The organism is Streptomyces sp. NPDC002754 (assembly GCF_053592315.1).
Window position 1 is genome coordinate 170,091 of the sequence record NZ_JBSFVM010000010.1, and the last position, 56,477, is coordinate 226,567.

The 56,477-nt window shown below is 70.9% G+C and carries 48 protein-coding genes and 2 pseudogenes (2 of these 50 cut by a window edge); 27 read left to right on the forward strand and 23 right to left on the reverse strand.

Annotated elements, in window-relative coordinates; translation table 11 throughout:
* The 3 genes in view from ACWD2L_RS22020 to ACWD2L_RS22030 are tightly spaced (at most 27 nt apart) and all read left to right on the forward strand, a layout consistent with a single transcriptional unit that may run on beyond the window.
* Window positions 1-620 carry the 3' portion of a hypothetical protein gene (locus tag ACWD2L_RS22020; RefSeq protein ID WP_351342162.1) on the forward strand. 169 nt of this gene lie to the left of the window's left edge, so 620 of the gene's 789 nt are visible here — the last part of the coding sequence; its start codon lies beyond the left edge, outside the window; its stop codon occupies window positions 618-620.
* Between the two features lie 27 nt (window positions 621-647).
* Window positions 648-1,808 (forward strand): sensor histidine kinase, encoded by a 1,161-nt coding sequence (locus tag ACWD2L_RS22025; protein ID WP_351342160.1) that lies wholly within the window; start codon window positions 648-650, stop codon window positions 1,806-1,808.
* A complete protein-coding gene (locus ACWD2L_RS22030) occupies window positions 1,805-2,491 on the forward strand; it encodes a response regulator transcription factor (protein WP_351342158.1) in 687 nt (228 codons plus the stop codon). The genes ACWD2L_RS22025 and ACWD2L_RS22030 overlap by 4 nt, the downstream gene beginning before the upstream one ends.
* A gap of 2 nt (window positions 2,492-2,493) precedes the next feature.
* Here ACWD2L_RS22030 and ACWD2L_RS22035 read toward each other — a convergent pair.
* Window positions 2,494-2,795: pseudogene (locus tag ACWD2L_RS22035) on the reverse strand (hypothetical protein); the annotation flags it as partial.
* Between the two features lie 322 nt (window positions 2,796-3,117).
* On the opposite strand from ACWD2L_RS22035, the pseudogene ACWD2L_RS22040 reads away from it, so the two are divergent.
* A pseudogene (locus tag ACWD2L_RS22040) lies at window positions 3,118-3,486 on the forward strand (tyrosine-type recombinase/integrase); the annotation flags it as partial.
* Window positions 3,487-3,493: 7 nt separating this feature from the next.
* Here the strand turns inward: ACWD2L_RS22040 and sodN are convergent.
* Window positions 3,494-3,889 carry a superoxide dismutase, Ni gene (gene sodN, locus ACWD2L_RS22045; RefSeq protein ID WP_351342156.1) on the reverse strand — a complete coding sequence of 132 codons (396 nt, stop codon included), beginning with the start codon at window positions 3,887-3,889 and terminating at the stop codon, window positions 3,494-3,496.
* Window positions 3,890-4,080: 191 nt separating this feature from the next.
* On the opposite strand from sodN, the gene sodX reads away from it, so the two are divergent.
* Window positions 4,081-4,524: a nickel-type superoxide dismutase maturation protease gene (gene sodX, locus ACWD2L_RS22050; protein ID WP_351342154.1), complete on the forward strand. Its 444-nt coding sequence runs from the start codon at window positions 4,081-4,083 to the stop codon at window positions 4,522-4,524.
* Here sodX and ACWD2L_RS22055 read toward each other — a convergent pair.
* Entirely contained in the window at window positions 4,428-5,057 is a 630-nt protein-coding gene (locus tag ACWD2L_RS22055) for a CGNR zinc finger domain-containing protein (protein ID WP_351342152.1), read from the reverse strand. The two genes, sodX and ACWD2L_RS22055, sit on opposite strands and share 97 nt — an antisense overlap.
* A 94-nt stretch (window positions 5,058-5,151) precedes the next feature.
* Here ACWD2L_RS22055 and ACWD2L_RS22060 point away from each other — a divergent pair, with 94 nt between their 5' ends.
* The gene (locus ACWD2L_RS22060; protein ID WP_351342150.1) at window positions 5,152-5,922 is read left to right on the forward strand and encodes a class I SAM-dependent methyltransferase; all 771 of its coding nucleotides are present in this window, start codon (window positions 5,152-5,154) and stop codon (window positions 5,920-5,922) included.
* A 133-nt stretch (window positions 5,923-6,055) separates the two neighbouring features.
* Here the strand turns inward: ACWD2L_RS22060 and ACWD2L_RS22065 are convergent, their stop codons facing one another.
* Genes ACWD2L_RS22065 through ACWD2L_RS22075 form a run of 3 tightly spaced genes read right to left on the reverse strand, consistent with a single transcriptional unit; the run spans window position 6,056 to window position 8,772 of the window.
* Window positions 6,056-6,808, reverse strand: coding sequence for an amino acid ABC transporter ATP-binding protein (locus ACWD2L_RS22065; RefSeq protein WP_351342183.1), 753 nt, complete (start codon window positions 6,806-6,808; stop codon window positions 6,056-6,058).
* 14 nt (window positions 6,809-6,822) lie between these two features.
* A complete protein-coding gene (locus tag ACWD2L_RS22070) occupies window positions 6,823-7,770 on the reverse strand; it encodes an amino acid ABC transporter permease (RefSeq protein ID WP_351342149.1) in 948 nt (315 codons plus the stop codon).
* A 42-nt stretch (window positions 7,771-7,812) separates the two neighbouring features.
* Entirely contained in the window at window positions 7,813-8,772 is a 960-nt protein-coding gene (locus ACWD2L_RS22075) for an ABC transporter substrate-binding protein (RefSeq protein WP_351342147.1), read from the reverse strand.
* 571 nt (window positions 8,773-9,343) lie between these two features.
* Between ACWD2L_RS22075 and ACWD2L_RS22080 the strand changes: the two genes are divergently transcribed.
* From ACWD2L_RS22080 to ACWD2L_RS22095, 4 genes are all read left to right on the forward strand, one after another.
* Entirely contained in the window at window positions 9,344-10,558 is a 1,215-nt protein-coding gene (locus ACWD2L_RS22080) for an NAD(P)-dependent malic enzyme (RefSeq protein ID WP_351342145.1), read from the forward strand.
* A gap of 153 nt (window positions 10,559-10,711) precedes the next feature.
* A complete protein-coding gene (locus ACWD2L_RS22085; protein ID WP_351342143.1) occupies window positions 10,712-11,674 on the forward strand; it encodes a zinc-binding dehydrogenase in 963 nt (320 codons plus the stop codon).
* Window positions 11,675-11,793: 119 nt separating this feature from the next.
* A complete protein-coding gene (locus tag ACWD2L_RS22090) occupies window positions 11,794-12,003 on the forward strand; it encodes a helix-turn-helix domain-containing protein (protein WP_267069270.1) in 210 nt (69 codons plus the stop codon).
* 3 nt (window positions 12,004-12,006) lie between these two features.
* Window positions 12,007-12,564 (forward strand): Clp protease N-terminal domain-containing protein, encoded by a 558-nt coding sequence (locus tag ACWD2L_RS22095; RefSeq protein ID WP_351342141.1) that lies wholly within the window; start codon window positions 12,007-12,009, stop codon window positions 12,562-12,564.
* 178 nt (window positions 12,565-12,742) lie between these two features.
* Here ACWD2L_RS22095 and ACWD2L_RS22100 read toward each other — a convergent pair whose 3' ends face one another.
* Window positions 12,743-13,732, reverse strand: a complete 990-nt coding sequence (locus ACWD2L_RS22100) for a helix-turn-helix transcriptional regulator (RefSeq protein WP_351342139.1) — start codon at window positions 13,730-13,732, stop codon at window positions 12,743-12,745.
* 1 nt (window position 13,733) lies between these two features.
* Entirely contained in the window at window positions 13,734-14,636 is a 903-nt protein-coding gene (locus ACWD2L_RS22105) for a DUF4097 family beta strand repeat-containing protein (RefSeq protein WP_351342137.1), read from the reverse strand.
* Between the two features lie 179 nt (window positions 14,637-14,815).
* Here ACWD2L_RS22105 and ACWD2L_RS22110 point away from each other — a divergent pair, with 179 nt between their 5' ends.
* Window positions 14,816-15,649 (forward strand): hypothetical protein, encoded by an 834-nt coding sequence (locus ACWD2L_RS22110; protein WP_351342135.1) that lies wholly within the window; start codon window positions 14,816-14,818, stop codon window positions 15,647-15,649.
* A 281-nt stretch (window positions 15,650-15,930) separates the two neighbouring features.
* On the opposite strand, the gene ACWD2L_RS22115 is transcribed toward ACWD2L_RS22110, so the two are convergent.
* Complete coding sequence (locus ACWD2L_RS22115) at window positions 15,931-16,119, reverse strand: DUF6104 family protein (RefSeq protein ID WP_351336564.1); 189 nt, start codon at window positions 16,117-16,119, stop codon at window positions 15,931-15,933.
* Window positions 16,120-16,296: 177 nt separating this feature from the next.
* On the opposite strand from ACWD2L_RS22115, the gene ACWD2L_RS22120 reads away from it, so the two are divergent.
* The 8 genes from ACWD2L_RS22120 to fxsT all read left to right on the forward strand — a co-directional run bounded on the left by ACWD2L_RS22120 (window position 16,297) and on the right by fxsT (window position 29,511).
* The gene (locus ACWD2L_RS22120; RefSeq protein WP_351336566.1) at window positions 16,297-16,785 is read left to right on the forward strand and encodes a CU044_2847 family protein; all 489 of its coding nucleotides are present in this window, start codon (window positions 16,297-16,299) and stop codon (window positions 16,783-16,785) included.
* Complete coding sequence (locus tag ACWD2L_RS22125; protein ID WP_351336569.1) at window positions 16,782-18,875, forward strand: VMAP-C domain-containing protein; 2,094 nt, start codon at window positions 16,782-16,784, stop codon at window positions 18,873-18,875. Before ACWD2L_RS22120 ends, ACWD2L_RS22125 begins: the two co-directional genes overlap by 4 nt.
* A gap of 108 nt (window positions 18,876-18,983) precedes the next feature.
* A complete protein-coding gene (locus tag ACWD2L_RS22130) occupies window positions 18,984-20,006 on the forward strand; it encodes an AAA family ATPase (protein WP_351336571.1) in 1,023 nt (340 codons plus the stop codon).
* Between the two features lie 4 nt (window positions 20,007-20,010).
* On the forward strand, window positions 20,011-23,364 hold the full coding sequence (locus tag ACWD2L_RS22135) for an SAV_2336 N-terminal domain-related protein (RefSeq protein WP_351336574.1): 3,354 nt from the start codon (window positions 20,011-20,013) through the stop codon (window positions 23,362-23,364).
* 31 nt (window positions 23,365-23,395) lie between these two features.
* Window positions 23,396-23,593 (forward strand): FxSxx-COOH cyclophane-containing RiPP peptide, encoded by a 198-nt coding sequence (gene fxsA, locus ACWD2L_RS22140; RefSeq protein WP_451190613.1) that lies wholly within the window; start codon window positions 23,396-23,398, stop codon window positions 23,591-23,593.
* 162 nt (window positions 23,594-23,755) lie between these two features.
* Complete coding sequence (locus ACWD2L_RS22145; RefSeq protein WP_351336579.1) at window positions 23,756-24,946, forward strand: FxsB family cyclophane-forming radical SAM/SPASM peptide maturase; 1,191 nt, start codon at window positions 23,756-23,758, stop codon at window positions 24,944-24,946.
* Complete coding sequence (locus tag ACWD2L_RS22150; protein WP_351336581.1) at window positions 24,943-26,370, forward strand: aKG-HExxH-type peptide beta-hydroxylase; 1,428 nt, start codon at window positions 24,943-24,945, stop codon at window positions 26,368-26,370. Before ACWD2L_RS22145 ends, ACWD2L_RS22150 begins: the two co-directional genes overlap by 4 nt.
* A 129-nt stretch (window positions 26,371-26,499) precedes the next feature.
* Window positions 26,500-29,511 carry an FxSxx-COOH system tetratricopeptide repeat protein gene (gene fxsT / locus ACWD2L_RS22155; protein ID WP_351336584.1) on the forward strand — a complete coding sequence of 1,004 codons (3,012 nt, stop codon included), beginning with the start codon at window positions 26,500-26,502 and terminating at the stop codon, window positions 29,509-29,511.
* An 84-nt stretch (window positions 29,512-29,595) separates the two neighbouring features.
* Here fxsT and ACWD2L_RS22160 read toward each other — a convergent pair whose 3' ends face one another.
* The 4 genes from ACWD2L_RS22160 to ACWD2L_RS22175 all read right to left on the reverse strand — a co-directional run bounded on the left by ACWD2L_RS22160 (window position 29,596) and on the right by ACWD2L_RS22175 (window position 36,305).
* Window positions 29,596-33,405 (reverse strand): multifunctional oxoglutarate decarboxylase/oxoglutarate dehydrogenase thiamine pyrophosphate-binding subunit/dihydrolipoyllysine-residue succinyltransferase subunit, encoded by a 3,810-nt coding sequence (locus tag ACWD2L_RS22160; RefSeq protein ID WP_351336587.1) that lies wholly within the window; start codon window positions 33,403-33,405, stop codon window positions 29,596-29,598.
* 240 nt (window positions 33,406-33,645) lie between these two features.
* Entirely contained in the window at window positions 33,646-34,755 is a 1,110-nt protein-coding gene (locus ACWD2L_RS22165) for a HAMP domain-containing sensor histidine kinase (RefSeq protein WP_451190664.1), read from the reverse strand.
* A 17-nt stretch (window positions 34,756-34,772) separates the two neighbouring features.
* Window positions 34,773-35,510: a response regulator transcription factor gene (locus tag ACWD2L_RS22170; protein ID WP_351336590.1), complete on the reverse strand. Its 738-nt coding sequence runs from the start codon at window positions 35,508-35,510 to the stop codon at window positions 34,773-34,775.
* Between the two features lie 93 nt (window positions 35,511-35,603).
* On the reverse strand, window positions 35,604-36,305 hold the full coding sequence (locus ACWD2L_RS22175) for a spermidine synthase family protein (protein WP_351336592.1): 702 nt from the start codon (window positions 36,303-36,305) through the stop codon (window positions 35,604-35,606).
* A gap of 260 nt (window positions 36,306-36,565) precedes the next feature.
* Between ACWD2L_RS22175 and lon the strand changes: the two genes are divergently transcribed.
* Complete coding sequence (gene lon, locus ACWD2L_RS22180; protein ID WP_351336595.1) at window positions 36,566-38,977, forward strand: endopeptidase La; 2,412 nt, start codon at window positions 36,566-36,568, stop codon at window positions 38,975-38,977.
* 143 nt (window positions 38,978-39,120) lie between these two features.
* On the opposite strand, the gene ACWD2L_RS22185 is transcribed toward lon, so the two are convergent.
* A complete protein-coding gene (locus ACWD2L_RS22185) occupies window positions 39,121-39,960 on the reverse strand; it encodes a lysozyme (protein WP_351336598.1) in 840 nt (279 codons plus the stop codon).
* 251 nt (window positions 39,961-40,211) lie between these two features.
* On the opposite strand from ACWD2L_RS22185, the gene ACWD2L_RS22190 reads away from it, so the two are divergent.
* Complete coding sequence (locus tag ACWD2L_RS22190; RefSeq protein ID WP_351336716.1) at window positions 40,212-40,712, forward strand: MarR family winged helix-turn-helix transcriptional regulator; 501 nt, start codon at window positions 40,212-40,214, stop codon at window positions 40,710-40,712.
* A gap of 75 nt (window positions 40,713-40,787) precedes the next feature.
* On the opposite strand, the gene ACWD2L_RS22195 is transcribed toward ACWD2L_RS22190, so the two are convergent.
* The gene (locus ACWD2L_RS22195) at window positions 40,788-41,579 is read right to left on the reverse strand and encodes a protein phosphatase 2C domain-containing protein (protein WP_351336600.1); all 792 of its coding nucleotides are present in this window, start codon (window positions 41,577-41,579) and stop codon (window positions 40,788-40,790) included.
* 392 nt (window positions 41,580-41,971) lie between these two features.
* Between ACWD2L_RS22195 and ACWD2L_RS22200 the strand changes: the two genes are divergently transcribed.
* The 5 genes from ACWD2L_RS22200 to ACWD2L_RS22220 all read left to right on the forward strand — a co-directional run bounded on the left by ACWD2L_RS22200 (window position 41,972) and on the right by ACWD2L_RS22220 (window position 47,786).
* Window positions 41,972-44,866, forward strand: a complete 2,895-nt coding sequence (locus ACWD2L_RS22200; protein WP_451190622.1) for a nitrate- and nitrite sensing domain-containing protein — start codon at window positions 41,972-41,974, stop codon at window positions 44,864-44,866.
* A gap of 35 nt (window positions 44,867-44,901) precedes the next feature.
* The gene (locus ACWD2L_RS22205) at window positions 44,902-45,369 is read left to right on the forward strand and encodes a roadblock/LC7 domain-containing protein (RefSeq protein WP_351336606.1); all 468 of its coding nucleotides are present in this window, start codon (window positions 44,902-44,904) and stop codon (window positions 45,367-45,369) included.
* Window positions 45,366-45,824, forward strand: a complete 459-nt coding sequence (locus ACWD2L_RS22210; RefSeq protein ID WP_351336609.1) for a DUF742 domain-containing protein — start codon at window positions 45,366-45,368, stop codon at window positions 45,822-45,824. The genes ACWD2L_RS22205 and ACWD2L_RS22210 overlap by 4 nt, the downstream gene beginning before the upstream one ends.
* Window positions 45,825-45,843: 19 nt before the next feature.
* Window positions 45,844-46,434, forward strand: coding sequence for a GTP-binding protein (locus ACWD2L_RS22215; protein ID WP_351336719.1), 591 nt, complete (start codon window positions 45,844-45,846; stop codon window positions 46,432-46,434).
* A 95-nt stretch (window positions 46,435-46,529) separates the two neighbouring features.
* Window positions 46,530-47,786: a styrene monooxygenase/indole monooxygenase family protein gene (locus tag ACWD2L_RS22220; protein WP_351336612.1), complete on the forward strand. Its 1,257-nt coding sequence runs from the start codon at window positions 46,530-46,532 to the stop codon at window positions 47,784-47,786.
* A gap of 135 nt (window positions 47,787-47,921) precedes the next feature.
* Here ACWD2L_RS22220 and ACWD2L_RS22225 read toward each other — a convergent pair whose 3' ends face one another.
* The 4 genes from ACWD2L_RS22225 to ACWD2L_RS22240 all read right to left on the reverse strand — a co-directional run bounded on the left by ACWD2L_RS22225 (window position 47,922) and on the right by ACWD2L_RS22240 (window position 51,235).
* Window positions 47,922-49,073, reverse strand: coding sequence for a C40 family peptidase (locus ACWD2L_RS22225; RefSeq protein ID WP_351336615.1), 1,152 nt, complete (start codon window positions 49,071-49,073; stop codon window positions 47,922-47,924).
* A gap of 136 nt (window positions 49,074-49,209) precedes the next feature.
* Window positions 49,210-49,488 (reverse strand): hypothetical protein, encoded by a 279-nt coding sequence (locus tag ACWD2L_RS22230; protein ID WP_351336618.1) that lies wholly within the window; start codon window positions 49,486-49,488, stop codon window positions 49,210-49,212.
* Window positions 49,489-49,535: 47 nt separating this feature from the next.
* Complete coding sequence (locus ACWD2L_RS22235) at window positions 49,536-50,261, reverse strand: TetR/AcrR family transcriptional regulator (protein ID WP_351336620.1); 726 nt, start codon at window positions 50,259-50,261, stop codon at window positions 49,536-49,538.
* A 35-nt stretch (window positions 50,262-50,296) separates the two neighbouring features.
* The gene (locus ACWD2L_RS22240; protein WP_351336623.1) at window positions 50,297-51,235 is read right to left on the reverse strand and encodes an AurF N-oxygenase family protein; all 939 of its coding nucleotides are present in this window, start codon (window positions 51,233-51,235) and stop codon (window positions 50,297-50,299) included.
* Between the two features lie 148 nt (window positions 51,236-51,383).
* On the opposite strand from ACWD2L_RS22240, the gene ACWD2L_RS22245 reads away from it, so the two are divergent.
* Window positions 51,384-52,490, forward strand: a complete 1,107-nt coding sequence (locus tag ACWD2L_RS22245) for a ferritin-like domain-containing protein (protein WP_351336625.1) — start codon at window positions 51,384-51,386, stop codon at window positions 52,488-52,490.
* Window positions 52,491-52,590: 100 nt separating this feature from the next.
* Here the strand turns inward: ACWD2L_RS22245 and ACWD2L_RS22250 are convergent, their stop codons facing one another.
* The 4 genes from ACWD2L_RS22250 to ACWD2L_RS22265 all read right to left on the reverse strand — a co-directional run.
* A complete protein-coding gene (locus ACWD2L_RS22250; protein ID WP_351336627.1) occupies window positions 52,591-54,063 on the reverse strand; it encodes a peptidoglycan D,D-transpeptidase FtsI family protein in 1,473 nt (490 codons plus the stop codon).
* A complete protein-coding gene (locus ACWD2L_RS22255; protein ID WP_351336628.1) occupies window positions 54,060-55,454 on the reverse strand; it encodes an FtsW/RodA/SpoVE family cell cycle protein in 1,395 nt (464 codons plus the stop codon). The genes ACWD2L_RS22250 and ACWD2L_RS22255 overlap by 4 nt, the downstream gene beginning before the upstream one ends.
* Window positions 55,455-55,494: 40 nt before the next feature.
* Window positions 55,495-55,842 carry an SH3 domain-containing protein gene (locus tag ACWD2L_RS22260; protein ID WP_351336631.1) on the reverse strand — a complete coding sequence of 116 codons (348 nt, stop codon included), beginning with the start codon at window positions 55,840-55,842 and terminating at the stop codon, window positions 55,495-55,497.
* A gap of 110 nt (window positions 55,843-55,952) precedes the next feature.
* Window positions 55,953-56,477: the end of an ATP-binding protein gene (locus ACWD2L_RS22265; RefSeq protein ID WP_351336633.1), read on the reverse strand. Its footprint extends 747 nt past the window's final position; 525 of the gene's 1,272 nt are visible here — the last part of the coding sequence; its start codon lies beyond the right edge, outside the window — the gene reads right to left on this strand; its stop codon occupies window positions 55,953-55,955.

The window sequence follows — 56,477 nt, forward strand, 5'->3', positions numbered from 1 at the left end:
GGTCTCCCTTCCACTTCTTCTACCCCGACCAGCTCGCCGCGTACGAACGGCATCCCACCATGATGGCCGCCGCCTACGGCTTCTTCGCAGCGGGCAGCCTGCTCCTGTGGCCCGCCGTGGTCACCCTCGCCGCCCGGATCGGTGCCCGGAGCCCTGGATGGGCACTGTGGGGCGGAGCTTTGGTCATCTTCGGCCTGTTCGCGCGCGCCTTCCATGCCGGGGTGGACCACTTGGCGTTCCAGCTCGTGCGCTCGCAGGGCGCGGCGGCCACCACTCAGATGGTCTCCGACGGGTACGGCGCCTTCCACATCTTCGCCACGCTGAACTTCGCCGTCCTCGGGGGCTGGATCGTCCTTGCCTTGGGTGCCTGGCGCACCCGCACGCTCGGGCCGGTGCGGGCCTGCGCGCTCGGACTGACGGCAGCACTGCCCCTCGGCGTCCTCAAGGGCACCACCCCGCTGTCGCTGGTGGCTCTCGCCGGGCTCTGCGCCGGGCTCGTGCCACTCGGCCTCGCGCTGCTGCGGGAGAGCCCCCGCCCGCGCCGAGCGGCGGTGCTGAGCTGGGTGACGCTGACCGTGGTGATGCTCGCACTGATGGTGTTCCTCGGGCAGGCGGGTTGAGTGGACCCGTACAGATACCGTCGGGCCATGAAGCCAACGGGCGGTCGCCATCTCTGCGTCCTCGACCTGGCCGTTGCACTGGCCCTCACCGCCTTGTACGTCAGCTTCGCCCGGATGACCTCCGACGACGGCCAGCCCGGGTACAGCGGTCCGCCGTGGCTCGGTTGGCTGATCGCTGTCGCGGTCGGTCTGCCGATCGCCGTACGCCGCCGGTGGCCGCTCCCGGTCCTGGGAATCGTCCTCGCCGCGCTGGTCGGCGCCTCGCTGTTGGACATCACCCGCGAGCCGTACACCGCGGCCGGTCTGGCCACCTATCTGGTCGGCCTGGCAGAGCCCGCCCGCCGATCCGTGGCCGCGCTCGTAGGCGCCCTGGCGGTGGCCGGCGGCGCCGTCTGCCTCGGGGAAGCGGTGGTCACCCCTGCCGAGGACTGGCGCGGTGCTGTCGGAGTGGCCGGTCTCGTGTGGCTGGTGATCGGTGGTGCCTCGGGCGCGGGCTTCATCGTGCGCGGCCACCGGGCCGAGTCCGTACGAGAGCAGCAGCGCCGAGCGGAGCGGGCCCTGGACGAGGAACGCCTGCGCATCGCTCGGGAACTGCACGACATCGTCTCGCACAACCTCGGCCTCATCGCCGTCAAGGCAGGCGTTGCCGGACACATCGCGCGGACCGACCCGCAGGAGGCCCGGGCCGCTCTCAAGGTCATCGAGGAGACAAGCCGGTCAGCACTGGCCGAGATGCGGCACACCCTCGGCGTCCTGCGCACTGACGGCGCCCCCCTGGGCCCGGCCCCGAGCCTGCGCAACCTCGATGCGCTCGCCGCCGAGGCTCAACGGGCCGGTGTGGAGGTCGACTTGACCGTCTGCGGCGCGGAGGCCCTGGCCGCAGGCACCCAGCTCACCATCCACCGCATCGTGCAGGAGGCAGTCACCAACGCTGTTCGGCACGCCGCGCCCACCCGCTGCCGGGTCGCGATCGATGCGGATCCTCACGAGATCCGCATCGACGTCGCAGACGAAGGGCCGCCGGCCGATCACCCTCGACTCAACCGCGCTCTGCCGGGTGGGCACGGCCTCCTCGGAATGCGGGAGCGGGTGATGATGTACGGGGGCTCCTTCGTGGCGGGGTCCCGGCCGGAAGGCGGCTTCGCGGTATCCGTCCGGCTACCGGCTGACGGGGAGCGACGCACATGACAGACGACGGCCCGATTCGCGTACTGGTCGCCGACGACCAAGCGATGGTGCGTGGCAGCTTCCGTGCCCTCGTCGACCACACACCCGACATGACCACGGTGGACGAGGCTGCGACCGGTGCGGAAGCCGTGGACATCGCGTGCCGCGAACGACCGGATGTCGTGCTGATGGACGTACGCATGCCGGAACTGGACGGCATTGAGGCGACCCGCCGCATCAGCTCCCACCCGGACTTGTCCGGCGTCCGTGTCCTCATCCTCACCACGTTCGACCTGGACGAGTACGTCTATGCCGCCCTGCGCGCCGGCGCCGCCGGTTTCCTCTTGAAAGACACCCCGCCTGCCGAGGTCCTCACGGCCATCGTCGTCATCGCCGCTGGTGAATCCCTACTCGCCCCCTCCGTGACCCGCCGCCTGATCGCGGAGTTCGCCCGCCGCCCCGAGCCGGGGCGGCCGCCGAGCCGCTCACTGGACGGAATCACGGACCGTGAGTTGGAGGTGCTCGGCCTGATCGCGCGCGGACTCTCCAATGCGGAGATCGCGGAACACCTCCATCTGAGCCTGGCCACGGTCAAGACTCACATCGGACGCCTGCTTGCCAAGCTGGGCGCGCGCGATCGTGCCCAGCTCGTGATCGTCGCTTACGAGACCGGGCTCGTCGGCGACCGCAGGCGAGGCGCGTGACCTTACGCGCCCTCACCGTCGCGACACCCGCTGCCGCAAGGCGACAACTGATCGCCCTGCGGCCGCGTGATCTCAATGGCCAGAGCACCGAGCACTTCCTTGTCCGGGCCGTAGATGGTGCGGATGTTGATGAGCTGCTCGTCGCGCGTGGCATCGGGGTTGACGTGGGCGGGCCCCTCACCGTCGAGGAGAGCTTCGAAGGTCTGTACTCAGTGCCGCGCAGCACGCGGACGTCGCAGGTCTCGCCGGTGCCCTTGACGCGGAAGCGGATGGTGTCGCCGGCGGCGAGGTGTTCGAGGTGCGGCTCAGCCGGCGCAGGCGCGGTCCGATGTCGGGCGGTGGTGCTGTGGCTGGGCCGAGGCCGAGTGAGGTCGCGACGGTGCGCATGCGCTGCTCGACGATCTCGGGTGTCTCGTACGAGCTGCGGGGTGGCTGCGGTACGGAGGAGCAGACAGCACACGGTGGAGCCGGTCGGGGCGGTGTCGAGCCAGGTGGCCGTGGCCAGGGAGGCGATCACTCCGGCGGACAGGCCGTATGGCTCGGCGGCACGGGTGGTGGTGGGGGTCAGCATGTGGTCACCACCGGGACCTTCGCGGGCTGCGACGCCCCAGTCGTCGGCGATGACGGAGACCAGCAAGTCACGGCGTACGGTCCGGCCGGTGATGTCGTCACCGACGCGCACCTCGCCGCGCGGCCCGCGCAGGAGGGGCTGTTCACGATGGAGGAGGGTGAACCCCTCAACTACCGTCGCTGGAAGACCGAATGGCGTCACTTCTACGCCTCCGCGCCCATCGCGGGCGGGGCCGGCGGCAAGCAGGTCCAACTCGTCCTCGGTCACGCGTCCGCCGTCATCACACTGCGGATCTACGCGCACCCGTGGCCGGGTGAAGAAGACCGCACCCGGACCGTCATGGACGCCGTTCTCGGCGGCCTGCGGGCCGGGTGCGGACCGGAAGACCAAACGACCAAGGAAAATCGCAGGTCAAACGGCATGATCGAAGATCAGGCCTTCTTGGTCTCCCAGAAGATCTTGTCGATCTGGGCGATGTAGTCCAGAGCCTTCTGGCCCGTGGCCGGGTCCGACGAGCCCTTGGCGGCCGAGAGGGCCTTGAGGGTGTCGTTGACCAGCTGGTGCAGCTCCGGGTACTTCTCGAAGTGCGGCGGCTTGAAGTAGTCGCTCCAGAGCACCGAGACGTGGTGCTTCGCGAGCTCGGCGCGCTGCTCCTTGATGCCGATGGCACGCGTCTGGAACTGCGCGTCGTCGTTGCCGGCCATCTTTTCCTGGACGGCCTTGACCGACTCGGCCTCGATGCGGGCCTGGGCGGGGTCGTACACGCCGCAGGGGAGGTCGCAGTGAGCGCTGGCCTTCACCTTGGGGGCGAACAGGCGGGAAAGCATGTAGCTGTTCCTTCCTCGTGATCGTCTTCTCGGGTGCGACATTACTCCGTGCGGAACGGGTTTTCTCGGGTGCCCCCGGCGGCTTAGGACAAAAGTCCGGGGTAGAACCGGGACTGGTGGAGGATGGGACCGTAAGGGCACCGGGCCGACGGGCCGGCGGGAGCAGCGGTGGGAACCGGGGAGGTTTTCTGATGCCCGAGGCGATCGAGGAGATGCGCGAGGCGAAGGTGCCGTTTCAGATCATCGAGGTGGAGGGGCCCTCGATGGTCCCGACGCTGTACCCCGGTGACTGGATGCTGGTGCAGCACGGGGCGCGGGTGCGGGCGGGCGACGTGATCGTCCTGCGCCACCCCTTCCAGCAGGATCTGCTGGTGGTGAAGCGGATCGCCGAGCGGCGCGAGGGCGGCTGGTGGGTGCTCGGCGACAACCCGGGCGCCGGGGGCGACAGCACGGTGTACGGGGTGGTGCCGGACGAGCTGGTGCTCGCGAAGGTGCGCGGCCGGCTGCGGCGCCGCAGGCCGTGGGCCGAGGGCGAGGGTCAGCGCTCGGTGACGGCGGTGCTGTCCTGGGTCTTCTCCGCGGTACGTCCCGTGCTCTCCGACCGGTCGGCCTCCAAGCGCTTGCGGGCCCGGTAGGCGGCGACGTTCGCGCGGGTCGCGCAGCGGTCCGAGCAGTAGCGCCGGGAGCGGTTGGTGGACGTGTCCAGGTAGGCGTTGCGGCAGGGCGGCGCCTCGCACAGGCCGAGGCGGTCGACGCCGTACTCGGTGAGGTGGAAGGCGAGGCCCATCGCGGCGATGGCGGCGTAGCCGGCCGTCGCGTTCGACGGGTGGTCGGACAGGTGCAGGTGCCACAGCGGGCGGCCGTCGTCGTCGCGGTGGTTGTGTCCGGAGATCTGCGGGCTCACCGGGAACTCCAGAAGCAGTGAGTTCAGCAGGTTCACCGCGAGTTCCTCGTCGCCCCCGTCGGCCGCCTCGAACACCGCGCGCAGCCGGCCCCGTACGCCCCGGAAGCGGGTCAGATCGGCGTCCGTGGCGCGGCGGGCCGCCTCCTTGTTGGCGCCGAAGAGGGCGCGCACCGTCTCCACCGACGTCAGGGAGTCCTTGCCGCGCTGAGGCTCCTCGGTGTTGACGAGGCGCACGGCGTAGTCCGAGTAATAGGCCAGTTCCACTTGTAGTCCTTACCGGTGCGCTCTATCGTCGTGTCGGGCGAGGGTAATGCTCGCTCGCGGGTTCAGGGTATTACAGGGGATCACGGGAGGGTTCATGTCCGAGACCGTTGCCAACACTCGTACCACCGACTGGCGGGCGTGGCAGGAGAGCTGGGACCGCCAGCAGGAGTACTTCATGCCGGACCGCGAGGAGCGGTTCCGGGTGATGCTCGACATGGTCGAGGCGTTCGTCGGGTCCGCGCCCCGGGTGCTCGACCTCGCGTGCGGTACGGGGAGCATCACGGACCGGCTGCTCAGCCGGTTCCCCGATGCCACGAGTGTGGGGGTCGACCTCGACCCCGCGCTGCTCGCCATCGCGCGCGGGACCTTCGAGGGGGACGAGCGGGTCGCGTTCGTGACCGCGGATCTCAAGGACCCGGGGTGGACCGAGGCGCTGCCTCATGAGACGTACGACGCCGTGCTCACCGCCACTGCCCTGCACTGGCTGCACTCCGAACCCCTCGCGACGCTCTACGGTCAGGTCGCCGGGCTCGTCCGCGACGGCGGCGTCTTCATGAACGCGGACCACATGATCGACCAGGCGACGCCGCGGATCAATGCGGCGGAGCGGGTGCTGCGGCATGAGCGGATGGCCGCCGCCAAGGGGGACGGGGCGGTGGGCTGGGCCGAGTGGTGGCAGCTCGCCGCCGCGGATCCGGTGCTCGCCGGGCCGACCGCCGAGCGGTTCGAGATTTATGGGGAGCATGCGGATGGGGATATGCCGTCGGCGGTGTGGCATGCGGAGGCGCTCCGCGCGGGTGGGTTCGGGGAGGCGAGGGTCGTGTGGGCCTCGCCGTCGGACTCGATGGTGCTCGCCGTGAAGTAAGCCCCCGCGGCGACGGCGGCGAGGTCGCGGGGCTCTGCCCCGGACCCCGCTGCTCAATCGCCGCAGGGGCTTGAATGGTGCGCAGTTGTTGGGCTTGAAAGGCCTGCTCAATCGCCGCAGGGGCTCTAAATGCCTACAGGACCTTCGACAGGAACGATTGGGTGCGTTCCTGTTGGGGGTTGGTGAGGACCTCGCGGGGGGCGCCGGATTCGACGACGACGCCGTCGTCCATGAAGACGAGGCTGTCGCCGACCTCGCGGGCGAAGCCCATCTCGTGCGTGACGACGATCATCGTCATGCCGGACTCCGCGAGGTCGCGCATGACGTCGAGGACCTCGCCGACCAGCTCGGGGTCGAGCGCGGACGTCGGCTCGTCGAACAGCATCAGCTTCGGGTCCATCGCGAGCGCACGGGCGATCGCGACGCGCTGCTGCTGGCCGCCGGAGAGCTGCGAGGGGTAACTGCCCGACTTGTCGGAGAGGCCGACGCGGTCGAGCAGCTCCTGGGCCCGCTTGCGCGCGTCGGACCTCGACTGCTTCTTGACCTGGACCGGCGCCTCCATGACGTTCTCAAGAGCCGTCATGTGCGGGAACAGGTTGAAGCGCTGGAACACCATTCCGATGTCGCGGCGCTGCAGGGCGACTTCCCGGTCCCGCAGTTCGTACAGCTTGTCGCCCTGCTGGCGGTAGCCGACCAGGTGGCCGTCTACGTAGAGCCGGCCGGCGTTGACCTTCTCCAGGTGGTTGATGCAGCGCAGGAACGTCGACTTACCGGAGCCGGAGGGGCCGACGAGGCAGAAGACCTCGCCCTGCTTGACCTCGAGGTCGATGCCCTTGAGGACCTCCAGGTGACCGAAGGACTTGTGGACCTGTTCGGCCTTGACCATGGCGTGCTGCTCGGTCATGCCATGCCTCCGTTCGGGCGGCCCAGGGAGAACAGACTGCCGCGCACCTTCTGCCAGGGCGTGGCCGACAGTTGGCGGCTGGTGCCGCGGGCGTAGTGGCGCTCGATGTAGTACTGGCCGATGCTGAGGATCGACGTCATGACCAGGTACCAGGCGGCGGCCAGGAAGTACATCTCGACCGGCGATCCGGACTGCTGGCCGATGTCCTGTGCGGCCCGGAACAGATCGGGGAACTGCACGGCGGACACCAGCGAGGTCGTCTTCAGCATGTTGATGACCTCGTTGCCCGTGGGCGGCACGATCACGCGCATCGCCTGCGGGATGATCACCCGGCGCAGCGTCTTCGCGTGGCTCATGCCGAGCGCGTGCGAGGCCTCCGTCTGCCCCTCGTCGACCGACTGCAGGCCGGCGCGGCAGATCTCAGCCATGTACGCGGCCTCGTTGAGACCGAAGCCGAGCAGCGCCGTCAGGAACGGCGTCATGAAGGACGACCAGTAGTCCTTGTAGATCGGCCCGAGGTTGATGTACTCGAATACCAGGCCCAGGTTGAACCAGACGAACAGCTGGACCAGGACCGGGGTGCCGCGGAAGAACCAGATGTAGAACCAGGCGATGGAGCTGGTCACCGGGTTCTTCGACAGGCGCATGACGGCGAGCACGATGCCGCCGACGATGCCGATCACCATCGAGATGACCGTCAGGAGCAGCGTCTTCCCGGCGCCGGTGACGATCCGGTCGTCGAAGAAGTAGTCGGGGATGGCACCCCAGTTGATCTTGCCCTGTGCGAACGCGTACACGATCAGGGCCAGCAGGGCGATGGCGATGACCGCCGAGAGATACCGCCCGTAATGCCGCACCGGGATCGCCTTGATGGCGGCAGGCCCGGCCGCGGGCGGCGGCGTGTTCTGGGGGCCGCCGCCCGTCTTGTCTATGTCAACAGACACGGATGTTGCCTTTCAACGACTTCAACAGTGCGCGCTGCGCGGTCACTTGCCGCCGTTGAGGGTCGCCGACTTCATGGCACCCGCCTCGACGCCCCACTTGGCGATGACCTTGTCGTACTCGCCGTTCTTGATGGTCGCGTCAAGGGCGGCCTTGATCGCGTCACGCAGCTGCTTCTGGTCCTTGGAGACCGCGATGCCGTACGGGGCGGCCTCGACCTGGTCGCCGACCAGCTGGAAGTCCTTGCCGCCGCCCGAGGTCTTCACCGCGTACGCGGCGACCGGGAAGTCGGAGGAGCCGGCGTCGGCGCCGCCGGAGCGCAGCCGGGTCTGGGCCTGTTGGTCGTCGTCGAAGGCCTGGATGCCGAGCTTCTTGCCGGAGGGGCACTTCTTGGCCTGCGACTTGGCGAGGTCGTGGGAGACCGTGCCGCGCTGCACGACGATCTTCTTGCCGCAGAGGTCGTCCCAGGTCTTGATGGACTGGGTCTTGCCCTTCGGGGTGTAGATCGAGACGCCCGCGTTGAAGTAGTCGACGAAGTCGACGCCGTCGCCGACCTTCTTGCCGGTGTCGGAGTCGACGCCGTTCTGACGGTCCTTGGTGTCGGTCATGGCCGACATGGCGAGGTCGTAGCGGTTCGACTTCAGGCCCGTGACCAGGGTGTCGAACGTGGCGTTCTGGAACTCGAACTTCACGCCGAGCTGCTTGCCCATCGCCTTCGCGAGGTCGGGGTCGATGCCGATCGCCTTGCCCGACTTGTCCTTGAACTCGACGGGCGCGTACGCGATGTCGGAGCCGACCCGGATGACGCCCTTGTCGCGGATCTCCTTCGGCAGCTTGTCCGCCAGCGGCGCGGACTTGGCGCCCGACTTGGTGCTGTCGTCGGACTTCGTCTGGTCACCGCAGCCGGTCAGCAGCAGAGCGCCGGCGACCGCGATCGCGCCGACCGCGGCTATCCGGGACTTCGCGGACTTCGCGGTCGTGCGCTGAGTGGTGCTTGCGGTCATGGTTGGTTCCTCCGGCGGGGTGTGGGAGTTGCCCGTGCTGGTCGCCTTGGCACACACACCTTCGAGTGTCGCGACCTCGTGTGATGAGGCATCTTGCCATTCGGACTTGCTGATTCAGGAGGTCAGCCATGTCAAAATCGGATAACGGGTGGGCGAAGAGGGCCAACCACCCCCGGTTTCTGGGTGCATGGACGGTGCAGCATCTGCGGAACTTCCGCCTCGCCACCGGAGATCCTCCGGCGGGCCGCCCGCTGTCTCACCATTCGGGCGGACTTCTCTCCTTTTGCGCGATCACCCCGTGGACTTGTCCATATATTCGGCTATGAGTCATGTCACCGAGGCGTGATCGATCACAGGCGGGCTCGTCGCCGACACCGCCCGTCAGGTAAGAAGGTTCTTTACACCCCTCATCCGGGGCTCAGGGCGCGCGTGCGGCGCGTCCGTCGCGCAAGGCGCCCACAGGGCGGCCCACAACAGGACCGTCCGGCGCGTGCGCGGTGCCCGCCCGTCCCTCAATCAGGGACGGAACCACCCTCAACCTGTGCAACACATGACTTAAGGGGTCAGCAAAGTGGCAGCGGAGATCGTCAACCCTCGCAGCGACGCGAGTACCGGCAACGAGGGCTCCGACGAGCCCTTCGATCCGGCTTTCGCGCTGCACCGTGGCGGCAAGATGGCCGTGCAGGCCACCGTGCCGGTCCGCGACAAGGACGACCTGTCCCTGGCGTACACGCCCGGCGTCGCGAAGGTGTGCAGCGCGATCGCCGAGCAGCCGGAGCTCGTCCACGACTACACGTGGAAGTCGAGCGTCGTGGCCGTCGTGACGGACGGCTCGGCCGTCCTCGGACTCGGTGACATCGGCCCCGAGGCGTCCCTCCCGGTGATGGAGGGCAAGGCCATTCTCTTCAAGCAGTTCGGCGGCGTGGACGCGGTGCCGCTCGCGCTGTCGACGAACGACGTGGACGAGATCATCGACACCGTCGTGCGTCTCGCCCCGTCCTTCGGCGGCGTGAACCTCGAGGACATCTCGGCCCCGCGCTGCTTCGAGATCGAGAAGAAGCTCCAGGAGCGCCTCGACATCCCGGTCTTCCACGACGACCAGCACGGCACCGCCGTCGTGACGCTGGCCGCTCTGAAGAACGCGGCCCGGCTCAGCGGCCGCACGCTCGGCGAACTGCGCGCCGTGATCTCCGGCGCCGGTGCGGCGGGCGTCGCGATCGCGAAGTTTCTCCTCGAGGCGGGTCTCGGCGACGTCGCGGTCACGGACCGCAAGGGCATCGTCAGCCGGGACCGCGAGGACCTCACGGAGGTCAAGCGCGAGCTGGCCGACATCACCAACAAGTCGGGCCTGTCCGGTTCGCTGGAGGACGCCCTCGCGGGCGCCGATGTCTACATCGGTGTCTCGGGCGGTACGGTCCCCGAGCCCGCGGTCGCCTCCATGGCGAAGGGCGCCTTCGTGTTCGCGATGGCCAACCCGAACCCCGAGGTGCACCCCGACATCGCCCACAAGTACGCGGCTGTCGTGGCGACCGGGCGTTCGGACTTCCCGAACCAGATCAACAACGTGCTCGCGTTCCCCGGCATCTTCGCCGGCGCGCTCCAGGTCCGGGCCTCCCGGATCACCGAGACGATGAAGATCGCGGCGGCCGAGGCGCTGGCCTCGGTCGTCGGCGACGAGCTGTCCGCCGAGTACGTGATCCCGTCGCCGTTCGACGAGCGGGTGGCGCCGGCCGTCACCGCGGCGGTTGCCGCTGCCGCTCGGGCGGAGGGCGTGGCGCGCCGGTAGTTTCGGCTCGTTCGGTTTGTTCGCTGGGTTCGCTCGGCTTGTTCGGGAAAGGCCCCGCCTCTGGCGGGGCCTTTCCCGTATCCGCGACTACGGGACGCGTGTCACAGGTGGCGGAGGTTCCCCGGCCCTGGCGGGACGCCTATCGTCAAGGTCATGTTCGCCGCCTACGCAGCCCGAATCGACCGTGACCAGCCGTTGAACGGCCTGGAGTTGGGGGAGCGGCCCGCCCCCGAGAACCGGCCCGGCTGGACCACCGTGAACGTCAGAGCCGCCTCCCTCAACCACCACGATCTGTGGTCGCTGCGCGGGGTCGGCCTGGGGGAGGAGTCCCTTCCGATGATCCTCGGCTGCGACGCCGCCGGAATCGACAGCGAGGGCAACGAGGTCGTCCTGCACTCCGTCATCGGCCAGACCGGATACGGGGTCGGGCCGCGCGAGAAGCGCTCCATCCTCACCGAGAAGTACCAGGGCACCTTCGCCGAGCAGGTGACGGTGCCCGAGTGGAACGTGCTGCGCAAGCCGAAGGAACTCTCCTTCGAGGAGGCCGCCTGCCTGCCGACCGCGTGGCTCACCGCGTACCGCATGCTCTTCACCAACGCGGGCGTACGTCCCGGTGACTCGGTCCTCGTGCAGGGCGCGGGCGGCGGGGTAGCGACGGCCGCGATCGTGCTCGGCAAGGCGGCGGGGCTGCGGGTCTTCGCGACCAGCCGCGACGAGGCGAAGCGCAAGCGGGCCCTGGAGCTGGGCGCCGTGGAGGCCGTGGAGACGGGTGCGCGGCTCTCCCAGCGGGTGGACGCCGTGATCGAGACGGTGGGCGCCGCGACCTGGTCGCACTCCGTCAAGTCCCTGAAGCCGGGCGGGACGCTGGTCATCTCGGGAGCGACGAGTGGGCCGAACCCGCCCGCCGCGGAGCTGAACCGGATCTTCTTCCTCGAGCTCAAGGTCGTCGGCTCCACCATGGGCGCCAAGGACGAGCTGGAGGACCTGCTGTCCTTCTGTGCCGCCACGGGGGTCCGGCCGGTGATCGACGAGGTGCTGCCGCTGGACCGGGCCCGTGAGGGCTTCCAGAAGATGGCCGGTGGCGAGCTGTTCGGCAAGGTCGTGCTGAGCGTCTGACGCGACGCGGGGAGGGGCGTACCGGCGGACCTGCCGGGCGCCCCTCTTCTGTGCCCGCGTCTGTACCCCGATGTCAACTGTGGTTGACGTCGACCCTTGCGTCAACCTACATTGACAACATGACTGATGCGACGGATCTCGCCGAGCAGGCGGGGGCCCGCGATCCACGGGTCGGGCTGCGGGCGGTCGCCGCGCTGCGGCGGCTGCTCGAGCAGCTGGAAGCGGTACAGGTGCGCAGTGCGCGCAACCAGGGCTGGTCGTGGCAGGAGATCGCGGCCGAACTCGGGGTCAGCCGGCAGGCCGTGCACAAGAAGTACGGGAGGCGATGAGCGATGTTCGAAAGGTTCACCCAGGGCGCCCGGGACGTGGTGAAGGGGGCTCTCGCTCATGCCGAGCGGGAGCGGGCGGAGCGCGTCGACGAGGGGCACATGCTGCTCGCGCTCCTCGACGGCAGCGGAACGCGCGGCGCGTTCGCGCTCGGCGCGCTCGGTGCGGACACGGAGGAGCGGCGGGCGTCGATCGGGCGGGCGCTTACGGGGGTGCGGCGCCGGGCGGGGCTCACGCGGGCCGACACGGAGGCGCTCGCGGGGATCGGCATCGACGTGGAAGAGATCGTCGCGCGGGCCGAACAGGCCCATGGAGAGGGCGTGTTGACCGGCGGGCGTCGGGTCGGCGGACGGCGTCCGCTCACGCGTGAGGCCAAGGGCGTGCTCGAATCCTCGCTGCGCATCGCCCTCGCCCACCACGACCGCGCCATCGCCGACGAGCACCTCCTCCTCGCCCTCACCTCCCGCCCGAGCATCGCCTCCGAGGTCTTGGCAGAGCACGGAGTGACTGTGGCGGGGGTGGAGCGAGTGCTGTACGGGGGCGGGGAGGCGGTGGCGGGGTGAGCCCTGCCGGGGTGCCGCCCTGCCCACCCTGCCGCCCAAGGCGGCGGCGTCGACCGCAGCCGATCCGGCCCGCGGCGGGTGGGCACATCAAGCCCCTGCGGCGATTGAGCGGCGGGGTGCGGGGCGGAGCCCCGATCCTTTCAATCCCCGCCGACGTCTGAGGCGCGGGCGGCCGAGGTCACTCACCCGGTGACCGGAGACTCGCTCCGATGTGGGCCGCCGCCTGCGCCAAGCGACGCCTCGCGTCGCCGAGCTGGTCCTCCGTGACCCCCCGGTCGCGGGCGGCATCGCGGATGTCGTCGCGGAAGCGGTCCAGGAGGCGGTCCAGGTCGCGCGCCGGGTCGCCGCTGGAGGCCTCGGAGGCCCAGGAGGGAACGTACTCCGCGGGCACCTCGTCGCTCGGCGGGCGGTACTGGGGGTCGGGCGGCGCGCTGTGCCCGGCGTCCTTGCTCCAGGACTTGCCGAACTCGCCGAACTCCCTGGCCAGTTCGGTGAGGCCCTCGCGCACCCCCGTCGGCCAGTCGCCGCGCGTGAAGTGGTCCTGCACCTGCTCCTGGACGCGCTTGGCCATCCGCTGGAAGTCCTCCGCCGCCTGCGCGCGCACCTGCTCCTGCGACTCCTTGGCCTGGCGGCGCGCCCGCTGGGCCTCCTCGCGGGCCCGGCGGCTCTCGTCCTTCGCGCGCCGCGCCTGCTCCTTCCACTCGTGCTTGGCGCGCCGCACCTCTTCCTTGGTGGCGTGCCAGGCTTCCTTGTCCGTGAAGTCACCGGGACCGGTTCCTGCGCGGGCCCGGGACGCGGCGGCACGCATCTCGCGGCGCAGATCGCCCGCCGCACCCCGCACGTCGTCCCTGATCTCCGCCGCCAGCTCGGCCACGGACTCCCGGATCTCCAGCTCGAGATCGGCCAACTCGCCGCTGCGGTCGGCCAGTTCGGCCCGGCCCGCATCGGTGATCGCGTAGACCTTGCGGCCGCCCTCCGTGGTGTGGGTGACCAGGCCCTCGGTCTCCAGTTTGGCGAGGCGCGGGTAGACCGTGCCGGCCGAGGGTGCGTACAGGCCCTGGAAGCGCTCTTCGAGGAGGCGGATCACCTCGTACCCGTGCCGCGGCGCCTCGTCGAGCAGCTTCAACAGGTAGAGGCGCAGGCGGCCGTGGGCGAAGACGGGGGGCATGTCAGAGCACCTTCTTGTCGGCGGGGTCGGTGTCCTGGGGATCCGGAGCGTCTTGTGGTTCCGAAGTGGCCGGCGGTTCCGGTTGATGTGTTGCGTCCTCCGAAGGGGGCCTGCGGAGGAGGGCGATCGAGCCGGAGACCGTCGTCGCCTTCAGTTTGCCGGTGCCCGCGCCCAGGCGGCCGGTGATCTTGTGTGCGCCCCAGGCGCCCGCGACCCGCAGATCCTCGAAGGCGTTCGACACCGCTCCGCTCGCCGTGTTCGCCTCCACCTCCGTGTCCGCCGGGTGCGGGATGCGGATGGCGATCTCGCCGGAGACGCTCGTCAGGCTCACGTCCGTGGGCCCCGCGGGGTCCAGGTCCACGATGATCGACCCGCTCACCGTGTCCGCCTTCACGAAGGAGCCCGAGCCGTCCACGACGGTCAGGTCCCCGGACACCGAGTTGAACCGGAGGTCGCCCGTGACCGCCTGCGCCTCGACGCCGCCCGACACCGTGCTGGTGCGCACCGGGCCCGTGACGCCGACGAGTGTCGTGTCACCGGTGACGCCCTTCACCTCCGTGGGCCCCTCCGTGCCCGAGACCACGGCGCCGGCGCCGACCACGCCGACCTCGACCCGCGTGTCCGCCGGCACCGCGAGCGAGACGACCGCGCTGCGGTGCCAGCCCTTGCGGTCGAGCCACTTGAGGAAGCCCTTCCAGGGCAGGTCGTCGTACGCGACGGTGAGGGTGCCGTCCGACTGCGTCACGCGCAGCGGCGGCCCGTCGATCTCCGAGACTTCCAGGCGGGCCCGGCCCTCGGCCGTCCCCACCACATTCACCGCGCCGCTCACGATGCGTACATGCAGGGCTGACACCGGCTCGTCGAAGACGAGCTTCCGCGGCTCTGTGACGGACCACTCGGGCATGGTGCGACCTCCTCGACGGCCAGGAGTGAACGCGCCATATCGCGTCCTCTGTCAAACACGATATATCGCGGATGGGGAAAGTCAAGGCCAGTCGAGACTGTCGCGGAAGTCCGTGCCCCGACGCTCGATGGGCCGTCCAATTACTGCGGTAATGCACCGACTTGCCCTAGCGTGGGGCCATGTTGTCCCTCGAACCCGCCGGTGCGCTGCTGCTCTGCCGCGCCGAACCGTCCGTCGTCGGGCCCGCCGCCCAGCTGCTGCGCGAGCGGATGCTGCTCACCCGCGCCGGACGGGAGTGGAGCGTCCTCGTGCCCGAGGCGAAGCCGTGGCTGTCCATGGAGGACGGCGGCGGCGAACCCGTCGACCGAGTGCTCGGCGGCTGGGCGGGCGCGCTCGCCGTCGGCGCGACCTGGCCGGTGCTCGCGCTGTGGTGGGACGCCGACCGCAGCGGATTCACGCTGGCCTCCGGGTTTCGCCGCCCCGTGGGCTATGAGTGGCTGGCGAACGGCACCCCGGTCGGCGAGGCCGAGGCCCTGCGTACCTTCGCGGCGCGCCTGGGCCTGGATCCCGTACTCGACCTCCAGGCCCTCGAAGCGCTCGCGAAGCCCGAAACGGGCGACAGCGCGGCCGACGCGCGCGCCCGCATGCTGGGCCTGCTCGCGGTCCTCACCCGCACCGGACTCGCCCTCCCCGCAGGGCTGACCCCCGGCGAACCCGCCGACCGGCTGCGCGAGGTCGCGCGGATCCAGTCGGACGCGCAGCAGGTCAGCTGGTCGGGCTGGCGGGACGCCGTGCACGCCGAGCTCGATGTCGTGGAGGCCACGGGCATCGGCCCCTGGCTGCGCGGCCCCCGGGCGCGGGTGGTCGCAGCCGCCCAGCTCGCGGCCGGGCTGCCGCTCACCGTGCACGGCCTGCGGCGGCGCAGTGGCGGCTGGACCGCCGCCGGGGCGCTGCTCCTGCTGCACGGGGCGCTGGGGTTCGCCTACGCGAGGTTGCGCGCGGGCCGTGACTGATTGCGCGGGGCCGGATGGCGCAGGCCGTCGACCCCACGCCTCGGGGCTCCGCCCCGGACCCCGCTGCTCAATCGCCGCAGGGGCTTGAATGGCGCGCCTGCTCCCCACCGGGGCCGCCCGCCCCGCAGGGGGGGGAAGGCGCGCCTGCTCCCTACCGGAGCCGCCCGCCCCGCAGGGGGGGGGAAGGCGCGCCTGCTCCCTACCGGAGCCGCCCGCCCCGCAGAGGCTTGAATGGTGCGCCTGCTGCCTACCGGGGCCGCCCGCCCCGCAGGGGGGAAGGCCTACTCGTCCTCGTCGTCGTCCTCGTCGTCGAGTCGTGCCAGCCATGTGGCGAGGCGCTCCACCGGGACCTCGAAGTCCGGGTTGAGGTCGACGAAGGTCCGCAGCTGCTCGGCGAGCCACTCGAAGGTGACCTCCTCCTCGCCGCGCCGCTTCTCCAGCTCTTCGATGCCGCGGTCCGTGAAGTACATGGGCTGTTTCTCCTGCGTGCGGGGCCCGCGCGGGCGCGCGGGCGTGGTGTCGACTGCCCACCAAGCCTATGGGGGCGGGCGACCATGAAGCCCGCCCGAGGGGTAGCCCCTGCTCATCCTGGGAAGGACCCTTGTCCCGCAAGGCAGGTCGCGGGGAACGGGAAACGGGGGAGCGGTATGGGGCAGGAAGTGACCAGGGTTGCGCGGATCGCGCTGCCGGACGGGACGCCGGTGTGGGCCCGGATATCCGGTTCGGCGGATGAACTGGGCGTACCCGAAGGGGAGTTGTCGTTCTCCGACACCGGATTCACGGATCGCGTGGAGGCGAGTGTCGAGAGTCTGCACGGGTTGGTGACGGGGGTCGCGCGCTCCCTCGCGCGGCCGCTGCGCGCCGTGCGCCCCGACGAGGTGAGCGTCGAGTTCGGTGTCGAGCTGACGGCGAAGGCGGGCAAGGTCGTAGGACTGCTCGCGGACGGTGAGGCGAAGGCGGGCATCAAGGTCACGCTGACCTGGAACGAAGGGCCGCCCGACCTGGAGAACCCGCAGGACCCCGCCGCCCGCGCGGCGGCCGCCGCACCACCCGCACCGCGCGCGGCCACGGGCGCGTCACCCGGCGCCCCGGCGCACGGGGGAGCCGACCCGACCGTCGCCGGGGCCGGGGCATGACACTCGGACGCGACGGGGGCGCACCGGGCCATCGGGATGCCGCCCTCCTTGCGCTGCGTGAACTCGTCATGGCGTCCACCGTGCGCATTCATCGCGTGCGGGCCGGGTATGCAGCGGACGAACCCGAAAGCTTCGTCGGGAGCGGCTTCTTCGTCGCCCCGAGCTGGGTTCTGACCTGCGCGCATGTGGCTCTCGGCGGGGAAGGGGGCGAGCTGACCGTGGCCTACGAGACCGGTCCCGGCCGCGGCACGTCCCGCGTGCCCGCGGAAGTCGTCGCCACGCTCCCCGAGCGCGTCGAGCAGGCAGCGCCCGGTAAATGGCCCGCCCCCGACCTGGCCCTCGTGCGGCTGCGCGAACCCGTGGACCATGAGTGCGCCTACGTAGCCGAGCGACCTGCCTCGTACTACAACGAAGGGGAGGTCTTCTACGCGGGCTGGACCGTTGTGGACGGACAGGTGTGCCGCCTCGACGGACCGATCGCGGTCAAGGGCACCATCGGCGACTGGTCGTCCGGCGTGCAGCTGCGCCTCGGCGAGAACGACCTGCCGTACGGGATCTCGGGTGGCCCCGTCGTCGATCCGGTGCGCGGCGAGGTCATCGGCGTACTGAAGTCGCGCGCCGACCACGGGCGGGGCGGCACATCCATCGGGATCGAGCAGCTGCGCACGCTGCCGGTGCCGGGGCAGGCGGTGCGGGCCGAGTACGACGACCTGTACCAGGCGGTGTTCCACGCGCACGACCGCTACCACCGGGACCGCCAGCGGCAGTCGGACGGTGGCAGGAAGACCTGGGCCGACGTGCAGAGCAGGCTCGGCGCGCGGCCGGGACGGACCCTCACTCCGGGCGAGCGCGCCCAGTTGCTCGGCCGGCTCGCGGATCTGCCGCCGCCGGTGAGCACGCGCGGTCTGCTCGACATCCTGGTGTCGCTCCCGGAGTACGAACCGGGCACGTCGCTGCCCGCGCCGCGCGGTTGGCGGGACGGCCTCGGGGCCCTCTACGAAGGCGCACACGACGACGGCGTGCGCGGGCTCGTACTCGACTACGCGATGCGGGCGCTGTCCGCCGAGCGCCCCTTCGTCACGCCGGGCACCCAGGACGCCGAGGCGGCCCTGTGGGAGTGGGTGCGGCAGGCCGGTGAGGGGTGTCTGGACGTCGGGCGCAGGCGGCGCATCGAGGCCCAGCGGAGCGAGCGCTTGCAGCGGCGCGGCTCGTCGGACGCCACGACGGCCGACCCGGCCGCCGACCGCGCACCCCGGCCGTCCGCCATGCTCGAACTCGTGGAGCGGGGCTGGGAGCGGGAGTACTGGGACTGGCAGGTGTACGTCGCCCGCCCTGACGGCTCGCGCGACTGCGTGCGGCAGGACGAGCGCACTCCTACGGAGGCGCTGCCCGGGCTGCTCGCCGCGCCGCTCGCGGAAGCGTTCCGCCAGTGCGACGAACCGGGGTGGCCCGCGGTCCTCCAGGTGGCGCTTCCGCACAACCGCCTGGACCTGCCGGTGGACGCCTGGCGGCTGGGACCCGGGGGGCCGCCGCTCGGCGCGCGCGGCCCCGTAGTGCTGCGCTGCGGCGACCGGGACCGGCTCCCCGGGGGCGGCGGATTCGCGGAGTTCGACCGGGCGTCGCCCGAATCGGGCACGGACCGGGTGGACCGCTGGCGCTGGCTGCACGCGCACGCCGCCAGGGCCGAGATCCTCGACTGCGACGGCGGGGTACCGCGGCCGGTCCCGGAGAGCGGCGAGTTGCGCAATCTGTCGCCCGCGTCCGTACCAGTGATGTGCCGCTATGGAGAGCACCGCTACGAGGACGACACCGAGGCGCTCGCCCGGATACTGCTCGGCGGGTTCGGAGTCGCCCTGTGGCGTCGCGGTCAGGCGCGGACCGCGGCGGTGTGCGGCGAGTTCCACCGCGGCGCCTCCGTCATGGTCGCCGACGCGCGCGGTGCGCGGCAACTCCCGGAGCGCGTCCACGAGTTGCGCAGAAAACTCCTGTCGAGCCGCACAGAGGCCTACTGGGCCGACGGGATCGCCCTCTACTACGACGATCCGCACCACGACCTGCCAGGCGCCGATGATCTTCTGGAGGCCCCGTGACATCAGTGTCCCGGCGACCACCCCTCTTACGCGGCCCACGATCCATCGATACCGTGAGGCACGTCCCTTCGACTGCCCCGCTGGACGAGCGACGACGAGGACCGGATCATGACCGAATCCAGTGAGTGGCTCATATACCGCGGCGCCGGCGAACCCCACGACGGGCTCGAGCGGTTGCCCGCGCCACCGCCCTGGCGCGACTTCTCGGGCCGGGACGCCGAGGGCACATCGGGCGGCTCCGAGGACCGCAGGCTCGGCGCGCACCGGCACCTCGCGGAGCTGCACAGGCCCGGTGCCGAAGAGCTCGAAATGATCAACGCGGCGCTCTACTTGCGCCGTCCGCTGCTCGTCACGGGAAGCCCGGGCTCGGGCAAGAGCACCCTCGCGCACTCGGTGGCGTACGAGCTGGGGCTCGGCAACGTACTGCGGTGGTCCATCGTCAGCCGCTCCACACTCCAGGACGGGCTCTACCACTACGACGCGATCGCCCGCCTCCAGGATGTGCAGATCGCGGCGCAGGGCGGGTACGGGTCCGCGGCCGGATCGCCGGGGGCCGTCGAGGGCATCGGGAGTTACATCCGGCTCGGTCCGCTGGGGACCGCGCTGCTGCCGTCGCCGACGCCGCGCGTGCTGCTGATCGACGAGCTCGACAAGAGCGACATCGACCTGCCGAACGACCTGCTGAACGTCCTGGAGGAGGGCGAGTTCGCGATACCCGAACTGGAGCGGGTCGCCGACCGGTTGCCGGACGGCGAGGCGGAGGTGCTCACCGACGACGGCGTGAAGGTGCGCGTCCGCGATGGCCGGGTGCGGTGCAACGCGTTTCCGTTCGTGGTGCTCACCAGCAACGGGGAGCGCGATTTCCCCGCCCCGCTGATGCGCCGCTGCATCCACCTCGAACTCGGCAGGCCCGACCACAACCGGCTCGCCACATTCGTACGCGCCCACCTCGGCGACGCGCTGGCGCGCGAGGGCGACGACCTGATCAACCGCTTCCTGGAGCGCTCCCGCAGCGAACTGCTCGCGACGGACCAGCTGTTGAACGCGATCCACCTCACCGCCGCAACCGGCACCCTCAGCCGCGACCGCCTCGCCGACCAGCTCATCCAGCGACTCGACCGCCCGAGGTGAACCGGTGAAACCCGACGCGACGGCGCGTCAGGGTGTCGGCGAGCCCGCGGAGCCCGGCCGCCCCGCGGGCGACCCCTTCGCCGATCTCATCGCCAGGCTGCGCCGGATCGGGCTCGACCCGGACGCGGAGGACCTGTGCGACGCGCTCTGGCTGGCCCGCCACGCCCGCCCCGCGCACGCCGCGGACCCGGCGGACACCGACCCCGGCGAACGGCCCGCCCGCGAAGGCGCCCGGCCGTCCCCGCTCCCGGCGACCCCGAGCCCCGCGCCCACGGAGCGCGAGCCGGAGCCACCGGCGCCCCAGGCGTATGAGGAGAGCGGCGACCGGCGCGTCGCGCTCTACCCCGTGCCCCGCACCACGTCGGGACCGGGGCGGAGCGGCCGCGCCACGCCGCTGCCGGTCGGCGTCCCGGCCGCGCCCGCGTTCCCCGCACCGCTGGAGCTCCAGCGCGCCCTCAGGCCGTTGCAGGGCTATCGCAGCGCCGCGCCGCCGCTGCGCGCGGTGCTCGACGAGACCGCGACCGCCGAGCGCACCGCACGGGCCGGCGGTCTGGTGCTCCCCGTGTACCGCGCGGTCACCCGGGCCGACGCGCGCCTGCGGCTCGTGATGGACGCCTCCTCGTCGATGCGCGTGTGGGACCGGATGTTCATCGAACTGGAGCAGGTCTTCGGCCAGTTGGGTGCCTTCTGGGACATCCAGGTCAGCTATCTGCACGAGGGCCCCGACGCGCAGGCCGCCGTCAGTCACAGCCCGGAGCTGTACGCGGCGCCCCTGCACTCCACCGACCGGCTCAGCGACCCCTCGGGCCGCCAGATCACCGTCCTCGTCAGCGACTGCGCGGGCCCGCTGTGGCGCAGCGGCCGGGCCCACCGCCTCCTGCACCAACTGGCCAGGCAGGCCCCAGCCGCCGTACTTCAGCCCCTGCCGCAGCGCATGTGGAACCGGACCCGACTGCCCGTCTCGTACGGGGAATTGAGCCGCGGCGAGGCCCTCGGAGGCGCCGCCGCGCTGCGGGTGCGGACGGCGACGGGGCCTTCCGCGCGGGACCGTGCGGGGGCGCTCCCGGTGCCCGTGCTGCCGCCCGAACCGGCGGCGCTCGGCGCCTGGGCACGGCTGCTCTCCGGGGCGGGCGCGGGGCCGGTCGCGGGGGCCGTCGGCTGGGTCAGGGCGGACCAGCGGCCGTCCACGGCGGGGCGGCAGGCGCAGCGTCCCTCGGTGCTCGAACTCGTCAGCCGGTTCCGCTCCACCGCGTCACCGGACGCGGGCCGGCTCGCCGGATTCCTCGCGGCGGCCCCGCTGTGCCTGCCCGTGATGCAGCTGGTGCAGCGGACGATGCTGCCCGGCTCCGGCCCGTCCGAGCTGGCCGAGGTGCTGCTCAGCGGCCTGCTCACGCGTGCCAAGGGGGAGCACGGCACGGACGACGTCCAGTGGTACGAGTTCGCTCCCGGCGTGCAGGAGGCGCTGCTCGGGCCGCTCGGCAGGGACGAGGCGATGCTGGTCCTCAAGCACTGCTCGGAGTACATCGAGGCCCGCTTCGGCAAGGGCGGCCCCAACTTCCCGGCCCTCGCCCTCGCGCAGCTCGGCGACGGCCGCGACGGCGCCGAACGCCCCACCGGCACCGGATACGGGCCGCCGCGCGCCGTCGACGGGGACAACGGCGACGCCGACCTCGTCCCGCAGCCCTTCGCCGAGGTCGCCGCGCGCGTCCTGGAGCGCTTCATGCCGCTGCCCGAACAGTTCGCGCTGTACGGGACCCCGGGCCACGGAGGGCCGTTGGAGACGCGCCCCACCCACCCCGCCGTCGTACGCGCACGCGCGCTGGCCGAGCGGTTCGACAGCGAGGGCATGGTGCAGGCCCTCATCGACGCCGTCCAGCTGCTGCGCGGCGCCACCGAGCACGAGCCGCCCACCGAGCGGGACTTCGAACTGTGGTCCGAGTACGCCCACTGCGTGCTGCGTCTGTGGGAGGTGCAGGGCGGCGCGGACCTGCTGCGCGAGGCGGAGCAGGCGGCCGAGCGCGCGGCCGCCCACCCGCACGCCCTGCGCGAACGCGCCGTCCTCGCGCGCGTACTCAGCACCGCCGCCACCGACCGCAGGCGCCGCGGCGACCGCCAGGGCGCCCTCGAACTGCTGCGCAGGGCCGACCGGGAGTACGCGGTGGCCTGCTCGGCCCCCGACCTGCCGGAGCCGGAGGCACTGCGCCTCACTCTGGAACGCGTCGGCGCACTGGAGGCGCAGTGGCGGCTCGGCGGGGACAGTGCGTTGCTGCAGGGGGCGGTCGGGATGCTGGAGGCGTTCGTGGACACGTGGCCGGATCGCCGGCACCCGCCCGAACTTCCGCTCACCCACGGCCGGATCCTGCTGCGGCTCTCCGGCGTGACGTCGGACGGCGAACAGGCACGCCGGTACGCGCGACAGAGCGCGCGATCGCTGCGGGACGGGCTCGACAGCGATCCGGCGGCCACCGCCCACCTGCCGCGGGTGCGCATCGTCCTCGACCTGGTGGACGCGCTCCTCGCGGCGGGCGGCGCGCTGGACGAGGCGCAGGCGCGCGTCGACGCGACTCTGCCGCTCGCCACCGACCAGGGACTGCGCGCCGGCCTGCTGGTACGCGCCGGACGCATCCGGGTGGCGCACTTCGACGAATCGGGCGACCCCCGCGAACTCCAGGAAGCCGCCGTGCATTTCGGGAGCGCGGCTCAGCGCATGTCCCGGGAGTCACCGGCCCACGCCGACGTGCTCGCCGAATGGGGCGAAGCCCTGCTGCGCCGGGCCGCGCTGGAACCGGTGCTGGTCACGCAGGCCGAGCCCGTCTCCCGCGCCATCCGCGTCCTGCGGGACTGCCGCACCGAGACAGCGGCGGGCAGTCCCAAGCTGGCCGGCCGGCTGCTGCTGCTGGGCCGCGCGCTGATGCTCCGTTACCGCACACGTGCCGACCGTGTCGACCTGCGCGAGGCCGAGCACCTCTTCGGCCTCGCGGCGGCCGGGGCCGACGATCCGCTGCTCGCCGCGCGGTGCCGGCTGGAGCTGGGCCAGGTGCAGTACGAGGTGTACCGGAGCCTCGGCCGGCCCGCCCGCCTCGACGAGGCCGTTGAGGCGTTCCGGTCGGCCGCGGACTGCGCCCGGGAGGCCGAGGAGACCGCGACGACCCACCAACGGCGCCGGGACGCCGTGGAATTGGGTGCGCAGGCGTTGCACTGGCGGGGTATGTCCTATGAGGCGGCGGCCCGCCCGCGGGCCGCCCGTGAGTCCTACCGCGCGGCGCGCGCTCGATGGTCGAAGCTGCCGGAGGGCAGCCTGGCCACAGGCGCGCCGACGGCTTTTGACACGGCGAAACGGCTGGCCGCGCTGGAGTGAGCGGACGGCGTAGGGACGCGAGGGGGACGGTGTGAACGGACACGATGAGCCAGTGGAAGCCGCGGCAGGGCCGGAGCCGGAGGGGCCGCTGCCCGATCTGACGACGCTCGCCCTGAAGGACCTGACGTCCATTCAGCATCCGGTACTGCGTGAGGTGTTGGCGGAACTGCGCGAACGTGCGGGGCATCCCGGCGAGACACTCTGGGGGTGGAACAACTCCTTCAGCTGACGCGCGGTGAGGGCGCCGTGCGGATTCGGTCGCGCGGTTTCGGTCGCGTGGTCAACCGAATCGGACAGTTCGACGGCACGGCGTTTGAGCCCGCCACCGCGACGGTAAGGGGTTCTCTGCCGGGGCGGTCGTGACACGGGCGTACGACATGGGGGTGCAGGTGTGTCCGGACAGACCGCTGCCCAGCCGAGCCCCGAACCGCCGTTCCCGTTCCGGCAGTTCGTCGTCAAGGTCCACGGCCGTTGCAACCTCGCCTGCCGGTACTGCTACCTCTACGAAGGCCCGGACGACACCTGGCGTACACGGCCCGCCGCCGCGTCCCGCGAAGTCCTGGACCGCACCGCGTCCCGTATCGCCGAGCACGCCCGCACCCATGGGCTGACCGCGGTCTCGCTGGTCTTGCACGGCGGAGAGCCGCTGCTGGCCACGGCCGCCGTGCTCGGCCGGTTCGCGGACCAGGTGCGCGAGCGGACGCCCGCCGGATGCGCGGTCCGCGTCACCGTACAGACCAACGCGACCCTGCTGACCGAGGGCCGCATGACGACCCTCGCCCGGCACGACATCAGCGTCGGTATCAGCCTCGACGGCGGCACCGCCGGCCGCAACGCGCTCCGTGTCGACCACGCGGGCCGCCCGTCCTGGCCTGCCGCCGCACGGGGCGCGCGGCTGGTCGCCGACCGCTTCCCGGCGTCCTACGCCGGGATCCTCGCGGTCGTGGACCCCGCGCAGGACCCCGTGGCGACGTACGAATCCCTGCTCACCCTGCGCCCGCCCGCCCTGGATCTGCTGCTTCCGCACGGCAACTGGTCGAACCCGCCGCCGCTCTGGGACCCGACGGACGCGGTCTACGGGGACTGGCTGTGCGCCGTCTTCGACCGCTGGTGGGAGGCCGGACACCGGGCGACACGCATCCGCCTCTTCGAGGAGTGCATCGCGCTGCTGTGCGGCCTCCCCGCGGCCACGGAGTCGCTGGGGCTCGCCCCCTTCGACGCCGTGGTCGTCGAGACGGACGGCTCGATCGAGCAGGTGGACTCCCTGAAGTCCGCCTACGAGGGCGCGTCCGCGACCGGCCTCGACGTCTTCCGGCACGACTTCGACGAAGCCCTCGGCCACCCGGGGGTGATCGCCCGGCAGTCGGCCGCGACGGCGCTGGCCGCGCGGTGCTTGGCCTGCCCCTTGCTGACGGTCTGCGGAGGCGGTCACTACGCCCACCGCTATCGGGTGGGCAGCGGGTTCCGCAACCCGTCCGTGTACTGCGCGGACCTGCAGCGGTTCATCCACCACGTGGCCGCGCGGGTCGCTGCGCCGCCCGCTGCCGCAGTCCCGGTCTCCCCCGGAAGGAGCACCCCGTGACGCTCTCGGAGATCCCGGACCGGGCCCTCGACGAACTCGGCAGGACCGAAGGAGGGCCGGACACCCTTGCGCTCCTCGTGCGCGACCAGGACTCTCGGCGCCTGCTGCTGCTCCGTGCACTGCTCGACGCGGCCGAAGCGGCCGACCCGATGCTGTGCTCCCCGGCGCAGAAGGCGCGGTTGAAGGACGACTGGGCGCTGCTGACCACGACAGAGGGGCCGGTGCGGGTGCCCGGACAGCCGCCCGCGTTCCCCGCCAGGGACCGGCTCCACTACCCGCTCACCGGCCCCTGGGCCCTGCGCTGCCTGCGCGGCCTCGACCGGCCCGCCGGAGCTCCCGGTCCGGGCGAGGCGCGCCAACTGGCCGCTGCCCTCGACCACTTCAGCGCCCTCGCCGTGGCATCCGCCGCCCGCGCCGGAAACCCCCTCACGGCGCGGCTGACCGCTCATGGCGGAACGCTCGCCCTCCCGTCCCTCGGTCGCCTGCGCACAGTCGGGGCCGGCGACGTACGGGTCGAAGTTCGGGTGAAAGACGGTCGGTTGACGCTGCGTCAGGACGGGGCGGACGACGTCACCGTCTGCCTGCAGGCCGGGTTCGGGGCGTGGTCGGGGACGCGCGCGTGGACGCCCGCGCACGCGCTTCCCGGGCTGACCCCGGAGGCCGCTCCCATGCCTCTGGACGACCTCGACCCGTACCGCGCGGGCCCCGAGCCCCGGCACCGCACCCAGAGCGGCCCGACGGCGCTGGACGACGCGGAGCGCAAGCGCTGGCTGACGGCCTGGTCGGGCACCGCCGGCGCCCTGTGCGCGGGCGGTGAACGTCGGCTGGCGGAGGCTCTGACGCTCATGCGCTGCCTGGTGCCCTTGGAGATGCCCCCGGGCGCGGAGGGTCGAGGGGGATGCAGCGCCACCCGGCGGGAGGCGTTCGGCGCGCTGTTCACCAGCACCCCGCCCTCGTCGGCCGCCTTCGCGGCGACGGTCGTCCACGAACTCCAGCACGCGAAGCTGGCCGCGCTGAGCGACACCCTGGTGCTCCATCAGGACGACGGTGTGCCAAGGCACTTCGCGCCGTGGCGCCCCGACCCACGCCCGTACGACGGCCTCCTGCAGGGCGCCTACGCGCATCTGGCGCTGGCGGACTTCTTCCAGCGTTGGGCGCTCACCGGGCCCTCCCGCAGGGAATCCGCATGGACCCAGTACAGCCGCTACCGGTCCCAGGTGGGGGCCGTGCTGCCGGTGCTCGTCGGATCGCCGTCCCTGACCGGCCGGGGACGCCGGTTCGTCGACCAGATGGTCGTCGCCCACGAACGGATGGCCGAGCATCCCGCGCCACGCGGCCATACGGCACGCGCGGAGGCGTACGTAGGTGCCGTCCGGGACCTGTGGAGGCAGCGGCAGTCCTCGACCGTCCGGCCGAATGAGTGAAGATGTCGGACGAGGGGTGTTCCGCTGCGCGAAGATCCTGGAACCAAGGCGTAGTTGGCGGTGTGACACTTACCAGCATCGCGCCGAGGTTCTACGATTTTTTTGCGACTACGCGCAGGAGGCCGCTGCATGCCTGGAACTCGTAAGCCGGTCGGCTCGACCGTGGGAGAAGCCGAGAGGCGGACGGTCACGGTCAGCTTCGCCGGGTTCAACCGTGCTTGGGCAGCCTGGATCGGGGACCGCTTGGAGCGGCGCGGCGTTCGAGTGGTGTACCAGCGCTGGGAGACCCCGGCCGAGACCCCGCTCGTCGACCTGCTGCGCGACCTGAGCCTGGCGGAGGGCCGGATTCTCATCATCGTCAGTGAGTGGTACTTCCAACTCGGCCCGCGCACGCACGAGGAGTGGAACGCCGCGCTGCGCGAGGTCGTCGCGCCCGACCCGTCCCGCTTCGCGGCTGTCTCCCTGACCACGGCCGCGGTGCCGTCCGCCGCCCCCGTGCTCGGCGCGGTCGGACTGATCAACCTGGGGGCGGAGGAAGCCGAGCGACGTCTGCTCGAACGGCTCGACCTGCCGACCGACCCGCTGCCCGCAGCCGCCGACGGCGCGCGGCGCGGCCCCCGGTTCCCGGCCACGATGCCCGAGGTGTGGGGCGGCGTGCCGCGGCGCAACACCCGGTTCACCGGCCGCGAGCCCCTCCTCAACGAGGCGTACCACCGGCTGACTTCGGCCGAACCGGGCGCGGGGGTGCTCACCCTCCACGGCATGTCGGGCGTGGGCAAGACACAGCTCGCCGCCGAGTACGTCTACCGCTTCGGCTCCGAGTACGACGTCGTCTGGTGGGTCAACGCGGAGAAGCGCGTCACCTACCGCCGCGGCCTCGCCGAACTCGCACCCAAGCTCGGTCTGCAGACCGGCCAGGAGTACGGCGAGCGGCTGCGCGCGGTCCGGGACTCACTGCGCCGGGGCGATCCGTACGCCCGGTGGCTACTGATCCTCGACGGCGCGGACGAGCCCGACCAGATCTGGGATCTGGTGCCGACGGGCCCCGGCCAGGTGATCATCACCTCCCGCAACCCGGAGTGGAGCGAGCACAACAGCATGCTGCTCGACGTGCCGGTCTACCAGCGCGAGGAATCGGTGGCGTTCATCAGGCGCCGGGCGCCCCGGCTGAAGGAGCGAGAGGCGAACCGGCTCGCGGAGGCCCTGGAGGACCTGCCGCTGCTGCTCGACCAGACGGCCGGCTGGCTGAACGACTCGGACCTCTCGGTCGAGGAGTACATCGGCCTCCTCGATGGCGGCGTCGACCAGGATGTCGTCAAGGTCTCGGCGGACTTCCCCGTCGCCTTCCAGACCGCCTGGTCGATACTGCTGAACAAGCTCCGCGACACCGTCCCCGAGTCCGTCGACCTGCTGCGCCTGTGCACGTTCTTCGCGCCCGGGTTCATCCCCGTACGGCTGCTGAAGGAGATGCCGAGCGACGACCTGCCCGAACAGGTCGCGGGACTGCTGAACGATCCGTTGCTGTGGAACAAGGCGGTCAACCAGCTGCGCCAGTACTCCGTGGTCCGCCTCGAATCCCACGAGACGGGGGCGGACGAGACGACGTCCTCCGGAGAGTCCCTGTATCTGCACCGCATGGTGCACCAGATCGTGCACGCCGACATGCCGGAGTCGGACCGGCGCGAGTTCAACGACGTGGTGCGAAGGGCGCTGGCCGCCGCGGACCCGCGCAGGCCGAGCGACACCCGCCTGTGGCCCGGCTACGCGGAGATCGCGCCGCACCTGAAGTACGCGGACGTGCTGGAGACCACGGATTCCGGCGTGCAGCGCCTGGTGCTCAACTGCCTGCGCTACATGTACTTCTCCGGCGAGTACACGGCCGGGATCAAGCTGGGCGAGCGGGCCATGAAGGCATGGCGGGCGCTGCTGGGCGAAACCCATCCGCGGATCTGGGAGCTGTCGTTCCACTACGTCAACCTGCTGCGCGCCGCCGGTGAGTACGCGCGCACGGAGGTCCTCAACCGCGCCGCTGTCGAGCATCTGCGTCAGGAGCGCGGCGCGGACGACCTGGAGCACCTGCGCGCCGCCAGCGGGCTCGCCGCCGACCTGCGCGGACTCGGCCGCTACGACGAGGCCCTCGAACTGTGCCGGTGGGTCCTGACGGCGTACCAGGGCCTCCTCGGCGACCAGGACTCGCGCACGCTGAACGCGCAGAACAACGTGGCAGTCACCCTGCGCCTGCTCGGCGTCTACTCCGAGGCCCTCGACATCGACCGCCAGGTCCTGGAGTCACGGCGGACCCTGCTGAAGGGGCGCCACCCCTGGACCCTCGACTCCCAGATCTCCTACGCCATCGATCTGCGGCTGACCGGCCGCTACGACGAGGCCGAGTCGAACCAGCTGCAGAGCCTGCGCGAGAACCGGCTCGTGATGGGGGAGAGCAACCCGCAGACACTCAAGGCCGAGTACAACCTGGCGCTGTGCCAGTACCGCAAGGGCGAGCGCGTCAAGGCGGGGAAGGTGCTCGCGAGCGTACTGGAGCGCGGCGAGCGTGTGATGGGCGAGACCCACCCGTGGACCCTCGTCTTCGCCTGCGCCCAGAGCTGCTTCGCCCGCGAGGACGGGGACATCGACGAGGCGAGGGAGCTCAGCGAGGCCATCATCTCCCGCTACGAGGTCACGCTCGCCGAGAGCCACCCCTTCGTCGCGGGCGTCCGTGCCAACCACGCCCTGATCCTGCGCAACGTGGGGGAGCGGGAGCACGCGCACGACCTCATCGAGCGGGCCCTCGCCGACATGACCGCCGCGGTGGGTGAGAACCACCCCTGGACGCTGGGCTGCGCCGTCAACGCCTCGGCGCTGCGCAACCTCGTCGGTGACACCGAATCCGCGGCCGAGCTCAGCAACGCGACGGTCACCCGCGCCATCGAGGCGCTGGGCCGCACCCACCCCCTCAGCCTGTCCGCGCGCATCGCGTTCGCGGCCGACCTCCGCGGCCTGCGGGAACGTCGGCAGGCGGAGAAGACCGAGCAGGAGGCCCTCTCGGACCTGGAGTCGACGCTCGGCAAGCAGCACGTGCACACGATCTCGGCCCGCGCCCGCAACCGCCCCCACTGGGATTTCGAACCCCAGACGACCTGAGCACAACCGAGCACGCACGCCAAAAGGCCCGGCCCCCGGAGAAGGGGGCCGGGCCTTCCGGCGTGCTCGTCGCGGTGTCGAGACCTACGCCTCGAACACCTCACGCACCAACTGCTCCTGCTCCGCCTGGTGCCGCTTGGCCGAGCCGACCGCCGGGGACGAGCCGTGCGGCCGCGAGATGCGGCGCAGACGCTCGGCGCCCGGGATGTCGGCGCCGACGGCCAGGTCCAGGTGGTCGATCAGGTTGAGCGCGATGAACGGCCAGGCACCCTGGTTCGCCGGCTCCTCCTGCGCCCAGAGGTACTTCTCGGCGTTCGGGAACTTGGCGATCTCGGCCTGGAGCTCGGCACCCGGCAGCGGGAACAGGCGCTCCACGCGGATGATCGCGGTGTCGGTGACGCCGCTCTTCTTCCGCTCTGCCTCGAGGTCGTAGTACAGCTTGCCCGCCACGAAGACGACCTTCTTGATCGCCTTCGGGTCCGTCGCACCCGAGTCGACCTCGGTGTCGCCGATGACCGGACGGAAGCCGCCCGTCGTGAACTCGTCCACCTTCGACGCGGCGGCCTTGAGGCGCAGCATCGACTTCGGCGTGAAGACCACCAGCGGCTTGTGGTGCGGGTTGTGCACCTGCCACCGCAGGAGGTGGAAGTAGTTGGACGGGAGGGTCGGCATGGCGACCGTCATGTTGTTCTGAGCGCAGAGCTGGAGGAAGCGCTCCACGCGCGCGGACGAGTGGTCCGGGCCCTGGCCCTCGTAGCCGTGAGGGAGGAGGAGGGTGACGCCGGACGTCTGGCCCCACTTCTGCTCGGCGGCCGAGATGTACTCGTCGACGATGGTCTGCGCGCCGTTGACGAAGTCACCGAACTGCGCTTCCCACAGGACGAGGGACTCGGGGCGCGCCAGCGAGTAGCCGTACTCGAAGCCCATGACCGCGTACTCGGAGAGCAGCGAGTCGTAGACGTTGTAGCGGGCCTGCTCCGGCGACAGGTAGAGGAGCGGGGTGAAGTCCTCGCCCGTCTTGTTGTCGATGAGGACCGCGTGGCGCTGGCCGAAGGTGCCGCGGCGCGAGTCCTGGCCCGACAGCCGGACCGGCGTGCCCTCCAGGAGCAGCGAGCCGAGGGCGAGGGTCTCGCCCATGCCCCAGTCGATCGTCCCGTCCTCGATCATCGACGCGCGGCGCTGCAGCTGCGGCAGCAGACGCGGGTGCACCGTGACGTTGTCCGGGATGTTCACCTGGGACTCGGCGATGCGCTTGACGACCTCCTGGGAGATCGCCGTCTGCACGGCCACCGGGAACTCGGCCTGCGGGTCCGGGACCTCGGCCGCGGCCGGGTGCGAGACGGCCTCGCGGACCTCGGTGAAGACCTTCTCCAGCTGGCCCTGGAAGTCCTGAAGCGCCTGCTCGGCCTCTTCCAGGGTGATGTCGCCGCGACCGATGAGGGACTCGGTGTAGAGCTTGCGCACCGAGCGCTTCTTGTCGATCAGGTCGTACATCAGCGGCTGCGTGAACGCCGGGTTGTCCGACTCGTTGTGACCGCGGCGGCGGTAGCAGATGAGGTCGATGACGACGTCCTTGTTGAACGCCTGGCGGAATTCGAACGCGAGGCGTGCGACGCGGACGACGGCCTCGGGGTCGTCGCCGTTCACGTGGAAGATCGGGGCCTCGATCATCCGCGCCACGTCCGTCGCGTACATCGACGAACGCGACGACTCCGGGGCGGCGGTGAAGCCGACCTGGTTGTTGATGACGATGTGGACCGTGCCGCCCGTGCGGTAGCCGCGCAGCTGCGACATGTTGAGCGTCTCGGCGACCACACCCTGGCCCGCGAAGGCCGCGTCACCGTGCAGGGCGACGGGCAGGACCGTGAAGTCCGTGCCGCCCTTGTTGATGATGTCCTGCTTGGCGCGGACGATGCCCTCGATGACCGGGTCGACCGTCTCCAGGTGGGACGGGTTGGCGGCCAGCGAGACGTTGATCTGCTCGCCGTCCAGGCCGGTGAAGGTGCCCTGGGCGCCCAGGTGGTACTTCACGTCGCCGGAGCCGTGCATCGACTTCGGGTCGAGGTTGCCCTCGAACTCCCGGAAGATCTGCGCGTACGACTTGCCGACGATGTTCGCCAGGACGTTCAGCCGGCCGCGGTGGGCCATGCCGATGACGACCTCGTCCAGACGGTTCTCGGCGGCGGAGTCGATGACCGCGTCGAGCAGCGGGATGACGGACTCGCCGCCCTCCAGGGAGAACCGCTTCTGACCGACGTACTTGGTCTGCAGGAAGGTCTCGAAGGCCTCCGCCGAGTTCAGCCGGCGCAGGATGCGCAGCTGCTCCTCGCGCTCCGGCTTGGCGTGGCCGCGCTCGACCCGGTCCTGCAGCCACTTGCGCTGCTTCGGGTCCTGGATGTGCATGAACTCGATGCCGGTGGTGCGGCAGTACGACTCACGCAGGACGCCGAGGATGTCGCGCAGCTTCATCATCGACTTGCCGGCGAAGCCGCCGACGGCGAACTCGCGCTCCAGGTCCCACAGCGTGAGCCCGTGCTCGGTGATGTCCAGGTCGGGGTGCTTGCGCTGCTGGTACTCCAGCGGGTCGGTGTCGGCCATGACGTGGCCGCGGACCCGGTAGGAGTGGATCAGCTCGAAGACGCGGGCGGCCTTGGTGACGTCGTCGTCGTGCGAGGCGTCGATGTCCTTGAGCCAGCGGACCGGCTCGTAGGGGATCCGCAGGGCCTTGAAGATCTCGTCGTAGAACTCGGACTCGCCGAGGAGCAGGTTCGCGACGACGCGCAGGAACTCGCCGGAGGCGGCGCCCTGGATGACCCGGTGGTCGTAGGTCGACGTGAGCGTCATGACCTTCGAGATGCCGAGCTTGTTGAGGGTGTCCTGGCTCGTGCCCTGGAACTCCGCCGGGTAGTCCATGGAGCCGACGCCCATGATGACCGACTGCCCGGGCATCAGGCGCGGGACCGAGTGGACGGTGCCGAGGCCGCCGGGGTTGGTCAGGGAGACCGTGACACCGGCGAAGTCGTCCATGCCGAGCTTGCCGTCACGGGCGCGCCGGACGATGTCCTCGTAGGCCTGCCAGAACTCGAAGAAGTTCAGCGTCTCGGCCTTCTTGATGCCCGCGACGACCAGCTGGCGGTCGCCGTTCGGCTTCACGAGGTCGATGGCCAGACCGAAGTTGATGTGCTCCGGCTTGACCAGCGTCGGCTTGCCGTCCTTCTCCGCGAAGGAGTAGTTCATCGACGGCATGGCCTTGATGGCCTGCACCATGGCGTACCCGATGAGGTGCGTGAAGGAGATCTTCCCGCCGCGGGCGCGCTTCAGGTGGTTGTTGATGACGATGCGGTTGTCGAACAGCAGCTTCACCGGGACCGCGCGCACGGACGTCGCCGTGGGGACCTCGATGGACTTGTTCATGTTCTTCGCGACGGCGGCGGCGGGGCCGCGCAGCGTCACGAGCTCGGGGCCGGTGGGGGCCTCGGTCGTCACTTCTTCAGCCTTCTTCGGTACGGGGGTGGCGGCAGCAGCCGGCTTCGGCGCGGTGGGCGCGGCCGGAGCGGCGGGCTCCGCGGGAGCGGCGGCAGCCTGTGCGGGAGCTGCGGCTGCGGCGGGCTTCGCGGGCGCGGCGGGTGCCTGCGCTGCGGGGGCGGCCGGAGCCGCTGGCTTCTCGGCCGGCTTCGGGGTCGTCGCGGCCCCCGCGGCCGCGGCACCTGGCTTGTAGTCGGCGAAGAAGTCCCACCAGGCTCGGTCAACCGAATTCGGGTCCTGGAGGTACTGCTGATAGATCTCGTCGACGAGCCACTCGTTGGGTCCGAACGCGGACGCAGGGTTTTTACCCTGCCCTGCTTGGTCGGTCTCGGTGGAGATGCTCGAGTTACTGGGGGACTGTGGCGACACGGCGTGAACCGCCCTCTTCCGCTTCTCACAAGGTGATGGACAGCGGGAATAAAGGCTACGCCTCCATCGGCGGGAGTTGCAGACCGGGCCGGTCATCCGTCACGTAAGTCACATCGGAAGTTGCGTTTCGGGCCGGGAAATGGCGGGAAACAACCGGGGTTTCGGTACGTTCGGATGCGCGCCCGGCGTGTTCGTGTGTGCCCGGCGCGCTCTTGACCCTTGCCTGACCGAAACCCTACGTCAACTTTGCGTTCCGGGCTCTCCCGGAAGGGTGACCTTGATCCGGCAGCCCCGAGCGGATTCGGCCACCCGGATCTGCCCGCCGTGCAGTTCCACGGCCCAGCGGGCGATGGCGAGGCCGAGGCCCGTGCCGCCGTCGCCCTTGTCGCCCGTGGCTGCGCCTTGGTTGAAGCGCTCGAAGACCTTGTGCCACTCGGACTGCGGGATGCCGGGGCCCTCGTCGAGCACCTCGAGTTCGAGGGACTCCGGGTAGGGGCCGCGGCGGGCGCTCACGGTGACGCGGCCGTGCTGCGGCGAGTGCTTCACCGCGTTGTCGATGAGGTTCGCGACGACCTGGTGGATGCGCTCCGGGTCCGCGTTCGCCGTCAGCTCGGGCGGCGAGACGTCGAGGTGCAGATGGACGTCCGTACGCGTATGGGTGCCGGAGCCCGAGGCGAGGCCCGCGCGCTGGGAGACCGCCATGTTGGCCTCCTTCAGAACGCCCGACAGATACGGCCAGACCTCGAAGCGGCGCGACTTCAGCGGCACGACACCGTTGTCCAGGCGGGACAGGTCGAGCAGCGTGTCGACGAGACGGCCGAGCCGCTCCGTCTGCTTGAGCGCCGTGCGCATCGTCTCGGGGTCGGCGGCCATGACGCCGTCGACGACGTTCTCCAGGACCGCGCGCAGGCCCGCGATGGGCGTGCGCAGCTCGTGCGAGACATTGGCCACGAGCTCTTTGCGCTGCTGGTCCTGGGCCGCCAGCTCGTCGGCCATACGGTTGATGGTGACCGCGAGGTCACCGATCTCGTCCCGCCGGCCCGCGCCGCGCACCCGGCGCGAGTAGTCGCCGTTGGAGATGAACCGGGCGACCGTGTTCATCTCGTCGAGCGGAGCCGTCAGCGAGTGCGCCACGAACTGCGTGATCAGCAGCGTGGCGATGATCGAGAACACCGTGATGAAGCGCAGCTCCGTCGCCGTGTACATCGCCACCATGAGCAGGCCCGTGGTGATGAAGACGGAGACGACGACGAGCGTGCCGAGCTTCGCCTTCACGGAGAAGGGGCGCAGACCGCCGGACGCCCACTGAGGGTTGAACGGCGGCCGGTGCGGCCGCCCGCCCGGTACCAGGTTCCGGTCCCCACCGTTCACGGGTTCGGCGTCTCCAGCGCGTAGCCCACGCCGTGCACGGTACGAATGCGCTCCGCGCCGATCTTCCGGCGCAGCGCCTTGATGTGGCTGTCGACCGTGCGGGTGCCCGAGGCGTCCGCCCAGTCCCACACCTCGGCGAGCAGCTGCTCACGGGAGAGGACCGCGCGCGGCGTGTTCGCCAGGCACACGAGAAGGTCGAACTCGGTGGGAGTGAGGTGTACGTCCTCGCTCCTGACCCGCACGCGGCGCTGCGCGTGGTCGACCTCCAGCTCGCCGAGCCGCAGGATGCCGCTGCGCGGCGTCGTGGCCGCGAGCGCCGCCCGCTCGACACGGCGCAGTAGCACGTGCACGCGCGCCGCCAGTTCCCGCATGGAGAACGGTTTGGTCATGTAGTCGTCGGCACCGACGCCGAGCCCCACCAACATGTCCGTCTCATCGTCGCGCGCCGTGAGCATCATGACCGGCACAGGCCGCTGGGCCTGAACGCGCCGGCAGACTTCGAGCCCGTCGAACCCGGGCAGCATGATGTCAAGGATCAGCAGGTCGGGCTGCCAGGCCTCGGCCGTGTCCACCGCCGCCGGACCGTCCTGCGCGGTTTGCACGAGGAATCCCTCGGCGCGCAGTCGGGCGGCGATGGCATCGACGATGGTCGGATCGTCCTCGACGACAAGGACCCGTCGCTGGGCTCCCTGAGTCGTCGTGGTGGTGTTGTGGGAGGTGTGTGTCTGCTCCATCGCCCCGCCCCTGAGTGCGCGCCGTCGTGACGCGCTTGACGCTTGAATGATCGGGTTTCGGACGTCAGCGTACGGGGAGTTACCGCCGGTCGGCTACGTGGGCCTCAGTGCGAGGTGCACCACGTCAGGGACGCCCCGGACAACCGGGATCTCTTCGGTGCGCACCGCCTGGAATCCGGCATTCCGCAAGGTTTCTTCGAAATTTGCTGACGGCTGTGCGGACCATACGGCGAGAACACCACCCGGGTCGAGTCGGTCCTTGCAGGCGGCCAGGCCGGAGGGTCCGTAAAGGGTGTGGTTGTCCTCGGTGACGGTCCAGTCGGGACCGTTGTCGATGTCGAGGCAGAGCGCGTCGTAGGTGTCCGTGGCCGTGTGCAGATGCCGTACGAGGTCGGCCTCGACGATTTCCGTACGGGGGTCGGCGAGGGCCTCGGCGGAGAGCTCGCGCAGCGGGCCGTTCCGATGCCAGTCGATGATCGCGGGCTCCCGCTCGACGACCGTGATGCCGCCCCAGCGCGGGTCGGCGGCCGCGTGCGCGAGGGAGAAGCCGACGCCGAGGCCGCCGATGAGGACGTGCGGCTTCTCGCGGGCGTCGGGGGCGGCTCGGGCGGCTCGGGCCGAGAGCGCCGAGTCGACGAGGCGCCGTTCGGAGCGGCCGTCGGAGGTGTCCATCAAAAACGTGCCGTTGGCGATGATCTGGAGCAGGTCGCCGTGACGGCGCAGGACCACCTCACCGAAGGGGCCTTCGCGGCGATCGAGGACGACGGGTGGAGCGGGGTCGTGCAGGGTCGTCATGACCGCCATTGTGGCCGACGAGGTGGGCGGCCCGCGGGGAGTTTCTGTGGCTCACGTCTCACATGGCACGCGTCACAGAGGGTGACTCATTCAAGCCCCGCCGGCGATTGAGGCGCGGGGTCCGGGGCGGAGCCCCGTGGCGTGGGGCCGGTCGACCGCTCCCAGTCGCGATCGCTGACAGCGAACGCTCCTGCCGGAACATCTCGGCGCCGCCGAGCATTGAGTCCATGTAACTCAACTTGACTGCCAAAGGGGAGATCATGGCATCGACGTCCACACCGCTCACCCTGCCCGTGCTGCCGCTCGACGACGAGGTCGTGCTGCCCGGAATGGTGGTGCCCCTGGACCTCAGCGACACCGACGTACGAGCCGCGGTGGAGGCCGCACAGGCCGCCGCGCGTACTGGACCGAGCAAGCCGAAGGTGCTGCTTGTTCCACGCGTCGACGGGACGTACGCGAACACCGGCGTGCTCGGCACCGTCGAGCAGGTCGGCCGCCTCGCCGACGGCGACCCCGGCGCCCTGATCCGCGGCGTCGGCCGCGTGCGCATCGGCGCCGGCACGACCGGGCCCGGCGCCGCCCTGTGGGTGGAGGGCCTGACCGTGGAAGAGGAGGTACCCGACCCGCTGCCGGGTGCGGTGACCGAACTCGTCAAGGAGTACAAGGCGCTCGCCACGAACTGGCTGAAGAAGCGCGGCGCCTGGCAGGTCGTGGACCGCGTCCAGGCCATCGACGACGTGTCCGCGCTCGCCGACAACTCCGGTTACTCCCCGTTCCTCACCACCGCCCAGAAGGTCGAGCTGCTCGAAACGGCCGACCCGGTGGAGCGCCTGAAGCTCGCGACCGGGCACCTGCGCGACCACCTCGCCGAGCAGGACGTCGCCGAGTCCATCGCCAAGGACGTCCAGGAAGGCGTCGACAAGCAGCAGCGAGAGTTCCTGCTGCGGCGCCAGCTCGACGCCGTCCGCAAGGAACTGCGCGAGATGAACGGAGAGAAGGACGACGGCGAGGAGTCCGACGACTACCGGACGCGCGTGGAGGCCGCCGACCTCCCGGAGCCGGTGCGTGAGGCCGCGCTCAAGGAGGTCGAGAAGCTGGAGCGGGCGAGCGACCAGTCGCCCGAGGGCTCCTGGATCCGCACCTGGCTGGACACCGTCCTCGAACTTCCGTGGAACGAGCGGACCGAGGACGAGTACGACATCCAGGGCGCCCGCACCGTCCTCGACGCCGAGCATGCGGGTCTGGACGACGTGAAGGAGCGGATCACCGAGTACCTGGCCGTGCGCAAGCGCCGCGCGGACCGCGGCCTCGGCGTGGTCGGCGGGCGGCGTGGCGGCGCCGTGCTCGCGCTCGTCGGTCCGCCCGGCGTCGGCAAGACCTCGCTCGGCGAGTCCGTCGCGCACGCGATGGGCCGAAAGTTCGTCCGCGTCGCCCTCGGCGGCGTACGGGACGAGGCCGAGATCCGCGGCCACCGGCGTACGTACGTGGGTGCGCTGCCCGGCCGCATCGTGCGCGCCATCAAGGAGGCCGGGTCGATGAACCCGGTGGTCCTCCTCGACGAGGTCGACAAGGTGGGCTCCGACTTCCGCGGCGACCCAGCCGCGGCGCTGCTCGAAGTGCTCGACCCGGCGCAGAACCACACCTTCAGGGACCACTACCTGGAAGTCGAACTCGACCTGAGCGATGTCGTGTTCCTCGCGACGGCGAACGTCCTGGAAGCCATTCCTGAGGCGCTCCTCGACCGTATGGAGCTGGTCCGGCTCGACGGCTACACCGAGGACGAGAAGGTCGTCATCGCCCGCGACCACCTGATGCCGCGCCAGCTGGACCGCGCGGGGCTCGCGGCCGACGAGGTCACCATCGACGACGACGCGCTGCGCAAGCTCGCCGGTGAGTACACGCGGGAGGCGGGCGTACGCAACCTGGAGCGGTCCGTGACGCGCGTGCTGCGGAAGGTGGCCGCGCAGCACGAACTGGGTGAGCGGGAGCTGCCGTTCACGGTTGGCGAGAGTGACCTGCGTGGGTTGATCGGGCGGCCGCACCACGTGCCCGAGTCGGCGCAGGATCCTGCCGAGCGGCGCACGTCCGTGCCGGGCGTGGCGACGGGGCTCGCGGTCACCGGGGCGGGCGGCGACGTGCTCTTCGTGGAGGCGTCCCTCGCCGACCCGGAGACGGGCGCGTCGGGTCTGACCCTGACTGGTCAGCTGGGTGACGTGATGAAGGAAAGCGCGCAGATCGCGCTCTCCTTCCTGCGCTCGCACGGCGCCGAACTGGAGCTGCCCGTCGCCGACCTGAAGGAGCGCGGCGCGCACATCCACTTCCCGGCGGGCGCCGTGCCCAAGGACGGGCCGAGCGCCGGCGTCACGATGACGACGGCGCTGGCGTCCCTGCTGAGCGGGCGGCTCGTCCGTACGGATGTGGCGATGACCGGTGAGGTGTCGCTGACCGGGCGGGTGCTGCCGATCGGTGGCCTCAAGCAGAAGCTGCTGGCCGCGCATCGGGCCGGGATCACGACTGTCGTCATCCCGAAGCGGAATGAGGCGGATCTGGACGATGTACCTGCGGAGGTGCTGGAGAAGTTGGAGGTGCACCCGGTGAACGATGTGCGGCAGGTTCTTGAGCTGGCGCTTGCGCCTGCCTCGGCGGATGTGTCGGTGCCGATCGCCGCTTGAGCCGCACCGGGGTTGAGGACGCGGGGCTCTGCCCCGGACCCCGCGCCTCAATCGCCGGCGGGGCTGGAAAAGATCGGGGCTGTGCCCAGGGCCCCGCTGTCTCTCGTCCGACAGCGGGGCTTGAAATGCGGGGCTGAAGCGGGTCAGCCGTTGGCGAGGGCGACTATGCGGTCGAGGGCGCCGTTGAATTTGTTGTGGTCGCCGACCGTCGGGCCCGTGGAGGTGTACTGCCACATCGTGTAGAAGCCCCAGCCGGCCGGGAGCGTCCCCACGGTGGAGGCGTACCGGGCGATCCACAGCGGGTTGTTGGCGGCGAAGGCGCTGGAGTTGCCCGTGCACTCCGTCCACCAGCTGGTCGCCGTGTAGATGACGGCGTCACGTCCCGTGCGGGCCTTGTACTGGTTCACGAAGTCCCGGATCCACGTCACCATCGCGGACTGCGACTTGCCGTAGCAGGAGGCCCCGTACGGGTTCCACTCGATGTCCAGCGCACCCGGCAGCGTCTTGCCGTCCTTGGACCAGCCGCCTCCGTGGTCCACGAAGTAGTTGGCCTGTGTGGCGCCGTTCGTGGTGTCCGGGGTCGCGAAGTGGTACGCGCCGCGGACCATGCCCACGTTGTAGGAGCCGTTGTACTGCTGCGCGAAGTACGGGCTCGTGTAGTACGTGCCTTCGGTGGCCTTGGTGTAGGCCCAGCGCACGCCGCTGTTCCAGAGCGTCGACCAGGCCACGTTGCCCTGGTGGCCGGAGACGTCGACGCCTTCGGTCTGTACGGCGTTGGTGCCGTTGGTGGGCGGCGGGGAGCCGACGCCGTCGTGTGCGGCGACCCCCATGCCCATGTGGGCCTCGCCCCGGGCGGGGGTGTCCGCGGCCTGCGCCGCGCCGGGCAGGGCGAGGAGGAGGGAGAGCGACGCGAGCAGGGTGCCGGTGATTCCGAGGCGGCTGCGGCGTCTGCGACGGGTGGGGACAGGTCTCTGCACGGGCATGAGCGGCCTCCGAGAACGACGTGGGGTGACGTGCGGTGGCGCCAGTGCGCTAGATGGTGTGTGCATGCCACGAATGGGCAGTGAAAAAACTCTACGCATGTAGACCCGTGGGTGGGAAGAGGGGTCGGTGTGTGCCGTTGGTCTACTCCTGCGAAATACTGGTGGAACTGCGGTGATGCCCGTGATGGGCGATAACTTTCAGACCCGGGAACCCCCGGGAAGTAGGGGAAAATCTGGTCATGGGTGCTGACGTGGGCGAAGACGGAAGCGGCGGGCGACGGAGCGCGGAAACCGAACCGCGACCCGCGGCCGTGCCGACGGCTGTGGACGGTGAGTTCCTCGCTCTTGAACGCGAGTTGACCGTCTTCCTGCGCCGGGCCCGGGCCAACTCCGGCGAGATGGCCCGCGAGGTCCACCCCGACCTGGAGCCGGCCGCGTACGGGCTTCTGGTGCGCCTGGAGGAGTGCGGGGCGCAGCGGGCCACCGAGCTCGCCGGGTACATCGGCGTCGGCAAGGCGACGATGAGCCGGCAGCTGAGGGCCCTGGAGGAGCTCGGCTTCGTCGACCGCGAGCCGGATCCCGCCGACGGGCGGGCGTGGCTGGTCTCGCTCACGGAGTCCGGGCGCGAGCACTTCGGGGAGGTGCGGGATGCGCGGCGGATGCGGTATGTGCGGCAGCTGGACGGGTGGGATCGGCGTGAGGTGGCGGAGTTGGCGCGGTTGTTGCACCAGTTGAATGTGGGCGCCGAATAGAGATTGCGCCGCACCGGCGTTGCGGTTGCGGGACTCTGCCCCGGACCCCGCGGGCTCTCGTCACAAGAGCGGGGCTTAACCGAGCTCTACGTAAGCCAAGGTCGCGTCGTCGTGGGTTTTGCTGCGGCGCAGGTACGTGCGGGTCTCCGCGTCCGCGTCCTCCAGGGCGCGGACCCGGGACACCACCGCCTCCGCGCCCTCCTTGCGTACGAGGGTGAACAGGTCCGCCCAGTCGCCCTCGCGGAACTTCTCCACCCAGCGCGTCACGCCGTCGGTCATCGCGGCGAGCGCCCGCACCTCGGCCCGGGGGAGCGTGCCGGTCACCGCGCGCCGTGCGACCGATGGATCCGCGGCGGCGGTGAAGAAGCCGCCCTCCTTGTTGCGCACCGTGGCGTCGGCCACCTCGTTCGATACGAGGTTGGCGCGCGGGACCCGGTCGAGACGGTCGTCGAGCAGCGGCGTGACCGCTCCGTCGGGGGCCTCGACGAGCAACGCCGAGTCGGAGAGCACCAGATGCTCCACCCGCTCCGCGTCCCAGCGAGCGATCACGATGGTTGCCTGCGGAGTACGCGGGTGAGAAAGGTCACACGTGTCGCGATGGGCGTCGGCGGTCCGGGTGATCGCCGCGCTGAGGGCGTCGGCCAGGCTCATGTCCCGCCGCGAAACGGACAGTTCGGCCAGCGCGCCGCCGAGCCGGGCGGTGAACCACGGCACGGAGTGCAGGCAGCCGGCGTCGGTGGCCGGAGGGGTGACCCCATCGAGCACGACGAGCGAACCGCCGTGCCCGGCGGCCGGTGCGGCAACCGATACGTAGTCCTCGTTGGGTCGTCCGGTAGCGCCCGGCTCGGTGGTCAGTTCGATGCGCATGCCGTCAGTCTGCATGAGGTGCCATCACGGGGTGGTGGCGCGCCACGAGTTGGGCCGGGTTCGACCGGTGGGGATTCCGGGCGGATCGCGCAGTGCCCCGAAGGGGCCCTCTGGGCGCCGGGATTGCGCGGAATGATCACTTCCGTCGGTGGTGTGGCGGGGCATCCTGCCAAAGGCCGCCGAAGACGTCCAACCGGCGCGCGGTTGACGGAGGGTGATCGCCACACGGGAACTTGCTCCCCAACTCCCGCTCGATGTTCACTCCTTCGGGTGGCGGGCTCGGTGATGAGCGCCCCCTGCTCACCGGCACTGGGAGGGTCAGGGGCCAGGCCAGGAGGGTCACGAGTGTTGACGCAGCGTCACCCGGGCCCATGCTGTAGGACGAGTCAGGAATGCGAGCACCAGTGGGGAACACCTCCGGCGGTAATGGGGCCATTGGGCCGGGCGGTCCGGACGCTGCGGCCGCACCGGGGTCGACGACTCGGGGCTCTGCCCCGGACCCCGCGACCCAATCGCCGGCGGGGCTTGATGGTTCGCCGGCGGGGCTGAATGTGGCGGGGCCGAAGGTGAAGGGCAAGCCCGCCCGCGTCCGGAATCGCTTGATCGTGGCGGTGGCTGTCGTTGCCGCGGCTGTCGTCGGTGCCGGGGCGCCGGTGATCGTCGGCGCCTCCGATCGCGTGGGCACGTCGCAGACCCTCGTCGACGACGCCCAGCAGACGCAGCGCTCGCTCGCCCTGTCGCACGCGCTCGCGGACGAGCGGGACGAGGTCACCCGGTTCATCGCAGCCGGCCGCTCCAAGGGGCAGGGGCTGAGCGAGGAGCGCGGAGCCCGCGTCGACCGGCAGGTCGACGAGCTGCGCGTGGACGCGCCCGCCCCGCTGCGCCGCACCCTCGACGACGTCGCCGCCGTGCGCCGCTCCGCCCTCACCGGCAAGGGCTCCGCCCTGGAGGCGCACACCGCGTACTCGCGCTCCATCGGTGAACTGCACGCGCGCGCAGAGGATCTGGCGGAGCGCATACCCGTGCGCGCCGGCTCCGGGGCGTACGCCCTCGCGGACCTGGACCGCGCCGTCGAGCAGGCGTCCGCCGCGCGCGGCCTGCTGCTCGCCGCGCTCGCCGTGCCGCGCACCACGACGACTCAGGTCAACCCGGCCACCGGGCTGCGTGAGCCGGTCGTCGGCGAGTCCTCCACCGCCGACGGGCAGCGCGACGCGCTCAGCGCCGCCGGCCAGCGGGCCAGGGTGCGCGAGCAGGCCGCGCTCGACGACTTCCACGACTCGGGGACGACCGCGGCCGTCGGTGCGTACGACTCCACGGTCACCGGCCCGGACGCCGCCCGCGCCGAGACGTACCTGAAGCACCTCGCCGACGCCCCGACGCTCAGCGCGGCCGAGCTGCGCTACAACCCCAAGAGCGTCGAGGCCGCCCTCACCGCCCGGATCGACCTCATGCGGGGCGCCGAGGCCGCGCTCGGGGACCAGCGGGTCAAGCGCCTGGAGCAGCTCCGCGACGACGACGTCACGGCGCTCGAGATCAGGATCGCGCTCGTCGGTTTCTGCCTGCTCGTCGCCGTCGGCGTGGCCATGGCGACGGCCCGCTCGCTGACCCACCCGCTCGCCGCGCTGCGGATCGGTTCCGCGCGCGTCGCGGGCGACCCCGCCGTCCAGGAACCGGTCAAGTACAAGGGGCGCAACGACGAGTTCGCCCAGGTCGTCGACTCGATCAACGCCCTGCACGCGCACGCCGTCGGGCTGCACGGACGCCTCGGCACCCTGGAGACCGACCGCAAGCACCTCGTCGGCGAGCGCCAGCGGATGGCCGACGAGCGGGACCGGCTGCGCGGCGAACTCCGCGACACCGCCGGCAAGCTGGACCGGGTCAAGCACTCGATCCACGGGACGTTCGTCAATCTGGCGCTGCGCACCCTCGGGCTCGTCGAGCGCCAACTCGGCATCATCGAGGGCCTGGAGGAGCGCGAGCAGGACCCGGACCGGCTCGCCACGCTCTACAAGCTCGACCACTCCGCCACCGTCATGCGGCGGCACAGCGAGAACCTCCTCGTCCTCGCGGGCACCGAGCGCGGGCCGCAGCACGGGGGCTCGGTGGCGCTCGTCGACATGGTGCGCGCCGCCGTCTCCGAGATCGAGCGCTACGAGCGGGTGCGGATCGCCGCGCTGCCGCCGCACGCCCACATCGCCGGATTCGCCGCCGACGACCTCAGCCACCTCATCGCCGAACTCCTGGAGAACGCCACGTCGTTCTCGCCGCCGGACGCCTCCGTCGAGGTCTCAGGCTGGCTCCTGGAGAGCGGCTCGGTCATGCTCTCCGTCCAGGACGAGGGCATAGGGATGACCGACGAGCGGATGCGCGAGCTGAACACGCGGCTCTCCTCCTTCGCCGTCGAGGAGGCGCACGACCCCGAGGACGTCGACGGGTTCGGGCTCGGCCTCTACGTCGTCGCGCGGCTCGCGGTGCGGCACGGCGTGCGCGTACGGCTGCGCGAGCAGAAGCAGGGCGGGGTGGCGGCGGTCGCCGTGCTGCCCGCCTCGCTCTTCGCCTCCGCGCCCGCCGCCTCGGTGCCGCCCGCCGTCCTGGTGCCCGGCGCCGCGCCCGCGGTCCGCCTCGCGGGCTCCGAGGCGGAGGCCAACTCCAATGAGCTGTACGGGCGTACGGAGCCGGAGCAGCAGCTTCCGGAGTACGGCGACCCGCTGATCGAGGCGGCCGAGCAGGCCGTGCGCGAGTCGGCCGACGCGGTCGAGGCCGCCGACGTGGTCGAGGCCGCCGACGTGGTCGAGCCGCCCGTGGAGTCTCCCGCGGAGACCCCCGCGGAAACGACCATGGAGCTGAGCACACCGGTCCCGCCGGAGCCGAAGCCGGAGCCGGAGCCCGTCGACCCGGAGCCGGAGCCGGAGCCGGAGCCGGAGCCCACCCCCGAACCCGTCGCCGAGCTGCCGCACCCGCGCGCGCCCCGCGATGAGCAGGACGGCCCCGCCGGACACCCCGAGCAGCCCGACCAGCTGCCCGAACGGGAGGCCGAGCCGGAGCCCGAGCCGGCCGAGCGCGTCACCGCCAAGGGGCTGCCCAAGCGCACCCCGAAGGTGGCCGCCCCCGCCTCCGCCCCGAAGCCGCGCGCCAGCTCCGTGGACGCGGAGGCGCTGCGCCGCAAGCTCGGTGGGTTCCACCGCGGCGCCACCGCGGGCCGTCGTGACGTGACGGCGGAGTTCGCCGAGAACCCGGGACGTAGCAGTGAATCCGAGGGGGACACAGCCGAGGAGGCAAGCAGTTGACTGCGCCCACCCCTGCACTCAACGGACCCAAGGGAATGAACGGTCTCAGTAGCGAGGCACGCAATCTGCACTGGCTGCTGACCGACCTGGTCGAGGAGGTGCCAGGCCTGCAGTCCATCGCGGTCGTCTCGTCCGACGGGCTGCTCCTGCTCTCCTCCGACCCGGGTCGGCACGACGCGGCCCCGGCGAACGACCCGAGCACGGGACCCAAAGGGTCGAGCGCCGACCTGGCGGCCATCGTGGCCGGGCTCGGTTCGCTGACCATCGGCGCCGCCAAGCTGATGGACGGCGGCGGCATCAAGCAGACGATGGTCGCGATGGACGAGGGGAGCCTCTTCGTCATGTCGATCAGCGACGGCTCCCTGCTCGGCGTGCACGCGTCCGCGGACTGCGACATGGGCGTCATCGCGTACCACATGGCGCTCTTCGTCGGCCGTGCCGGGCACGTCCTGACGCCCGAACTCCGCAGCGAACTGCGCCAGTCGATGGAGGCCACCCGATGACCCCGGGCACTTCAGGCAGTGCACACAGTACGAACGGAACGAGCAGGGCGTACGGCGCGAGCAGGCTTCCCGTGCGCGGTGGCGACCGCAGGCCCGCCCGCGTCCGCCCCTACTCGCTGACCGGCGGCCGCACCCGCTTCGGCCATGTGCTGCTCGTCGAGACGTTCATCTCCAGCACCGCGGCGATCGAGGGTCCTGAGGACCGTCCCGAGCTGGGGAAGGGCGGGCTCGCCGGCATCATGCCGGAGATGCGCGCCATCGTCGCGCTGTGCCGTCGCATGCGCACGGTCGCGGAGATCGCCGCGCTGCTCAAGATGCCGCTCGGCGTGGTGCGCGTGCTGCTCAGCGACCTCGCCGACCAGGGAAAGATCCGTGTATACGGAACAGGCCACGGCCCCGGACAGCCGGACCGGGCACTCCTCGAAAGGGTGTTGAGTGGACTCCGCCGCCTCTGAACTGCTCGACGAACTGCCCATGGAAGAGGAGCAGTTGCAGGCCTGGCAGACCGACAGGACCCGGGCCCCCGTCGCCACGAAGATCATCGTGGCGGGCGGCTTCGGCGTCGGCAAGACGACCCTGGTCTCCGCCGTGTCCGAGATCCAGCCCCTCGAGACCGAGGCGCTGATGACCCAGGCGAGCGAGGAGACCGACGACCTCACCGCGACGCCGGGCAAGACGACGACCACGGTCGCCATGGACTTCGGCCGCATCACGCTCGACGACGACCTGGTCCTGTACCTGTTCGGCACGCCGGGGCAGCAGCGGTTCTGGTTCATGTGGGACGACCTGGTGCGCGGCGCGATCGGCGCGGTCGTGCTCGCCGACACCCGCCGCCTGAAGGACTGCTTCCCGGCGCTCGACTACTTCGAGAGCTGCGGACTTCCCTACGTCGTGGCGGTCAACCACTTCGACGGTACGACGGAGTTCGCGCCCGACGACGTACGGGAGGCGCTCACCGTGCCGCCGCACGTTCCGGTGCTGATCATGGATGCGCGGCGCCGCATCGCGGCGGTCGAGACGCTCCTGACGCTGGTCGGCCACGCCCTGGACGCGACCCCCGAGTAGTCGCGCGCCGCCGTGTCCGCACGGCGGCACCGGACCCGCACAGTGGTCAAGATCCGCCCCTCACACACTAGTTACGGCAGTTAAGGCAGTCTCATATGTCGCGGAAGATACTCGTCGTGGGAGCCGGCCAGTCCGGCCTCCAGCTCGCCCTCGGCCTGCAGACCCAGGGGTACGAGGTCACCCTGATGTCCAACCGCACCGCCGACGAGATCCGTTCCGGGCGGGTCATGTCGACGCAGTGCATGTTCCACACGGCGCTCCAGTACGAGCGTGACCTCCAGCTCAACTTCTGGGAGTCGCAGGCCCCGCGGATCGAGGGCCTCGGCGTCTCGGTCGCCGCCCCGGGCTCGCACGACCCCGGCCCCACGCAGCGCGCCATCGACTGGGTGGGCAGGCTCGACGGCTTCGCGCAGTCCGTCGACCAGCGCGTGAAGATGGCCGGCTGGATGGAGACGTTCGCGCAGCGCGGCGGGCAGCTCGTCATCCACGGCGCGGCGGTCTCCGACCTCGACTACTTCTCGCGTACGTACGACCTGGTGCTGGTCTCGGCGGGCAAGGGCGAGCTGGTCTCGATGTTCGGCCGGGACGCGTCGCGGTCCCCGTACGCCGAGCCGCAGCGGGCCCTCGCCGTCGCCTACGTCCACGGGATGGGCGTCCGCCCCGAGCACCCGGACTTCGACGCGGTGCGCTGCAACCTGGTGCCCGGCGTCGGCGAACTCTTCGTGATGCCCACGCTCACCACCTCCGGCCGCGCGGACATCCTGTTCTGGGAGGGCATCCCCGGCGGTCCGCTGGATGCGTTCAAGGGCGTCAAGGACCCCTCCGAGCACCTCGCGCTGACGCTGGAGCTGATGGAGAAGTTCACGCCGTGGGAGTACGCGCGCGCCACGAAGGTCGAGCTGACGGACGCGAACGGCACGCTGGCCGGGCGTTACGCCCCGACCGTGCGCAACCCCATCGGCCGGTTGCCCTCCGGCGGTGCGGTGCTCGGTGTGGCGGACGTGGTCGTGGCGAACGACCCGATCACGGGGCAGGGCTCCAACTCGGCCTCCAAGTGCGCGGCGTCGTACCTCGCGTCCATCGTCGAGCACGGTGACAAGCCGTTCGACGAGGACTGGATGCGGTCGGCGTTCGACCGGTACTGGGAGACGGCGCAGCATGTCACGAAGTGGACGAACACGATGCTGCAGGCGCCGCCGGAGCATGTTCTGAACCTGATCGGTGCGGGGATGCAGTTCCAGCCGGTGGCCGACCGGTTCGCGAACGGGTTCAACGATCCGTCCGACTTCGAGAACTTCTTCTACGACCCGGCGAAGACGGGGGCGTATCTGGACTCGCTCACGGGCGCGTAACCGCTCCGCGGGTCTGCGGGTGGTGGTCCTCCGGTGCCGCGTGTCGGGGCGACGGCGTTGCGGTCTCGGGGCTCCGCCCCGGACCCCGCTGCTCAATCGCCGCAGGGGCTTGAATGGCTTACCCGCCGCAGGGGCTCAACCCGTCGGTGCACCCGCCGCCCCGTACCCCGTGCCGGCCCCGGCCTTTGCCCCCTCGGGCAGGGTCGGGGCGCGGTAGCCGGACATCGGTGACGACCCGGGGTCCGGGCGGACCGCTCCGAGGAGGGGGTTCGCCGCGATGGGGGAGACCTTGACGCGGGTGCCGGGGCGCGGGGCCTGTACCACCTTGCCTTCGCCCAGGTACATCGCCACGTGCGTGGCCTTGGGGAAGTAGATGACCAGGTCGCCGGGGCGCAGCTCCGACATGGGGATGTGTGGCAGGGACGCCCACTGTTCCTGTGAGGTTCGCGGAATCAACTGCCCGGCGTGGGCCCAGGCCTGCGACGTGAGGCCCGAGCAGTCGAAGGAGTCGGGGCCCTCCGCGCCCCAGACGTACGGCTTGCCGATCTGGCGGACGGCGTAGGAGAGCGCCTCGTCACCCGCCTTCGACGGCGCCCTGCCCGTCGAACTGAGCGCCCCCGACGCCATGAACGTCTGCTGCGCCCGCGACGTCCCCGCCGCCTCCAGGCGTGCCACATCGGCGAGTTGGTCGGCGGTGAGGGAGGCGAGCAGCTCCTCGACCTCCTTCAGCCGGTCCTGCACGGCGTCCCGCTCCTTCTTCTGCCGGTCCGCGAGCCGCAGCTGCTCGTCCAGCGCGCCCCGCGCCTTCGTAGCCAGCGCGTCGGCCTTCTTCTCCCGGCCCGTGAGCCGCTCCACGGTGGCCTGCCGCTCCCGCGCGGCCCGCCGCACCACATGACCCTCGTCGAGCGCCCGCTGCGGATCGCGCGCGAGGAGGAGGCGCAGGTACGGGGAGAACTCGCTGCGCCCCTGGTACTGCTCGCGCGCGAGCCGCCCGGCGTCGGTGCGGCTGCTGTGCAGCGACGACCGCGCGGCGGCCAGCTTCTTCGCGAGGCCGTCCGCCGCTTTGCGGCGCTCCTTGAGCGCCTCCTCCGTCGCGTTGTACGTCTCCGTGGCCGCCTCGGTGTCCTGGTACAGGCCCTGGAGATCGGTGAGGAGGTCGGCGACGGATCGCGTCCCGCCGGGTCCCGGACGCGGCTCGGGGCCGGGGGCCGCGCTCGCGGGCAGCGGCGTGAGCAGCGCCCCCGTGACGGCCGCCGTGCACGCCCACCGCACCAGCCTGCCTGACACCTGATCACCTCCGGTGCGGGACAACGTCTGTGCCCCACACCGTCAACAGGAACAGAAAGGCGCGCCGCCCACGCGCCGGGCTGCTCGCTTCGGCGCAACCAGGCCACCCGTCCGGTGCCCACCCGGCGCGCCGCCTTTACGCCTGCGGCGACCGGTTCCTCGACCACGGCCACCTGACGGTCCGCTCGACCTTCCCGTCCGGCGCGAACACGTACCGCCACTTCGCCAGGAGCCGCATCCGCTTCCCGCCGGGCGTGGCCTCCCGCACGTACACGAGCACGGTGTCCGGGCCCCCGCCGGCGTCCGGCACCGGCACCTTGTACACCTTGGGCGGATTCCCGGTGGCGGTCACGAACACGGGCAGCACCCGGCCGTCGAGGGGCCCGCCGGCAAAGGGGATGTCTTCGCTCTTCACGCCACCAGTGTCACGCAGGGCCCAGTGCAACGGTCACGCGGAGCGGCTCACAGCAGATGCGCCGCATCGCTCACCACCGGCAGCACCCGCCGCGCCAGTTCCCCCACGAGGCCCTCCCGTGACTCCATCGCGAGCGCGTACCGCACCACGTCCGCGGTCTGCGGGTCTCGGCCCGCCGTCGCCGTCAGGACCGCCAGGAACTGGTCGACGAGGCCGTCCCGCAGCTCGTCCAGCGGTGGCTGCTTGTCCTCGTCGAGCCAGATCAGCGAGGCGGCCTCCACCGCCGTGATCCACATGCGGACGGTCATCCGCAGGCGCGGTCCCGGCGCCGCCTGGCCGAGGTGGCTGAGGATGTGCTCGGCCGCGGCCCGCCGCACCCCGTCCACGATCGCCGTCGTACGGGAGGTCTCCGCCACGCTGCCGCCCTGGAGCAGCGCCGCGAAGCCCATGTCGTGCTGGTCGACGAAGCCCAGGTAACGGTCGAGCGCGCGGGTCAGGCGCGCGGTGAGCGGGCCCTCCGGGGGCTCGGCGAAGCACTGCTCCAGGTCGTCGGCCGCGGAGCGCAGCGCGGCCTCGTACAACTGCTGCTTGCCGCCCGGGAAGTAGCGGTACACGAGGGGCCGCGACACCCCGGCGGCCTCCGCCACATCGTCGAGCGAAACGTCTTCCGGAGCCCGGTGCGCGAACAACGACAGCGCCGCTTCGAGCAACTGCGCCCGCCGCTCCTCGACGCTGAGCCGTTTGTAGGCGGGCGTACCGGTGGCCGAGGTCATACCTCCGAGCGTAACCGGCACGTCGACCCCGCCGACTAGGCCAGAAGTCCCGAGGACCGCCACATCTGGCGGCCGACGCCGCGCAGGACGCCGATGTCGTCGAGGAAGTCCGTCAGGCGCTTGGCGCCGGTCTGCATGACCTCGCGGCGGTGGCCGCTGGCCTTGACCTGGGCCATGGCCTCCCGCTTGTCCAGGCCCACGTTCTCGTACACCTGGGGGTTGATGAACGCCACGGAGAAGACGCGGGCGAACTCGCCCGATGTGACGCGCGTGAACTCCTGCGACCAGCGCGGCGCCGTCATCATCTGGCGCCGCAACTCCTCGCGCGCGTACCGGACATGGCGTGCCTCCTCCACGACGTGGATGCGCGTCACGCCGCGGACCAGCGTCTGCACGCGCTCGTCGGGGAACGTCAGGCGCTGCATCCAGTCGAGGACCTCCTCGCCGAGCAGCGTCGCCGTGAACGAACCGGGCGTGGTGGAGATGGTCTTGAAGAGGCGGCCCAGGTTCTGGTGGGCGCGGCCCACCGGGTACCAGGGCGTGTCCCCGCGCGAGATCAGCCGCGCGAACATCTTCGAGTGCCGGCACTCGTCCTCGATCTCGGTCAGCGCGTAGCGCACGTGCGCGCTCGTCGCCGCCTTGTCGTACACGTGCCGCACGAGCAGCTGCATCAGGATCAGCTCGAACCAGATGCCGAGCGAGGCCAGGGCCGCAGCCTCGTGCTGCGACAGCCGGATCCGCTGTTCCTCGCCCATCCGCTTCCACAGCGGCGTGCCGTACAGGGACACCAGCTCGGGCGGCCAGAACCACTTGCCCTCCTCGAAGGGAGCGTCCCAGTCCAGCTCCTTGTCCGGGTCGAAGGAGTGCTTGGCGGAGGAGGCGAGCAGCCGCTCGGCCACCTGCTCCCGGTCCTTGAGCAGACCGAGCGCGTCGCGCAGTCCCGCGAGCGCGTCGGCTTCCGTCATGGTCGTCATGGCTGTCCCCACCTCGTCGTACGGGTTACCAGCGGTCACGCCTGTATCGATTCTTATGAGACTGCGCGTCAGCAAGCCCGTCAATCCCTTGCGCAGGACTCCGCACGACTTGTTGACCGCGCGTCTACCACCGTGTGAGCCTGCCAGCATGGCGACGCATGAGCTGTACACCAAGGCCCCGAACGGGTCCAACTGGCAAGTACCGTCCGCCAGTTCGGCTCGCCTCAGCTGGGAATACGACGACGGGCGCGACCGCCTCCTCTCCCTCTACCAAAAGGGCAAGGACAAGCAGTGGGACGGCGCCAAGCGCATCGACTGGGACCTGGAGGTCGACCCCTACGACCCCCTCGGCACCCCCGACGACGCGCTGGCCCTCTACAACACGCCCTACTGGGCGAAGATGACCGACAAGGACAAGGCCGAACTGCGCAAGCACTCCGCCTCCTGGCAGTTCAGCCAGTTCCTGCACGGCGAACAGGGCGCGATGGTGTGCGCCGCGCGGATCGTGGAGTCCGTCCCCGACCTCGACGCCAAGTTCTACTCGGCGACGCAGACCATGGACGAGGCGCGGCACGCGGAGATCTACGGCCGCTTCCTGCACGAGAAGCTCGGGATGCTGTACCCGATCAACGACAACCTGCAGTCCCTGCTCGGCGACACGCTCCGCGACTCCCGCTGGGACATGCCGTACCTGGGCATGCAGGTCCTCATCGAGGGCCTCGCCCTCGCCGCCTTCGGCCTGCTCCGCGACACCACGGACAAGCCGCTGCCCAAGCAGATCCTCGCGTACGTGATGCAGGACGAGGCCCGCCACGTCGCCTTCGGGCGGATGGCGCTGCGCGACTACTACAAGCAGCTCTCCGACGCCGAACTGCGCGAGCGCGAGGACTTCGTCATCGAGGGCTGCTACCTGATGCGCGATCGGCTGCGCGGCATCGAGGTCCTGGAGAACTTCGGCATCCCCAAGGCCGACGCGGAGAAGTACACGGAGCAGTCCGAATTCCTCGCCATGTTCCGGCAGTTGCTGTTCTCCCGGATCGTCCCGTGCGTCAAGGACATCGGCCTGTGGGGCAAGCGCCTGCAACAGGCCTACGTCGACATGGGCGTCTTCGACATGGGCAACTCCAACCTCGACCAACTCATGGCCCAGGACGAGGAAATCGCCGAAAAGCTCGACGCGGACCGCTTCGCCGCGGAGGAGCGGGAACGGGTGTCGGAGGTGGAGGAGGCCGTCGAGGCGGGCAAATCAACCTGACCAAGCCCAATTCAAGCCCCGCCGGCGGTCTTTCAAGCCCCGCCGGCGATTGAGGCGCGGGGCCCGGGGCAGAGCCCCGTGACCACGCCGCCGCTTCAGCTCAACCGTCGGACGACCCGAGCACCGCCTCCATCACCGCGCGGGCGATAGGCGCCGCGCTGCCTCCACCACTGATGTCGTCACGGTTCGCAGACGCGTCCTCGACCACCACGGCCACCGCGACCCCCGGCGCAGACGCGTCCTTCTCCTTGGCGTAGGAGATGAACCACGCATACGGCGTCCCCTCATTGTTCTCACCATGCTGCGCCGTCCCCGTCTTCCCCCCCACCGTCGCACCCGAAATCTTCGCCCCGGTACCGGTCCCCTCGGAGACGACGTCCTCCATCATCGTCTGCAACTGAGTGGCCGTGTACGGAGACATGACCTGCTTGTACGTGTCGGAGCCGGTCTCCGAGACCGTGTCCCCGTCACTCGACGTGGTCTTGTCCACGAGATGCGGCCGCATCAGCGCGCCACCGTTGGCGATGGCCGAGGACACCATCGCCATCTGCAGCGGCGTCGCGGCGGTGTCGTACTGGCCGATCGAGGAGAGCGCCAGCTGCGAATCGTTCATGTCGGTGTCGAAGTTCGACTTGGCGGCCGCCATCGGGACCTTGATCCCGCTGTCGTTGAAGCCGAAGTTCTCCGACATCTTCACCATGTCCGAGAGCCCGGTCTGCACCCCGAGGTTGGCGAACACGGTGTTGCAGGAGACCCGCAGCGCGTATTCGAGCGTCGCGTCCTTGCAGGCGGCCGACGCGGACTCGTTGGTCAGCTGCGTCGTCGTGCCCGGCAGGGTGTACGGGGACGGGGTGTCGGTCGACTCGTCGATGCCGTCCACCACGCTGTTCTCCAGGGCCGCGGCCGCCGTGACCACCTTGAACGTGGAGCCCGGCGGATACGTCTGGCGCAGCGCCCGGTTGAGCATCGGCTGCTCCTCCGACTTGTTCAGCGCGGCCCACGCCTCGGTCGAGGAGGAGTCGGTGCCCGCGATCCGCCCGGGGTCGTACGACGGGGTGGAGACCAGCGCCAGGATCTTCCCGGTCGACGGGTCGATCGCCGCGACCGCGCCCTTCTTGCCGCCGAGCCCGGAGTACGCGGCCTGCTGCGCGCGGGCGTTGATGGTGGTCTTCACGTTGCCGCCGGGTTCCTGGGAGCGCGAGATCTCGTTCCAGAACGGGATGGGGGAGAGCATCGGGTCGGCGCCGGAGAGGATGTCGTCCTCGGCGCTCTCCACGAACGTCGTGCCGTACGTCTGCGAGGCGTAGCCGGTGACGGGGGCGTACAGCGGCCCGTTCTTGTACGTCCGCTCGTAGCGCAGCGACTCCCCGGTGTCCTTGGAGCCGGTGACCGACTTGCCCTGGACGAGGATGTCGCCGCGCGGCTGCCCGTAACGCTGGATCGTGGTGCGGCGGTTGGCCGAGTTGTCGTCGAACTTGTCGGCCTGGAAGAACTGGACCCGGGCCGCGTTGATGAGCAGCGCGATCAGCAGGATCAGGCAGAACACCGAGGCCCGGCGGATGTACTTGGTCACTTGGCGCCCTCCACGGGGTCCTGGGCGCTCCCTGGGGACTCGGGCAGCAGCTGGCTCCGGGCCCGGTCGCTGACCCGGATGATGATCGCGACGATGATCCAGTTGGTGACGAGGGACGAGCCGCCCTGCGCGAGGAACGGCATCGCCATGCCGGTGAGCGGGATGAGCCCCATCACGCCGCCCGCGATGACGAAGACCTGGAGCGCGACGATCGAGGCGAGCCCGATGGAGAGCAGCCGGCCGAACGGATCGCGCAGCGCGAGCCCCGCCCGGTAGCCGCGCTCCACGAGCAGCGCGTACAGCAGGAAGATCGCGGTGAGCCCGGCGAGCCCCAGCTCCTCGCCGGCCGTTGCCAGGATGAAGTCCGACTTGGCGGCGAAGCCGATCAGGTACGAGTGGCCGAGGCCGAGCCCGGTGCCGAGCATGCCGCCCGCCGCGAACGCGAACAGCGACTGCGCGAGCTGGCTGGCGCCCTGACCGGCGTCGATGGAGGCGAAGGGGTGCAGCCAGTCCTCGACGCGGCTGTGCACATGCGGCTCGAAGGAGGCCACGAGGAACGCTCCGGCGGCCGCGAGGACGAGCCCGATGGCGATCCAGCTGCCGCGGCCCGTCGCGACGTAGAGCATGATCACGAACAGGCCGAAGAACAGCAGCGAGGTGCCGAGGTCGGTCTCCAGGACAAGGACGCCGACGGTCATCAGCCAGATCACCAGGATCGGCGCGAACACCCGCATCGTCGGCAGCTGGAACCGCCAGATCCGTTTGCCGGTGTACGCCAGCGCGTGCCGGTTCGCCGCGAGATAGCTGGCGAAGAAGATCGCGAGCAGGACCTTGGCGAACTCGCCCGGCTGGATGGAGAAGCTGCCGATCCGGATCCAGATCCGGGCACCGTTCACGGCGGGGAAGAAGATCGGCAGGATCATCAGCACCAGGGCCGTGACCACGCAGATGTACGCGTATCGCTGAAGCGCCCGGTGGTCGCGCAGGAACAGCACGGTGAGGATGAACAGGGCCACGCCGAGCGTCGACCAGATCAGCTGGGTGGGCGCCGCCTGGTCGCCCGGGGTCTCCTGGTCGAGCCGCCAGATCAGCACCAGGCCGAGTCCGTTGAGCAGGACGGCGATCGGCAGCACCAGCGGATCGGCGTACGGGGCGCGGAAGCGGACCACGAGGTGCGCGACGAGCGCGAGCGCCCCGAGCCCGGCGCCGTAGCCGAGCGCCCCGCCCGGGACCCTGTCGTCCTTGGCGAGCCCGACGTCGATGTATCCGTAGACGCTGAGCAGCACGGCAACGACGAGCAGGGCCAGTTCGGTGCCGCGGCGCCGGGGGACCCGGACGGCGGGCACCGAGGGGCGGGTGCTGGTTCCCGATGTACCCGACGATCCGGTCATACCGGGAACGTAGCAAGCAAGACCCCGATATCAGCTCATGTCAGCACCAGCGCGGCACGGCGCCGATGTTCTCGATGTACTTCGCCGAACCCCACGCCCACGTGCCGTCGGTGAGCAGGTACCAGTACGAGTTCCCGCCGACGTTGTCGCCCGAGGTCTTGCAGAAGATCGGGACGATCGCGTGGTACGGCTCGGAGCGGACGACCCTGGCGCCGCGGGCCGGGGCGTCGCGCAGCAGCAGCCCGGACTTCGCGATGACGCGGCCCTTGTAGACCGGCGGATTGTCGCCGCCGGGCGAGCTGCTCTGGGCAACGGCGGGGAGGGCGCTGGTGGCGACGAGGGCTGCTGCTGCGGCGACGCCTGTGCCGAGGCGGATGGCGAGCGACATACGAGACTCCTGAGGTGGGGGAGAGGGGTGAGAGGGAGCGAGAAGGGCGCCTTGAATGCCCGCTTTCACACTAAAAGCGGCACGCAGAGCGCGCAAAAGGTTACTCTCCGCTACGAACCCTCGGGCCCGGTCTCCTCGTACGGAAGTGTCAACGTCGCCACCGCGCCACCGTCCGACGCGTTCCCGAACTCCAGCCGTGCGCCCAGGACTTCGGCCTGCCCGAGCGCGATGGTCAGCCCGAGACCGTGCCCGCGGGCCCCGCCCTCCGTGCGGAAACGCTGCGGCCCGTGCTCCACGAGGTAGCCGGGATAGCCCGCGCCGTGGTCGCGCACCGTGATCACCGGCCCCTCCACGGTCAGCGTGACCGGCGCCGCGCCGTGCAGGTGCGCGTTCGCCACGAGGTTGCCGAGGACCCGCTCCAGGCGCCGACGGTCCGTCAGCACACAGACGTCCCGGACGAGTTGGACCTCGGTCGGGGTGCCGGACGCCCGCACCACCCGCTCGGCCACCGGCCCGATCCGGTTCTCGTCCAGATCGAGGCGCTCGCTGCGCGCGTCGAGCCGCGAGATCTCAAGGAGGTCCTCGGTGAGCGTGCGCAGCGCGGCGACCCGGTCCCGCACCAGCTCCGTGGGCCG

Excerpts from the sequence above, each read along its gene's own strand:
- ACWD2L_RS22025 (WP_351342160.1), top strand. The coding sequence starts at position 648 with ATGAAGCCAACGGGCGGTCGCCATCTCTGCGTCCTCGACCTGGCCGTT.
- ACWD2L_RS22030 (WP_351342158.1), top strand. The coding sequence starts at position 1,805 with ATGACAGACGACGGCCCGATTCGCGTACTGGTCGCCGACGACCAAGCG.
- sodN (WP_351342156.1), bottom strand. The coding sequence starts at position 3,889 with ATGCTTTCCCGCCTGTTCGCCCCCAAGGTGAAGGCCAGCGCTCACTGC.
- sodX (WP_351342154.1), top strand. The coding sequence starts at position 4,081 with ATGCCCGAGGCGATCGAGGAGATGCGCGAGGCGAAGGTGCCGTTTCAG.
- ACWD2L_RS22060 (WP_351342150.1), top strand. The coding sequence starts at position 5,152 with ATGTCCGAGACCGTTGCCAACACTCGTACCACCGACTGGCGGGCGTGG.
- ACWD2L_RS22065 (WP_351342183.1), bottom strand. The coding sequence starts at position 6,808 with ATGGTCAAGGCCGAACAGGTCCACAAGTCCTTCGGTCACCTGGAGGTC.
- ACWD2L_RS22075 (WP_351342147.1), bottom strand. The coding sequence starts at position 8,772 with ATGACCGCAAGCACCACTCAGCGCACGACCGCGAAGTCCGCGAAGTCC.
- ACWD2L_RS22085 (WP_351342143.1), top strand. The coding sequence starts at position 10,712 with ATGTTCGCCGCCTACGCAGCCCGAATCGACCGTGACCAGCCGTTGAAC.
- ACWD2L_RS22090 (WP_267069270.1), top strand. The coding sequence starts at position 11,794 with ATGACTGATGCGACGGATCTCGCCGAGCAGGCGGGGGCCCGCGATCCA.
- ACWD2L_RS22095 (WP_351342141.1), top strand. The coding sequence starts at position 12,007 with ATGTTCGAAAGGTTCACCCAGGGCGCCCGGGACGTGGTGAAGGGGGCT.
- ACWD2L_RS22100 (WP_351342139.1), bottom strand. The coding sequence starts at position 13,732 with ATGCCCCCCGTCTTCGCCCACGGCCGCCTGCGCCTCTACCTGTTGAAG.
- ACWD2L_RS22105 (WP_351342137.1), bottom strand. The coding sequence starts at position 14,636 with ATGCCCGAGTGGTCCGTCACAGAGCCGCGGAAGCTCGTCTTCGACGAG.
- ACWD2L_RS22110 (WP_351342135.1), top strand. The coding sequence starts at position 14,816 with ATGTTGTCCCTCGAACCCGCCGGTGCGCTGCTGCTCTGCCGCGCCGAA.
- ACWD2L_RS22115 (WP_351336564.1), bottom strand. The coding sequence starts at position 16,119 with ATGTACTTCACGGACCGCGGCATCGAAGAGCTGGAGAAGCGGCGCGGC.
- ACWD2L_RS22120 (WP_351336566.1), top strand. The coding sequence starts at position 16,297 with ATGGGGCAGGAAGTGACCAGGGTTGCGCGGATCGCGCTGCCGGACGGG.
- ACWD2L_RS22125 (WP_351336569.1), top strand. The coding sequence starts at position 16,782 with ATGACACTCGGACGCGACGGGGGCGCACCGGGCCATCGGGATGCCGCC.
- ACWD2L_RS22130 (WP_351336571.1), top strand. The coding sequence starts at position 18,984 with ATGACCGAATCCAGTGAGTGGCTCATATACCGCGGCGCCGGCGAACCC.
- fxsT (WP_351336584.1), top strand. The coding sequence starts at position 26,500 with ATGCCTGGAACTCGTAAGCCGGTCGGCTCGACCGTGGGAGAAGCCGAG.
- ACWD2L_RS22170 (WP_351336590.1), bottom strand. The coding sequence starts at position 35,510 with ATGGAGCAGACACACACCTCCCACAACACCACCACGACGACTCAGGGA.
- ACWD2L_RS22175 (WP_351336592.1), bottom strand. The coding sequence starts at position 36,305 with ATGACGACCCTGCACGACCCCGCTCCACCCGTCGTCCTCGATCGCCGC.
- lon (WP_351336595.1), top strand. The coding sequence starts at position 36,566 with ATGGCATCGACGTCCACACCGCTCACCCTGCCCGTGCTGCCGCTCGAC.
- ACWD2L_RS22185 (WP_351336598.1), bottom strand. The coding sequence starts at position 39,960 with ATGCCCGTGCAGAGACCTGTCCCCACCCGTCGCAGACGCCGCAGCCGC.
- ACWD2L_RS22195 (WP_351336600.1), bottom strand. The coding sequence starts at position 41,579 with ATGCGCATCGAACTGACCACCGAGCCGGGCGCTACCGGACGACCCAAC.
- ACWD2L_RS22200 (WP_451190622.1), top strand. The coding sequence starts at position 41,972 with ATGCGAGCACCAGTGGGGAACACCTCCGGCGGTAATGGGGCCATTGGG.
- ACWD2L_RS22205 (WP_351336606.1), top strand. The coding sequence starts at position 44,902 with ATGAACGGTCTCAGTAGCGAGGCACGCAATCTGCACTGGCTGCTGACC.
- ACWD2L_RS22210 (WP_351336609.1), top strand. The coding sequence starts at position 45,366 with ATGACCCCGGGCACTTCAGGCAGTGCACACAGTACGAACGGAACGAGC.
- ACWD2L_RS22215 (WP_351336719.1), top strand. The coding sequence starts at position 45,844 with ATGGAAGAGGAGCAGTTGCAGGCCTGGCAGACCGACAGGACCCGGGCC.
- ACWD2L_RS22220 (WP_351336612.1), top strand. The coding sequence starts at position 46,530 with ATGTCGCGGAAGATACTCGTCGTGGGAGCCGGCCAGTCCGGCCTCCAG.
- ACWD2L_RS22235 (WP_351336620.1), bottom strand. The coding sequence starts at position 50,261 with ATGACCTCGGCCACCGGTACGCCCGCCTACAAACGGCTCAGCGTCGAG.
- ACWD2L_RS22240 (WP_351336623.1), bottom strand. The coding sequence starts at position 51,235 with ATGACGACCATGACGGAAGCCGACGCGCTCGCGGGACTGCGCGACGCG.
- ACWD2L_RS22245 (WP_351336625.1), top strand. The coding sequence starts at position 51,384 with ATGGCGACGCATGAGCTGTACACCAAGGCCCCGAACGGGTCCAACTGG.
- ACWD2L_RS22255 (WP_351336628.1), bottom strand. The coding sequence starts at position 55,454 with ATGACCGGATCGTCGGGTACATCGGGAACCAGCACCCGCCCCTCGGTG.
- ACWD2L_RS22260 (WP_351336631.1), bottom strand. The coding sequence starts at position 55,842 with ATGTCGCTCGCCATCCGCCTCGGCACAGGCGTCGCCGCAGCAGCAGCC.